Source organism: Veillonella tobetsuensis (assembly GCF_001078375.1).
Classification (GTDB): domain Bacteria; phylum Bacillota; class Negativicutes; order Veillonellales; family Veillonellaceae; genus Veillonella; species Veillonella tobetsuensis.
Window position 1 is genome coordinate 1 of sequence record NZ_BBXI01000018.1, and the last position, 57,671, is coordinate 57,671.

At 39.2% G+C, this 57,671-nt stretch carries 59 protein-coding genes, 9 tRNA genes and 3 pseudogenes (1 of these 71 running past the window's edge); 5 read left to right on the forward strand and 66 right to left on the reverse strand.

The window, feature by feature from the left end; genetic code table 11:
- The 7 genes and pseudogenes from VEI_RS07460 to VEI_RS10235 all read right to left on the reverse strand — a co-directional run.
- A partial coding sequence (locus VEI_RS07460) for an ESPR-type extended signal peptide-containing protein (RefSeq protein WP_256359136.1) occupies positions 1 to 1,577 on the reverse strand: 1,577 nt, incomplete at its 3' end.
- Positions 1,578 to 1,893: 316 nt separating this feature from the next.
- Entirely contained in the window at positions 1,894 to 2,499 is a 606-nt protein-coding gene (locus tag VEI_RS07465; protein ID WP_059363901.1) for a hypothetical protein, read from the reverse strand.
- A gap of 254 nt (positions 2,500 to 2,753) precedes the next feature.
- Positions 2,754 to 3,440 (reverse strand): sigma-70 family RNA polymerase sigma factor, encoded by a 687-nt coding sequence (locus VEI_RS07470; protein ID WP_059363904.1) that lies wholly within the window; start codon positions 3,438 to 3,440, stop codon positions 2,754 to 2,756.
- Positions 3,441 to 3,630: 190 nt separating this feature from the next.
- A complete protein-coding gene (locus tag VEI_RS07475) occupies positions 3,631 to 3,975 on the reverse strand; it encodes a hypothetical protein (RefSeq protein ID WP_323131784.1) in 345 nt (114 codons plus the stop codon).
- Positions 3,976 to 4,160: 185 nt separating this feature from the next.
- Positions 4,161 to 5,417, reverse strand: coding sequence for an AAA family ATPase (locus VEI_RS07480; protein WP_059363908.1), 1,257 nt, complete (start codon positions 5,415 to 5,417; stop codon positions 4,161 to 4,163).
- A gap of 46 nt (positions 5,418 to 5,463) precedes the next feature.
- On the reverse strand, positions 5,464 to 5,679 hold the full coding sequence (locus VEI_RS07485; RefSeq protein WP_059363910.1) for a hypothetical protein: 216 nt from the start codon (positions 5,677 to 5,679) through the stop codon (positions 5,464 to 5,466).
- Positions 5,680 to 5,757: 78 nt separating this feature from the next.
- A pseudogene (locus tag VEI_RS10235) lies at positions 5,758 to 6,198 on the reverse strand (IS256 family transposase); the annotation flags it as partial.
- A 90-nt stretch (positions 6,199 to 6,288) separates the two neighbouring features.
- Between VEI_RS10235 and istA the strand changes: the two are divergent.
- From istA to istB, 3 genes are read left to right on the forward strand one after another with little or no spacing between them, the layout of a single operon-like run.
- A complete protein-coding gene (gene istA / locus VEI_RS07495) occupies positions 6,289 to 7,377 on the forward strand; it encodes an IS21 family transposase (RefSeq protein WP_223209351.1) in 1,089 nt (362 codons plus the stop codon).
- Positions 7,374 to 7,589: a hypothetical protein gene (locus tag VEI_RS10510; protein WP_223209353.1), complete on the forward strand. Its 216-nt coding sequence runs from the start codon at positions 7,374 to 7,376 to the stop codon at positions 7,587 to 7,589. Before istA ends, VEI_RS10510 begins: the two co-directional genes overlap by 4 nt.
- Positions 7,573 to 8,328 (forward strand): IS21-like element helper ATPase IstB, encoded by a 756-nt coding sequence (gene istB, locus VEI_RS07500; RefSeq protein ID WP_005382493.1) that lies wholly within the window; start codon positions 7,573 to 7,575, stop codon positions 8,326 to 8,328. Before VEI_RS10510 ends, istB begins: the two co-directional genes overlap by 17 nt.
- A 44-nt stretch (positions 8,329 to 8,372) precedes the next feature.
- On the opposite strand, the pseudogene VEI_RS07505 reads toward istB, so the two are convergent.
- The 35 genes and pseudogenes from VEI_RS07505 to rpsD form a co-directional block, all read right to left on the reverse strand.
- Positions 8,373 to 8,588, reverse strand: a pseudogene (locus VEI_RS07505) (transposase-like zinc-binding domain-containing protein); the annotation flags it as partial.
- Between the two features lie 230 nt (positions 8,589 to 8,818).
- On the reverse strand, positions 8,819 to 9,589 hold the full coding sequence (locus VEI_RS07510; protein ID WP_059363916.1) for a DUF1828 domain-containing protein: 771 nt from the start codon (positions 9,587 to 9,589) through the stop codon (positions 8,819 to 8,821).
- Between the two features lie 22 nt (positions 9,590 to 9,611).
- Entirely contained in the window at positions 9,612 to 10,088 is a 477-nt protein-coding gene (locus tag VEI_RS07515; protein ID WP_059363917.1) for a hypothetical protein, read from the reverse strand.
- Positions 10,089 to 10,227: 139 nt separating this feature from the next.
- Positions 10,228 to 10,632: pseudogene (locus VEI_RS07520) on the reverse strand (IS256 family transposase); the annotation flags it as partial.
- A gap of 310 nt (positions 10,633 to 10,942) precedes the next feature.
- Complete coding sequence (locus VEI_RS07525; RefSeq protein ID WP_059363919.1) at positions 10,943 to 11,389, reverse strand: helix-turn-helix domain-containing protein; 447 nt, start codon at positions 11,387 to 11,389, stop codon at positions 10,943 to 10,945.
- Positions 11,390 to 11,423: 34 nt separating this feature from the next.
- On the reverse strand, positions 11,424 to 12,725 hold the full coding sequence (hemL, locus tag VEI_RS07530) for a glutamate-1-semialdehyde 2,1-aminomutase (protein WP_059363926.1): 1,302 nt from the start codon (positions 12,723 to 12,725) through the stop codon (positions 11,424 to 11,426).
- A gap of 9 nt (positions 12,726 to 12,734) precedes the next feature.
- On the reverse strand, positions 12,735 to 13,709 hold the full coding sequence (gene hemB / locus VEI_RS07535; RefSeq protein WP_059363928.1) for a porphobilinogen synthase: 975 nt from the start codon (positions 13,707 to 13,709) through the stop codon (positions 12,735 to 12,737).
- Positions 13,710 to 13,746: 37 nt separating this feature from the next.
- Positions 13,747 to 15,261: a uroporphyrinogen-III C-methyltransferase gene (gene cobA, locus VEI_RS07540; RefSeq protein ID WP_059363929.1), complete on the reverse strand. Its 1,515-nt coding sequence runs from the start codon at positions 15,259 to 15,261 to the stop codon at positions 13,747 to 13,749.
- The gene (gene hemC / locus VEI_RS07545; RefSeq protein ID WP_005375716.1) at positions 15,258 to 16,196 is read right to left on the reverse strand and encodes a hydroxymethylbilane synthase; all 939 of its coding nucleotides are present in this window, start codon (positions 16,194 to 16,196) and stop codon (positions 15,258 to 15,260) included. The genes cobA and hemC overlap by 4 nt, the downstream gene beginning before the upstream one ends.
- A 1-nt stretch (position 16,197) precedes the next feature.
- The gene (gene hemA / locus VEI_RS07550) at positions 16,198 to 17,472 is read right to left on the reverse strand and encodes a glutamyl-tRNA reductase (RefSeq protein ID WP_038122539.1); all 1,275 of its coding nucleotides are present in this window, start codon (positions 17,470 to 17,472) and stop codon (positions 16,198 to 16,200) included.
- Positions 17,441 to 18,088: a precorrin-2 dehydrogenase/sirohydrochlorin ferrochelatase family protein gene (locus VEI_RS07555; protein ID WP_059363931.1), complete on the reverse strand. Its 648-nt coding sequence runs from the start codon at positions 18,086 to 18,088 to the stop codon at positions 17,441 to 17,443. The genes hemA and VEI_RS07555 overlap by 32 nt, the downstream gene beginning before the upstream one ends.
- Before the next feature lie 114 nt (positions 18,089 to 18,202).
- Positions 18,203 to 18,988, reverse strand: coding sequence for a YlmH family RNA-binding protein (locus VEI_RS07560; protein WP_005375694.1), 786 nt, complete (start codon positions 18,986 to 18,988; stop codon positions 18,203 to 18,205).
- Positions 18,988 to 19,776, reverse strand: a complete 789-nt coding sequence (gene proC / locus VEI_RS07565) for a pyrroline-5-carboxylate reductase (RefSeq protein WP_059363934.1) — start codon at positions 19,774 to 19,776, stop codon at positions 18,988 to 18,990. The genes VEI_RS07560 and proC overlap by 1 nt, the downstream gene beginning before the upstream one ends.
- Before the next feature lie 26 nt (positions 19,777 to 19,802).
- On the reverse strand, positions 19,803 to 20,297 hold the full coding sequence (locus VEI_RS07570) for a cell division protein SepF (protein WP_005375690.1): 495 nt from the start codon (positions 20,295 to 20,297) through the stop codon (positions 19,803 to 19,805).
- 39 nt (positions 20,298 to 20,336) lie between these two features.
- Entirely contained in the window at positions 20,337 to 21,023 is a 687-nt protein-coding gene (locus VEI_RS07575) for a YggS family pyridoxal phosphate-dependent enzyme (RefSeq protein ID WP_005380354.1), read from the reverse strand.
- Between the two features lie 80 nt (positions 21,024 to 21,103).
- The gene (pgeF, locus tag VEI_RS07580; RefSeq protein ID WP_059363936.1) at positions 21,104 to 21,964 is read right to left on the reverse strand and encodes a peptidoglycan editing factor PgeF; all 861 of its coding nucleotides are present in this window, start codon (positions 21,962 to 21,964) and stop codon (positions 21,104 to 21,106) included.
- 31 nt (positions 21,965 to 21,995) lie between these two features.
- Positions 21,996 to 23,723, reverse strand: a complete 1,728-nt coding sequence (locus VEI_RS07585) for a radical SAM protein (RefSeq protein ID WP_059363937.1) — start codon at positions 23,721 to 23,723, stop codon at positions 21,996 to 21,998.
- 48 nt (positions 23,724 to 23,771) lie between these two features.
- Complete coding sequence (locus VEI_RS07590) at positions 23,772 to 24,500, reverse strand: DUF421 domain-containing protein (protein WP_059363939.1); 729 nt, start codon at positions 24,498 to 24,500, stop codon at positions 23,772 to 23,774.
- Between the two features lie 12 nt (positions 24,501 to 24,512).
- On the reverse strand, positions 24,513 to 24,974 hold the full coding sequence (locus VEI_RS07595) for a DUF3290 family protein (RefSeq protein WP_059363941.1): 462 nt from the start codon (positions 24,972 to 24,974) through the stop codon (positions 24,513 to 24,515).
- A 122-nt stretch (positions 24,975 to 25,096) separates the two neighbouring features.
- On the reverse strand, positions 25,097 to 25,606 hold the full coding sequence (locus VEI_RS07600; protein ID WP_005380336.1) for a hypothetical protein: 510 nt from the start codon (positions 25,604 to 25,606) through the stop codon (positions 25,097 to 25,099).
- Positions 25,607 to 25,751: 145 nt separating this feature from the next.
- Positions 25,752 to 26,759 (reverse strand): ketol-acid reductoisomerase, encoded by a 1,008-nt coding sequence (ilvC, locus tag VEI_RS07605; RefSeq protein WP_059363946.1) that lies wholly within the window; start codon positions 26,757 to 26,759, stop codon positions 25,752 to 25,754.
- Positions 26,760 to 26,900: 141 nt separating this feature from the next.
- Positions 26,901 to 27,686 (reverse strand): ABC transporter ATP-binding protein, encoded by a 786-nt coding sequence (locus VEI_RS07610; RefSeq protein WP_059363950.1) that lies wholly within the window; start codon positions 27,684 to 27,686, stop codon positions 26,901 to 26,903.
- A gap of 11 nt (positions 27,687 to 27,697) precedes the next feature.
- Positions 27,698 to 28,186, reverse strand: a complete 489-nt coding sequence (gene ilvN / locus VEI_RS07615) for an acetolactate synthase small subunit (RefSeq protein WP_005375704.1) — start codon at positions 28,184 to 28,186, stop codon at positions 27,698 to 27,700.
- Positions 28,187 to 29,896: a biosynthetic-type acetolactate synthase large subunit gene (gene ilvB / locus VEI_RS07620; protein WP_059363952.1), complete on the reverse strand. Its 1,710-nt coding sequence runs from the start codon at positions 29,894 to 29,896 to the stop codon at positions 28,187 to 28,189.
- Between the two features lie 18 nt (positions 29,897 to 29,914).
- Positions 29,915 to 31,138, reverse strand: a complete 1,224-nt coding sequence (gene ilvA / locus VEI_RS07625) for a threonine ammonia-lyase (protein ID WP_059363957.1) — start codon at positions 31,136 to 31,138, stop codon at positions 29,915 to 29,917.
- A gap of 47 nt (positions 31,139 to 31,185) precedes the next feature.
- Complete coding sequence (ilvD, locus tag VEI_RS07630; protein ID WP_059363961.1) at positions 31,186 to 32,856, reverse strand: dihydroxy-acid dehydratase; 1,671 nt, start codon at positions 32,854 to 32,856, stop codon at positions 31,186 to 31,188.
- Between the two features lie 534 nt (positions 32,857 to 33,390).
- Entirely contained in the window at positions 33,391 to 34,794 is a 1,404-nt protein-coding gene (locus VEI_RS07635; RefSeq protein WP_059363963.1) for a DASS family sodium-coupled anion symporter, read from the reverse strand.
- Positions 34,795 to 34,836: 42 nt separating this feature from the next.
- On the reverse strand, positions 34,837 to 35,280 hold the full coding sequence (locus tag VEI_RS07640) for a cupin domain-containing protein (protein WP_059363965.1): 444 nt from the start codon (positions 35,278 to 35,280) through the stop codon (positions 34,837 to 34,839).
- Positions 35,281 to 35,348: 68 nt separating this feature from the next.
- Complete coding sequence (locus VEI_RS07645; RefSeq protein WP_059363966.1) at positions 35,349 to 35,657, reverse strand: heavy-metal-associated domain-containing protein; 309 nt, start codon at positions 35,655 to 35,657, stop codon at positions 35,349 to 35,351.
- Between the two features lie 11 nt (positions 35,658 to 35,668).
- Positions 35,669 to 35,911 (reverse strand): Sec-independent protein translocase subunit TatA/TatB, encoded by a 243-nt coding sequence (locus VEI_RS07650; RefSeq protein ID WP_059363971.1) that lies wholly within the window; start codon positions 35,909 to 35,911, stop codon positions 35,669 to 35,671.
- A 36-nt stretch (positions 35,912 to 35,947) separates the two neighbouring features.
- On the reverse strand, positions 35,948 to 36,703 hold the full coding sequence (gene pgl / locus VEI_RS07655) for a 6-phosphogluconolactonase (RefSeq protein ID WP_059363976.1): 756 nt from the start codon (positions 36,701 to 36,703) through the stop codon (positions 35,948 to 35,950).
- Positions 36,704 to 36,874: 171 nt separating this feature from the next.
- Complete coding sequence (fabM, locus tag VEI_RS07660; RefSeq protein WP_059363978.1) at positions 36,875 to 37,663, reverse strand: trans-2-decenoyl-ACP isomerase; 789 nt, start codon at positions 37,661 to 37,663, stop codon at positions 36,875 to 36,877.
- Positions 37,664 to 37,831: 168 nt separating this feature from the next.
- On the reverse strand, positions 37,832 to 38,224 hold the full coding sequence (rpsI, locus tag VEI_RS07665; RefSeq protein ID WP_004695188.1) for a 30S ribosomal protein S9: 393 nt from the start codon (positions 38,222 to 38,224) through the stop codon (positions 37,832 to 37,834).
- Between the two features lie 20 nt (positions 38,225 to 38,244).
- Positions 38,245 to 38,685, reverse strand: coding sequence for a 50S ribosomal protein L13 (gene rplM, locus VEI_RS07670; protein ID WP_059363981.1), 441 nt, complete (start codon positions 38,683 to 38,685; stop codon positions 38,245 to 38,247).
- A gap of 548 nt (positions 38,686 to 39,233) precedes the next feature.
- Positions 39,234 to 39,821 carry a 30S ribosomal protein S4 gene (gene rpsD / locus VEI_RS07675; protein ID WP_009350991.1) on the reverse strand — a complete coding sequence of 196 codons (588 nt, stop codon included), beginning with the start codon at positions 39,819 to 39,821 and terminating at the stop codon, positions 39,234 to 39,236.
- 336 nt (positions 39,822 to 40,157) lie between these two features.
- Here rpsD and VEI_RS07680 point away from each other — a divergent pair, with 336 nt between their 5' ends.
- A complete protein-coding gene (locus tag VEI_RS07680; RefSeq protein ID WP_059363983.1) occupies positions 40,158 to 41,057 on the forward strand; it encodes a LysR family transcriptional regulator in 900 nt (299 codons plus the stop codon).
- Between the two features lie 113 nt (positions 41,058 to 41,170).
- The gene (locus VEI_RS07685; RefSeq protein ID WP_059363985.1) at positions 41,171 to 41,494 is read left to right on the forward strand and encodes a YnfA family protein; all 324 of its coding nucleotides are present in this window, start codon (positions 41,171 to 41,173) and stop codon (positions 41,492 to 41,494) included.
- A gap of 95 nt (positions 41,495 to 41,589) precedes the next feature.
- On the opposite strand, the gene VEI_RS07690 is transcribed toward VEI_RS07685, so the two are convergent.
- The 24 genes from VEI_RS07690 to rpsK all read right to left on the reverse strand — a co-directional run.
- Positions 41,590 to 41,665 (reverse strand) — tRNA-Val (locus VEI_RS07690).
- A 3-nt stretch (positions 41,666 to 41,668) separates the two neighbouring features.
- Positions 41,669 to 41,743 (reverse strand) — tRNA-Glu (locus tag VEI_RS07695).
- A 12-nt stretch (positions 41,744 to 41,755) separates the two neighbouring features.
- Positions 41,756 to 41,831: transfer RNA gene (locus VEI_RS07700), tRNA-Asn, on the reverse strand.
- Between the two features lie 7 nt (positions 41,832 to 41,838).
- Positions 41,839 to 41,913 (reverse strand) — tRNA-Gly (locus VEI_RS07705).
- A gap of 3 nt (positions 41,914 to 41,916) precedes the next feature.
- Positions 41,917 to 41,992 (reverse strand) — tRNA-Val (locus VEI_RS07710).
- A 4-nt stretch (positions 41,993 to 41,996) separates the two neighbouring features.
- Positions 41,997 to 42,071 (reverse strand) — tRNA-Glu (locus tag VEI_RS07715).
- Between the two features lie 5 nt (positions 42,072 to 42,076).
- Positions 42,077 to 42,152 (reverse strand) — tRNA-Lys (locus tag VEI_RS07720).
- Between the two features lie 5 nt (positions 42,153 to 42,157).
- A tRNA-Asn gene (locus tag VEI_RS07725) sits at positions 42,158 to 42,233 on the reverse strand.
- 5 nt (positions 42,234 to 42,238) lie between these two features.
- Positions 42,239 to 42,313, reverse strand: a tRNA-Gly gene (locus VEI_RS07730).
- A 222-nt stretch (positions 42,314 to 42,535) separates the two neighbouring features.
- A complete protein-coding gene (locus tag VEI_RS07735) occupies positions 42,536 to 43,639 on the reverse strand; it encodes a nicotinate-nucleotide--dimethylbenzimidazole phosphoribosyltransferase (RefSeq protein WP_059363987.1) in 1,104 nt (367 codons plus the stop codon).
- Positions 43,636 to 44,673, reverse strand: coding sequence for a nicotinate-nucleotide--dimethylbenzimidazole phosphoribosyltransferase (locus tag VEI_RS07740; protein ID WP_059363988.1), 1,038 nt, complete (start codon positions 44,671 to 44,673; stop codon positions 43,636 to 43,638). Before VEI_RS07740 ends, VEI_RS07735 begins: the two co-directional genes overlap by 4 nt.
- A 10-nt stretch (positions 44,674 to 44,683) precedes the next feature.
- Positions 44,684 to 45,571, reverse strand: coding sequence for a prephenate dehydrogenase (locus tag VEI_RS07745; RefSeq protein ID WP_059363990.1), 888 nt, complete (start codon positions 45,569 to 45,571; stop codon positions 44,684 to 44,686).
- Positions 45,572 to 45,674: 103 nt separating this feature from the next.
- Entirely contained in the window at positions 45,675 to 47,021 is a 1,347-nt protein-coding gene (locus VEI_RS07750) for an MATE family efflux transporter (RefSeq protein WP_059363992.1), read from the reverse strand.
- A gap of 39 nt (positions 47,022 to 47,060) precedes the next feature.
- Complete coding sequence (locus VEI_RS07755) at positions 47,061 to 47,780, reverse strand: LemA family protein (RefSeq protein WP_059363999.1); 720 nt, start codon at positions 47,778 to 47,780, stop codon at positions 47,061 to 47,063.
- Positions 47,773 to 49,623: an MAG1210 family protein gene (locus VEI_RS07760; protein ID WP_223209355.1), complete on the reverse strand. Its 1,851-nt coding sequence runs from the start codon at positions 49,621 to 49,623 to the stop codon at positions 47,773 to 47,775. Before VEI_RS07760 ends, VEI_RS07755 begins: the two co-directional genes overlap by 8 nt.
- A 127-nt stretch (positions 49,624 to 49,750) precedes the next feature.
- Complete coding sequence (locus tag VEI_RS07765; RefSeq protein ID WP_059364008.1) at positions 49,751 to 50,623, reverse strand: 2-oxoacid:ferredoxin oxidoreductase subunit beta; 873 nt, start codon at positions 50,621 to 50,623, stop codon at positions 49,751 to 49,753.
- Between the two features lies 1 nt (position 50,624).
- On the reverse strand, positions 50,625 to 52,376 hold the full coding sequence (locus tag VEI_RS07770) for a 2-oxoacid:acceptor oxidoreductase subunit alpha (RefSeq protein ID WP_082161472.1): 1,752 nt from the start codon (positions 52,374 to 52,376) through the stop codon (positions 50,625 to 50,627).
- Positions 52,377 to 52,662: 286 nt separating this feature from the next.
- A complete protein-coding gene (gene truA, locus VEI_RS07775; RefSeq protein WP_059364012.1) occupies positions 52,663 to 53,448 on the reverse strand; it encodes a tRNA pseudouridine(38-40) synthase TruA in 786 nt (261 codons plus the stop codon).
- On the reverse strand, positions 53,448 to 54,248 hold the full coding sequence (locus VEI_RS07780) for an energy-coupling factor transporter transmembrane component T family protein (protein ID WP_059364017.1): 801 nt from the start codon (positions 54,246 to 54,248) through the stop codon (positions 53,448 to 53,450). Before VEI_RS07780 ends, truA begins: the two co-directional genes overlap by 1 nt.
- On the reverse strand, positions 54,238 to 55,098 hold the full coding sequence (locus VEI_RS07785; RefSeq protein ID WP_059364021.1) for an energy-coupling factor transporter ATPase: 861 nt from the start codon (positions 55,096 to 55,098) through the stop codon (positions 54,238 to 54,240). Before VEI_RS07785 ends, VEI_RS07780 begins: the two co-directional genes overlap by 11 nt.
- Entirely contained in the window at positions 55,098 to 55,961 is an 864-nt protein-coding gene (locus tag VEI_RS07790; RefSeq protein ID WP_059364024.1) for an energy-coupling factor transporter ATPase, read from the reverse strand. The genes VEI_RS07785 and VEI_RS07790 overlap by 1 nt, the downstream gene beginning before the upstream one ends.
- A 174-nt stretch (positions 55,962 to 56,135) precedes the next feature.
- Positions 56,136 to 56,471: a 50S ribosomal protein L17 gene (gene rplQ / locus VEI_RS07795; RefSeq protein WP_059364025.1), complete on the reverse strand. Its 336-nt coding sequence runs from the start codon at positions 56,469 to 56,471 to the stop codon at positions 56,136 to 56,138.
- Between the two features lie 12 nt (positions 56,472 to 56,483).
- Positions 56,484 to 57,482, reverse strand: a complete 999-nt coding sequence (locus VEI_RS07800; protein WP_059364027.1) for a DNA-directed RNA polymerase subunit alpha — start codon at positions 57,480 to 57,482, stop codon at positions 56,484 to 56,486.
- Positions 57,483 to 57,555: 73 nt separating this feature from the next.
- Positions 57,556 to 57,671, reverse strand: the 3' end of a protein-coding gene (gene rpsK / locus VEI_RS07805; protein WP_004695151.1) for a 30S ribosomal protein S11. Its footprint extends 274 nt past the window's final position; the window shows 116 of its 390 coding nt (coding positions 275-390); the start codon falls outside the window, past its right edge; its stop codon occupies positions 57,556 to 57,558.

Sequence of the window (57,671 nt, forward strand, 5' to 3'; positions counted from 1 at the left end):
AAAAACAAAATGGATGCCTCCTGTAAAATACAGGGAAGCATCCATGTGTTTAGGCTAGTAAATAATATGTGTCCAGGAAAATGGGTACATATCACAATAGCATTTCGAGCAGGGCTTGCATTATAGCCAATACCAATAGCATTATCTCCACTTGTTCTGCCCAAAATAGAAATCGCATTTTTTCCTGTGGCATTGGCACCAGAATACGAAACTACTCCTGAAGCACTCTTACTATAAGAAGAACCAATAGCTACAGAACCTTCATCATTTGCAACAGATTCATTGCCAAGAGCAACACCAACATCTTTTTTAGCTGAAGCATTCATTCCAATAGCAATAGATTTAGTCCCTGTTGCCCCGCCTTTTTCATTGGCCTTACCAAGGTTTGTTGTAGCATTACCTGCACCTTGAGTTGATGTCCCATCATTAACATGCATATACACATCAGGGCTGCCCAATGAATATAATGCCTCTATCGTTCTATATAGTTGACTACCATTAATAGCATCTGTAGAAAATGGAGAAATAACACCTGGTGCAACATTCTTAAGTTGACGTGTATAACTACCCGTAGAACTATCGCCAAAAGACACTACTGAGAATGGATTACTACCTGCAAAAGTCCCTAATGCTAAAGTTTTTCCAGTTCCTCCAATACCTATAGAATTAGAAACACTAGCAACAGCCTCAGGTGCTGAGTAATGGCCTATTACAACTTGATCATTGCTCCAATTTGTTGCATTTCGTTTTACATCACCAATTGCTGTAATATAATTTCCAGTGATATTAGTGTATCTTGAACCTATAACTGTATTATCAGTTCCATTTAATTTAGTAGAACTCCCAATAAGTATATTATCTCTATTACTAAAAGTCCCTGAGTTATCCATAAGATGATTCTGATTACCAATAACTAAAGAACCTTCATTTCCGTCCATTCTATTAATATTACCTATTGAAATTGCATACGTTGGATCAGCCCCATTAATTTGATTAATTTGACTATTCCTACCGAGAACTAGATTATTCCCATAAACTGTATTGTCCGATCCAATCGCAATACCACCATTATAACCTAATGCTTTAGAATTATAACCTATGGCCATAGCATTACCAGCAGTAGCTTCTGCTTGTGCAGCTTCACCTATAGCCATAGTTGGACCACCTGACCCAGTATTGGCTCTAGCCCCGTACCCAATTGCAATAACTGAGTTAGGAGATGCATTATATCCCATACCATAAGCATTTGTGCCTATAACAATTGATCCTACGCCATTACCATCTGCTTTAGCATTCATCCCAATAACAGTACTTTCATGTGAATTGGCTTTAGCATTCTCCCCAATCGCTGTACCATTAAAACCACCATCAGCACCTACACCATACTGCGTATTAGCCGACGCCACTCCCCCGCACATAACCATAGCCACCATCACAGCTGCCACACTTTTACCAGCCAGTGAGGTAACTACAGATTTAACGCTAGATTTGCCATCTCGTTTTGCAATTTCCGACACTACAACCCAGGCGTTTTTGGTTTTTGACCATATAACTTTGTATATATGATTCAGACCCATATCTATACACTCCTTTTGTCCCTATATCTTATGTACACACTCTATAGACATAATGCTACCAAATGCCCCCCCCCCGTCAACATTTTTATTCATCTTTGCTTCATTATTTACATAAGTTTGCAGATTAGTTTAATATTTAGATAATATATGATAAGTTTATCTTATCTTTTAACATTTCATTAATTTCTATATTCTACAGGAATTTATTGGTTGCTTATAAGTATTCTCAATCTACAATTCAAGCTTTCACAAAAAAATATCGCCATAGAGATAGAAACATGTCTATCATCTATGACGATATAGGTCATATCATTATTTAGTTATCATGAAAATGACAAGCAATATAGAGTTCTGCTAGTACATCTGGATTACCACACATCCGCATATACTCTAGTATACGCCTCACGTAGCGCCGATGTTCCATCATGGCTGCATCTAATTTCCTCCGCACATAAGTCGGTGGATGTAGTAACAAAATCGGTTCCGTGTGACCACCATGAATATAACATTGCTGTTCTGTAGGCCCATCGGACACCATATAGGTAAAGGGTACCACAATATTAAAGTATCCATAAGCGCCATCCTTACCTACAGGTTTCCTCGTTTTGAAGGGTATCCAGGTCATATTCACAGCCAAGGTACGCGGCTGATTATACGATGCTCGTTGCCCCATCGTATTATGCAAGGCTCGTAAATCGACAGCTAAATATTTTGCTAGATCATAAAACAGGCGTAACATCGGACGATGTACTAATTCATCTGTGCCATCCGCGTAGTAACATTTGGTTACATTACCACCAGATTTATAGTCTGGAATCATACACCATAGATGGCGGACCATACAATCTTGTAGTACATATTCTCTCTCGTCGTCTACTACATAGGGTGACACATTCGTATGCTCATCATACACTGTTTCCATACAATAGTCTCCTCTTAAATAATACGAACAAACTATATAAGGAATATTCCCACTCTATACATGAACGCGCATTCATTTCGCATTCATTGTATACCTATGTGCTTTTACCTGTAAATATGTAATTTTAAAATATATGCCCATATATTTATCATATTTTTTAATATATGAAGCATGTAACTATATGCAGCCACGTATACTATCTATATCATTTGATTATCTATTATCATCTCCTAACTCTATCTCTAATTTGAATATTACATTACATATCTATACATGTATTCACGCAATACATCCAAGATGCGTTTATGCCGTTGTTGTACCGATTGACGTGAACAATTTTGCGTTCTTGCAATGTCCGACAAATTACAACCACGTCCATACATATCGGTAATCAACTGTTGTTGATCCACCTTTAATAAACGCATAGCCCTTCGCAATAAATGATATTGTTGTGCTTGTTCCTCACGATGTACGGTCTGGCTAGCTACATCTATGGTATCTGGTATTTGATCCATCGCCAATTGCTCATCCCCATCCGCTGTATCTGGAATATGGAATTCATGATTCCATCGTTGTTTAATCCATTTATAGTGATTGAGATGTTTAAAATGAATGGCCGATTTCACATATCCTGCAAAGGGTACTGTACCAGCTAGATTGTAGGTGTAAATTGATTCAATAAAGGTGAGCCACAGCATAGCCTCTACATCATCTTCTACTGTGCGATTCACTAATAATCGCTCGTATTTTACGATAAGAGGGCGATAGCGTCGGCACAATTCCATCTTAGCCGCCGTGCTATTTATAGGTTCACTGGGCACGTCACAGATAGGTACTCTCGTTTGGCATACCTCTACCAATGCTTCATCACGAATCTGTTCAAATCGTGTTACATTTGTTACGTAGTATTGTTCAAAATCTTGTGCAGAATAGAATGTCATTGTAAATCCTTTCCTGCCCGGGCACAGTTGTAATATACCGCAGGAGGAAAGAATTGCAAAAACAGGAATACATACTAAAACACCGACATAGCAATACAATTACTATATCGGTGTTCATTTAATGTACTTAAAATATGTCTAAAATTGTTTGTGCTATTTTTTTTGATAAAATAGGAGGCACCGCTTGTTATTAGGACTCTATTAACTTATTAATCTCATCAATCCAATTTGTGTCAGGTTGCTCCAATTGTGCAAAAAACACTTGTAAATTAGTACTATTAATTAATGCTGCATCCATTCCCAATTGCTTTGCACCATTCATCATAGTTCTATAACTCTCTTTTGTAATATTAGAAACCAATTGTGTTCGCTGAAATTCTTTAGCTGAATAATCTTGGATACCTGTATATTTTTCAATATAAGTAGCACTACGCCGCTTTGATGGTGTCTGCAATCTAACAGAAGTATCCCAATGCAATAAAATGACTTGCATAGTACATGGGTTTGTAAACATTACCACATGTTGGCTTGCCAATTCACACGCATGGAGCGAGTTCACTTTACAACAAATATCATTAAATTGTTCATGTGGTTTCTTTTCTGTATCACAAACAATAACAACTAAATCATAATTTCCTTTTTGATATACGTTTTGGTATATAGGATATAAATCTTCTTATTATCTTTCAGAGGCGGTAATAATGGAACCATATAAACCTCCTAGTATTTCGATTTAATGTCTAACAAGGAATCAAAAAATGATGGATCAGGCAGGGCACCTAGTACACCTTTTTTATATTTATCAAGAAGATTGGTACTATCGCGAATACCAGTGTTAGCAGTTGTAAAATCAGCCAATGAATATAGATATACTTGTTCTTCATCCTTATGAACAAACCAAATTTGCTCTTTTCTAAATAGCCTTTTGCAATCCAACAAAGTTACATCATGAACTGTAAATATAAGCTGCGCCATATCATTTAATTCATTATTAAAAAGAGCTACGATAGCACGTGTTAAAGAAAAGTGTAAACTACTATCCAATTCATCAACAATTAAAGTTCTGCCTTTTTCTAAAGCTTCAATAATATAACTAGCTAAAGCAGCAATTTTTTTCGTTCCCGTAGAATCAAATACCATACTTGGTACTGGATGGCCTTTGTACACAGAAATTAACTTTAATTGATCTAATAATTGTTCCGGCAATGCTAAGGCGCGTTCGTCTGCAATCGCTTTACCATTCTTTTTTAATTTTATATCCATATCTGCTTCAGCATATTTAAAATCATCTAAATATACATCAGCTTGTTTAATAAAGTTAACAACTTTTTTCTGAATATTATTTTCATTCTTTAATAATTTGATAGTTTGATCAATGGGAATATTATTCATATTAATAATATCTATTGAACGAGCAAATTCAGTAATGATGTGTTTAATCTCTGCCAATTTACTAAACTTAGATGTATCGATAGCATGACACAATAAGGTTTTATTTGCAACCACTTCCATCAAAGGTTCTACATTAGGATCGACACATTTAAATTCCTGTTTTTTTATATCCTTTAAAATTAATGTATCTGACTTCTCATTACCATATTCATCATAAAATTTGTGTACAAAATGTTCATATATGATTTCTTCTGATTGAGCATCATACGTTATAGTATAATCATACTTTTTCTTATCATATAAAAAAGCAATACCTAATTCACAAATAGAATTATGTGTAAATAAATTAGGTAATAAATGAGGCTCATTATTTAATAAAATATCAATAATACTGGCTATACCTTTAATTAAACAAGTCTTTCCCGTATTATTAGGTCCATATATAGCAGTGCTTTTTACAATATTATTTCCATTTTCTTGATGTACATTTGATATAAACTTTTTAGTACGCATATCTGCATTCGCAGAAAACACAACAGGTTTATTAAATGCTAATACATTATTTAATCTCACTTCCATTAACATATTAACACCTCCTTAAATGTATTATACCACGGACTTATATTTTATGCTAATTATTAACACAAAAAATAACTATCAAATAATATAGACAACGAAGACACAATTCCATCTTAGCCGCCGTGCTATCTATTGGCTCACTTGGCACATCACAGATAGGTACTCTCGTCTGGCATACCTCTACCAGTGCTTCATCACAAATCTGTTCAAATCGCGTTACATTTGTTACATAGTATTGTTCAAAATCTTGTGCAGAATAGAATGTCATTGTAAATCCTTTCCTGCCCGGGCACAGTTGTACTATACCGCAGGTGGAAATAATGGGTTATAGGACAAAAAGTGTGTGTGACTTTACTCCACTCTCAATACGATTATTTGTTGTAGGTACTGTAATATCTATGTATTCTAAAAAGGTAAATAGCGTTTGCTGTCTAATCATTCGCCATATTGATGATTCAGCCTTAAGCAAACGCTCGTGTGTAGAGCGTTTGTTTCCGAATTCATCAATCGTCATTTCTCGTAAAAAATCAGAATATGTCATTCGCCACGCTGAAAGCTCATTAATCCATATAAAGGCTTGATCCATGGTTTTCACATTAAATAAAGCTTTAGCATGCTCATAACGGCAGACATACCATCCTAGAACATGAGTATCATTGCAACAAATCAACACACATAAATTCCTAGCTAAGTAAATTCCATCAAGATATACCACATCATGTACTTCTTCCACTTTTGGTGTCAATGGCCATATGGACCAAAATTTAGCGGTTTTACGCCTGAATGTAAATGATACTCTAAGAATGTACAAAAATGATGATATAAGAATGTACAATTTTAATTGTATCACCGATACTATAGTTGAGGTGATAACAACATGCAATACGTATACGCTATTAACAGTTCATTTACTGTAACATCATTATTAGACTTACCATTATTAAGAGACATTCTGGAGGCTTGCAATTTGAAACCTAATTATAGTTTACTAGGTCGTGAATTAGGCTATGATAGACGCACCATAAAATCTCATTATGAAAATGGAACGCCTGATCCACATCGTCATAAACCATCTATGATTGATAAATTTTATGACGTAATACAGACTTTATTATCTGATGATACACCCCAACAATTTTATTATAAGCGTGTCTTGTGGCAATACTTGGTAGATAACCATGGACTCACAGCTGCTTACTCTACATTTCGCGGTTATATTTTAAAGATACCAGTATTTCAATCCTATTTTGATAGAAAACATACATCGCCTAGTATGCAGCATACGATTCGTTTTGAAACCGCACCAGCTGAACAGGCTCAAGTTGATTGGAAAGAGAATATTAAATTCCTATTGCATGATGGCACACACATAACTTTTAATATATTGCTGATGACATTAGGCTATTCTAGATACAAATTAGCAAAGGTCACTTTCGATAGAACTACTGAAACACTACAAGATACATTAGTAGAATTCTTTGAACAATTACAAGGTGTTCCGCATGTACTATTAACAGATAATATGAAAACCGTGATGGTACAACCGAGGCTAGCTGGGACTAAAGGACAGCTTCATACCAAAGCAGAACAATTTTCAAGTGACTTTAGCTTTACATTTAAGCCGTGTATGGCGCGCCGTCCACAAACGAAAGGCAAAGTAGAAAGCCAAATGAAAATTCTAGATGAAATTCATGCGTACCAAGGAAAATTAACAATACAAGAAGTGGAAGAACAGATTCAAAAAATTATTTTACGTAGTAATCTAGCGATTTCTCAAGCTACAAGACAAATACCGTCTGCAATGCTTGAAAAAGAAAAGGAATCTCTTACCCCACTTCCAACAAAAGTGATAAGAGATTCCTACCGCATAGATCACCCAAAAGCTAAGGTTTCAGCAAGTAATCTCATTAGCTTTCGTGGTAGCCACTATTCTGTACCGCCAGGATATGTGTGGCCAAATCTATGACCTTAAAGACCATAGATAAGATGCTATACATATATGATAGCACAGAATTGATTGCACAGCACCCATTAAGTGATAAGAAGGTTAACTATTTGCCTTCTCATTATGAGGCACAATTGCAGAAAACAATTCCTTATCTAAGTTCTGGAGATGTGAAAGCTAAAGCAAAATCTAATTTGGAAAAGATAGGAGCTATCTATGACACTACAGACTAATTACCAACGCTTACAAGATAATCTAGCATATCTAAAACTAAAACAATGCATGTTACACCTAGATGAAACAATTGAATTAGCTAATACACAGAGCTTATCTCATATTGAGTGGTTATTGAAGCTGAGTGATTACGAAGTTGATATTAAACGACAAAACGTAATTAACCATATGGTGAAAATTAGTAATTTTCCTCATTTGAAAACACTAGCTGATTTTGAATTTTCATTTCAACCACAAATTAACGAAATGCAAATTAAGGATTTAGCATCATTAGGATTCATGGAACAAGCTGAAAACATTGTATTTCTTGGCTCTAGCGGAGTTGGGAAAACACATTTAGCTACATCACTAGGTATTGAAAGCTCTCGTAACAGACGAAGCACCTATTTTATTAAATGCCATGATTTAATTCAAAACCTTAAGAGTGCAAAAGATGAAGGACGATTAGAAACTCGGCTCAAGCATTATGCACGCTACCAATTACTCATCATTGATGAAATTGGCTATTTACCGTTACAACCAGGTGATGCTAACTTACTATTTCAAATTATTGATAGACGGTACGAAAAGAAAAGTACCATCGTAACGTCTAACATTAATTTTGATGAGTGGGCTACCATTTTACATGATGAGCGAGTAGCTAATGCTATTGTTGATCGATTACTTCACCATGCACATGTGATTAGCATAACTGGAGATTCATACCGGTTACGAAACCATATGCAACAGAAGGAATAACTGTACATTGTACATCGTCAAAATTGTACATTCTTATATTGACATTTACACCTGAATGTACGACCTTTACCAGGCATATCAGCTTGAATATCGGTGCTGAATAACCAATTCAAGAATAGGTTTAACTCTTTACTTAAATTATTAATTTTAACGGTAAATGCCACCTTACAATGTTTGCAAAACCAACGCTGAGAACCAGATTTTAAAACACCATGTTTAATACATGTTTCATTACAATCAGGACATTTTATTTGTCGCATAAACTCTTCCTCCATATTTGTTTATATATAGGAAGATATAACCTCATTTTAATCAGTAATTACAAGGGTTAATTGATGTTTTTACCCACACTTTTTGTCCACCCTCAAACTTCTCCAGAAAAAGATTAAACCCTTATAACACTAGATATTTACTAGTGTTATAAGGGTTTTCACATACACTTTTTATCCTATAAGCCACATTCTATAACAATAGAATATGTATGACTTTTTTATGCCAATGCTCTATTAATAAAATCTTCAGCAGATTCTTTGAAACTGTTAAAATCACCAAACTGCTTATCAGCAACTTTCATAGAAATTCGACGTTCTGCTTTTGTCAAGCATTCAAAATCTTCATGTATAAGTACACTTGTAAAAGGTGAATCTAATAGCTGTTGAAGTCTTAAAATTGTAATAATTGCATTTTGAGTTTTACTACTTCCCTTAACAGGAAATACATATACAGATCTTTTATCACCAAGAAATGCATAATCAACCACTAAATCCTGATCATTATTAATAGGCATATAATTATTTTTTACATTAAATGATGTTAAATAGGATTCTATATATTTCTTCACATCATCATAAAAAAGTGATGCTACAGTTTTACGTTGTAATATTTTTAAATTTGAGACCTGTGCTATAATCTGTGATAATTGCATAATATTATTAAATAATTGATCTAGATTAGATATTAATTGAATCGAGCCTGTATTTTCTTCAAATTTAGCATTTTGTTGTAATAAAATACGTTTAAAAAGTTCTATTTTATTGTCGGTATCCAAATCAAAACTATATGAAAGGCGCATTAATGTAGTTCCACAATCAGAAACTAAAAACTGGTCTTTTTCTAGTTCAGAAATAAAAATATCAAGCATATCACCATCAGGATAAAAAAGAGGTAGTAAAATTTGATATAAATTCTGTCGTTTTTCTTTAATTTCAAATTGATTATTAAAAGATTTACTTAAATATTTATTTAATAATTTAATATCCATTATTTATTACCTCCTTCCAACACTATTTAAATAAAGGTACTTCCCAACATTCAGGGAAATATGTTCTGGCATCTAAAATATTACACGTATTACAAAAATAATATATGGCACTTTCCAACGTAGAGAATTCTCCACAAGCTTCATTCAACTTTTCAATCCCAAACAATCCAATATCTACAGATATTAATTGAGCACGATGTATATGAGTAACAAAATGTTCTGGAATACTTTTATTCCCACCATGTGGTCCATTACATCTAAATAATATAGGATTTTCCTCAAAATTATTATTGATTAATTGTAGTCCAATTGAATATATTTCAGGAAGTGTAACATTTTGTCTAATAAAAACTCTAAATCGTTCATTATATTTATCTGATACCAGTTCGAAATTCTTCCTGTTGGATCCATTAATAACTTGATAGTTTCGTTCTGGTTTAATAGTAATTCTTTTTGGTGTGAATATTAATTCATCCAAATAGGATTGTGTAATTTCCATAACTAGCATCCTTTTAATAGCAAATATATGTTTAATTTATACTACCACTATCTCTTTCAAATCGTCAAATACAGATTTATATATGATAGTCTAAAAGATAGTCTAAAAAATTTACGATAATATAATAAAATACTACTAATACCTTATCTAAAGTACAGCTACTAATAAAATTATTTGCATGCTCATAACGGTAGACATACCATCCTAGAACATGAGTATCATTGCAACAAATTAATACACATAAATTCCTAGCTAAGTAAATTCCATCAAGATATACCACATCATGTACTTCTTCCACTTTTGGTGGCAACGGCCATATGGACCAAAATTTAGCGGTTTTACGCCTGAATGTACGACCTTTACCAGGCATATCAGCTTGAATATCGATGCTGAATAACCAATTCAAGAATAGGTTTAACTCTTTACTTAAATTATTAATTTTAACGGTAAATGCCACCTTACAATGTTTGTAAAACCAACGCTGATAACCAGATTTTAAAACACCATGTTTAATACATTTTTCATTACAATCAGGACATTTTATTTGTCACACAAACTCTTCCTCCATATTTGTTTATATATAGGAAGATATAACCTCATTTTAGCCAGTAATTACAAGGGTTAATTGATGTTTTCACACACACTTTTTGTCCTATAAGCCTATGTTAACGACTTTCACAAAAAAGAGCCTAGATGACGTTCATAGCAATTCTATAAACGACCATCTAGGCTCCTTTTATTATTGTTTTGTGGTGCAAACAGTTATGAGTACGTCCAAAGTCTAGCTAAAGACACACTATAATGTTCACAAGTTCAGTATAGGGTATATCCTTAAGGCTGTCAATATTATCTTATCATTTTTTCCCGCGACTCACCGCAAGGTTAGTCCCCAACAGTCCTCCCCGATTGATATGAGGATGGCGATGTGAGGTACCTTCTTTGATAGATGTTATACGAGATCGTTGAAATTTTTCAAACACTGTATCCAGTTCTCGCAAGAGAACCTTCTTTTGCGATGCTTTTAATTCATACAAATCCCCTTTGAACTTAATATGTGTATCCTTCACAGCGGTGCTAATGTCATAAATGCGTTCTTGCTGTTCATTATTAACATTCACGAGTTCATCTAAGGTCAGCTCATAGTAACGAGCCAACGCGCACAGTGTATCGAGGTCTGGTTCTCTATAGCCAGTCTCGTAATTTGACAATGCTGCATTACTAATACCTACAGCCTTGGCGACTTCGATTTGGCTCTTTCCCATGCGTACGCGAGCCCGTTTTAAGTTCTTGTAAAATTGCATGTTCATCACCTACATCGATTACGTCAAAAGAATATTACAGTGTTTCACTGATAATTTTGAAAGCTTCTTCTGCGACAGCCAATGTTTTATCGATTTCTGCGCCCTTATGGCACATAGACACAAAGTTGCTTTCAAATGGACTTGGCGCATAGTAAATACCATGGCTCAAGTTATGATGGAAGAATGTCTTGAAATGGTCCGCATTGCATGCACTAGCGTCATCAAAATTGTGAACCGATTTATCTGTAAAGAACAAGGTAAACATAGAACCTACACGTTGCACCACAGCTGGTACATTGTATTTCTTAGCCAATTCTTCAAGGCCATTACACAATGCGTTTGTGCTATCTTCCACTTGTTTAAAGATGGTTGGGTCTCGTTGCAACATAGATAATGTAGCAAGGCCCGCTGTTACAGCCACAGGATTACCACTCAAAGTACCGGCTTGGTAAATAGGGCCGGATGGTGCTACTTCGCTCATGATTTTGCTAGAACCGCCAAATACAGCGAGAGGCATACCACCGCCGACGATTTTACCAAGGCAAGTCAAATCGGGTTTAATATTGTATAGTTTTTGTGCACCACCACTGCTAGCACGGAAACCACACATAACTTCGTCAAAGATTAATAGGGCACCATGCGCCTTTGTTACATCGCGCAAGGTTTCAAGGAATCCTTCTACCGGAGGCACACAGCCCATGTTACCTGCTACCGGTTCTACGATAATACATGCAATGGTATCGCCTATTTCATCGAATAATTGTTTAACTGCATCAATATCATTGTATGGCAATGTGATGGTATTTTCTGCAACGCCCTTTGGTACGCCTGGGCTATCTGGTACGCCAAATGTAGCGAGACCAGATCCTGCTTTCACCAATAGAGAATCACTATGACCATGGTAACAACCAACAAATTTAACGATGCGGTCGCGACCCGTGTACCCACGAGCTACGCGCAATGCGCTCATGGTCGCTTCTGTACCAGAGTTAACGAGACGAATCATTTCCATAGATGGCATGAAGGCTTGGATTTTCTTAGCCAATTCCGTTTCTAACAGTGTAGGCGCACCATAGCTTGTGCCACGGGGAATGGCCTCTTGCAGGCTAGCTACGACCTCAGGGTTCGCATGGCCCAAAATCATAGGGCCCCAGCTCAATACATAGTCGATGTATTCGTTGTTATCGATATCATAGATACGGCTGCCGCTAGCGGAGCTAATAAATGGAGGGTTTGAGCCTACGCTACGATAGGAGCGAACAGGGCTATTAACGCCACCCGGCATATATCGCTTTGCTTCGTCAAACGCTTTTTCTGATTTACCTAGTTGTAACATAGTCACTCCTTATTGTTTAAGCCAACGTGCCACATCAAGGGCATGGTATGTAATGATAATCTTAGCACCAGCTCGTTTCATGGAGAGCATCGTTTCCATAACAAGGCGTTGTTCATCGATAAGACCAGCGGCTACAGCCGTTTTAACCATTGCATATTCGCCGGATACATTATAGACAGCCAATGGCAATTCATAACGATCACGGGCTTCGCGAACGATATCCAAATAGCATAATGCTGGTTTAATCATGATAATATCCGTACCTTCAGCGATATCGAGTTCGATTTCACGCATTGCTTCTAAGCGATTAGCCGGATCCATTTGATAGGATTTACGATCCCCAAATTGAGGAGCCGAATTAACGGCGCCACGGAATGGACCATAGTAGGCAGATGCATATTTTGCAGCATAGCTCATAATGGATACATTGGTGAAACCAGCTTCATCAAGAGCTTCACGAATAGCACCTACACGGCCATCCATCATATCTGATGGCGCCACCATATGAGCACCTGCTTGTGCTTGGCTAACCGCAACCTTGCACAATAGAGGCAATGTTTCATCATTCAAGATTTCATGGTGATCAATCATGCCACAGTGACCAGTAGAGGTATATTGACATAAGCATACGTCTGCAATGACCAATAGATTTGGCACCGCTTCACGGATGGCTTTAATCGCTTGTTGTACCGGTTGCTCCATATCCCAAGCAGAGGAACCTTGTTCATCCTTATAGGTAGGGATGCCAAAGATTTCTACACCACGAATGCCGAGGTCATAAGCCTCTTGCGCCACCTTTACCGCTTCATCTACGGATAAATGGTATTGTCCTGGCAATGTGTCGATCTCTTTTTTTACCCCTTCACCAGGAACGATGAATAATGGATAAATCAAATCAGTTGTATCTAATGTTGTTTCTCGTACTAAATCACGCATTTCTGGAGAAGTGCGCAAACGGCGAGGACGATAGGTTAAATCGTACATAGTAAATTTCCTTCTTCCGTTTAATAATGACAGTATGTTAGTTAGCGCAGTCTTTCACGATTGTGTCTACAAGACCTTCTGTCGTATATACAGGACTAATGATATCTACCTTTAAACCTGCACTCATAGCCGTAGCGGCCGTAATAGGTCCGATACATGCAATTTTTGTATGTTCTAATAGTGAAAGTGCATCCTCACCCAATAGCTCCAATGTATTGGTAACTGTAGAGGAGCTAGTAAATGTAATATAGTCGACATGACCATGTTGCAATGCATCTACTAATGCCTCTTGTTGAGATGTATCTTGTTGCGTTTCATACAAGCGCAAGATATCTACGTCGATATCTAAGTGACGTAATTCACGAGGAATCACTTCACGAGCCTTCTTAGGTTGAATTAATAGCACTGTATGTCTAGGTTTAACATGCTGTTTCAATGCATCTACAACGGATTCAGCCTTATAATCTACAGGGATAATATCCGGCGTAATGCCATAGTTAGTCAACGCCTTAGCTGTGGCACTGCCGATAGCACATACCTTAGCATAACCTAAGGAACGTGCATCCTTGCCTTCTCCGTACAATGCATCAAAGAAGTAGCGTACCCCTTCAGCGGATGTGAATACGACACAAGAATAGCGATCTACGCCATGTAATAAACGTTTATCTTCATCAAATAATTCTACAGGCTCTGTTTTAATAGCTGCTGCTTGGATTACATTGGCTCCTTGGTTCATGAGCATATCGCGGAATTTGCTAGCTTGAGAGCGAGCACGAGTAACTACAATCGTTTTGCCGAATAACGGCTTGTTATCGAACCATTGCAATTGTTCACGCAAGTTTACCACATCGCCTACGACGATGATGGCTGGCGCTTTTAGTTGTGCCTTTTCCACGTCTTCTACAACATGTTCTAGTGTGGAAACAAGCACCTCTTGAACAGGTTTAGTCCCCCAGCGAACGAGCGCCACTGGTGTATTAGCAGGACGGCCATGAGCCATCAATTTTTCTGCAATCGTAGGTAAATTGCCTACACCCATGACAAAGCAAAGTGTATCCACTGCTGTGGCAAGACCTTCCCAATGGATGCCAGACACCGCTTTTGTTGGGTCTTCATGACCGGTAACAACAGCAAAGGATGTAGCCATAGCACGTTGTGTTACAGGAATACCAGCATAGGCAGGCGCTGCGATAGGCGATGTAACACCAGGTACAAATTCAAAAGAAACACCGGCCTCACGAAGGGCCATGGCTTCTTCCCCACCACGACCAAATACGAGTGGATCACCACCCTTTAAGCGGGCTACGATTTTGCCTTCTTTTCCCTTTTTTACCAATAGTTCGTTGATTTCCCATTGGTGCATGGTGTGGTCTTTGCATTGTTTCCCTGCATAAATCAATTCTGCATCAGGTCTAGCCCATTCTAATAGATGAGCATCTGCTAAATAATCATATACAATAACATCTGCGCGTTCTATACATTCCTTACCTTTTACGGTGATTAATTTAGAATCTCCAGGGCCTGCGCCAATCAAATATACTAAACCTGTCATTTTATGATTCCCTCCTTAACAAGGGCTTCCACAATGTGTTTGCCCCCTTCTTCATATAAGGCTTTCGCAAGGTTTTTGCCTAACATAACCCCTTTCTTAGCAGGTCCAGACAATTCCCCTTCATATACAGTTTTACCATCCAAGGACGCAATGAGCGCTTTCAAATTAAGCTGTCCCTTTTCAACGGTCCCATATACGCCCATTGGCACTTGGCAGCCACCATTGAGTTGGTTCAAGAAACTACGTTCCCCTTCTACGGCAAGGCGTGTTGGTTCGTCGTCGATTTTTGAAAGTATTTCTAACATCTCAGTATCGTCACTGCGACATTCAATAGCCAAAGCACCTTGCCCCACAGCAGGAATCATTTCATCCGCCGTAAAGACTTGTGTGATTCTATCATCTAAACCGAGCCGTTTAAGGCCTGCTTGTGCTAATACGACGCCATCGAGGCCTTCCGTTTCAATCTTGCCAAGACGGGTTTGTACATTGCCTCGGATGACTTCAATTTGTAGGTCTGGACGGCGATGCAATAATTGGGCTTGACGACGTAAACTACTGGTACCAATGCGAGCTCCTTCTGGTAATTGGTCCAATGTTTTATATTTAGGACTGACCAAAGCATCGAATGGTACTTCCCGTTTGGAAATAGCACCTAATGTAAGGCCATCTGGCAATTCTGTAGGCATATCCTTTAAACTATGAACGGCGATATCGATATCACCAGCATGCATAGCAGCCTCTAATTCAGCAGTGAATAAACCTTTGCCACCTACTTCGGCAAGGGGCTTATTCAAAATGCGGTCCCCTTTTGTGTTAAAGTGAACTAATTCTACGGTAACCCCTGGGTACAAGCGTTGCAATTCACTTTTTACATATTCTGACTGCCATAAGGCAAGAGCACTCTTTCGAGTTCCAATTCTAATGTGGTTCCTCATACTACGAGCCTTCTTTCTCGAGATTAAACATATCTTTGAATAAATCCCAATATAAACCTTCTTCTTGTGTACCGGCGATTTCATTGAAATGAATCATCGGTTCTCTTAGCATTTTTCTAACGATCATACGACTCATAGAATCAATGATGCGACGCTCTTTATCGGAAATATCAGGCAATTTAGCCAGCGCTCGATGTAATTCACGGCGACGAATACGGTCAGCCTTATCCGTCAATAATGCCATCATAGGACGTACGGATAAATAACTAAACTTTTCTAACACTTCATCGATGGCTTCGTGAATAATCGGTTCAGCCCGTTTCGCCTCTTCCTCGCGTTGTTGTTTATTCTCTTCTACAACGCTTTCTAGAGCATCGATATTGAATAGGTACACACCTTCGATATCCGCGACGACTGGATCGATATCACGTGGTACCGCAATATCAATCATCACGATGGGACGTCCATGACGCAATGCGGCAATCCGTTTGGCCTCCTTTTCACCAATAATATAATGCGGTGCCCCCGTCGATGTAATGATGATATCCGCATGTTCCGCTTGTTCCACATAGTGATCTAATTTAATGGCTTGCCCATTAAATTTCTTCGCCAAGGCTTCCGCTTTGGTAAAAGTTCGATTTGATACGAATATGGTTTTTACGCCCTTTGCTTGAAGATGTGTAGCTGTTAACTCACTCATGGTACCAGCCCCTAAGATGAGGACTGTTGCTTCTGAAAGTGGTTTATCTAGGCTATCTTCCGCCAAGTTAACCGCCGTGTAACTAACAGACACAGGTGTATTCGCAATGCCTGTATTGGTCCGAACCTTTTTACCAACACCAATAGCGCGTTGGAACAAGATATTAAATACGGTTCCCGTAAAGCCTGCACTATAGGCCGCAATATAGGCACCTTTCAATTGGCTGAGGATTTGACCTTCCCCCAATACTAGGGAGTCAAGGCTAGCAGATACGCGGAATAGATGTTCTATACACGCTTTCTCTTCATAGAAGAAAAATGCGGATTCATCAATTGTATCGGCATGTTTTAAATGCTTTAATACATCGAGCATATACGCTTTAGGAGATTGTACATCTTCTAATACGGCATAAATTTCCGTACGATTGCAAGTCGATAGAATGACACATTCTGAAATTTTTTCGTATTCATAGAGTCGATTTAAGGCGCTTTCTACCTCGTTCTTTTCAAACGAGAAACGTTCACGCACCTCAACGGCAGCACTTCTATGATTTAGTCCTAATACCACTAATTGCATGGTGTAGTTTCTCCTCTATCAAAGGCCATTGTCCCTTAAGAATAGCCTGAAATTCAGATTCGCCTAGGTGAGTGCGCCAAAAACGGCTACGCTCCTCTACGCTAGGGATAAGTAACTTTACCTCTTCCCTCATAATTTTAAGTCTCGGTATGGCAATTTGCAATATATTATAACGATTCATCATATCTTGTTTCACAAGACGATTAATACGTGGTCCCCCATTATTAGCACTAATCGCAACATGCAAATCACCCATATCGATTGTTGATGGTACTGTGAAATCACAAGCTGTAGCATTATCGGCACGATTGACTAGTATGCCATTATTGCGTGCTATAGCTTCCATATAATCATTAACAGCTTTATTATCTGTACAGATAAACAATAATTTACATTGTTTTACAATGTCTATATGGTCATCGCTAAACACTGTATTGTGCCAAATAAATCTGTTATCCTCATGCCAAGCTTTCATCCGATTTGTTATAACAGGGCTAATGACAATGCATTGACAGGGCTCGTCTAAGCATAATGCTAGACGTCGTTCAGCCACGGCGCCACCACCTACAAATAAAATGGTATCACTCGCTGTAGTTTGTAATGTTAGAGATATCATAATGAACCTCGCATAATTGATGATACCGCTTATGTATACCTACATATGAAACTATAGATATACATAAGCGGTATAAAAAATCGGCTTGATGAATCAAGCCGATTGCTTATTTGCTTACATAAATCGTTTAAGGTAAACGCCGATACGTCCCTTACGGGATGTGCCCGTAATAGCCTCTACCTTCATTCGGCCACGACCACGCATAGAGATGATATCCCCTTCTTTGACCTCTTGGGATGGCCCCTTTGCAGGTTGCCAATTTACTTGCAATAAACCGGCATTTACAGCGCTCACCAATTTGGTACGGGATACGCTAAAGCCAGAGCTTGCTACCGCATCCAATCGAAGTGATGCAACGGTAGTACGCACTTCTTTAATCTTTTCTTCTTTTGGTGCTATCTCATCTAACTCCATCGGAGTTACAGATACAGCAACCATAGCAATCTTTGTAAAATTTTGCACTACAAAATCTGCTACAGCACTATCTACGAGAATTTGTGCGCCCCCTTGACCCATGATAATATCGCCAAATTTAGAGCGATCAATGCCAAGTCCCATTAAAGAACCAAGCACATCACGATGATTTAACAATCTAAATCGTGGGTCCCAAGATACCTTCAAGGGAATGATACCCATATCTACTGTACCTTGAAAATGACTATCTACAAAGGCGATACGAATACGTTCTGCCCCTTCATAGCCGCCATAGGATTGAACGAGTAATTCAGGATAAGCCGCCTTAATTGCATCAGCGATAACAAGTCCTGCAGGACTTGTAAAGTCACATACGCGATACGGTTTTCCCTTTACCACTTGTTCTGCTAAATCAAGCATACGGCGCGCTTCTTCACCGCTACCGCTTGCTTCAAAATATCTAATTAATTTACTAGTATCAGCCATTATTTCCCCAATTCATTGGAACGAGCTAAACAAGCAACAACCCCATCTTGTAGGGCACTGCGCAAGCCACCTTTTTCCATAGCTCCAATGCCAGCAATCGTAGTGCCGCCAGGGCTAGTCACTTGATCGCGCAATATAGCAGGATGTGTGCCGGATTCTAATGCCATTTTACCAGCCCCATACATCGTTTGGGCAGCCGCCTTAATTGCCAATTGACGAGGTAATCCAATGCGGACCCCCGCATCAGCCAAGGCATCTAAAATGACAAACATATATCCTGGGCCGGCACCAGACAAAGCGCCTAATCGATCTAGGTCGGCTTCACTGACAACGGCTACTTCACCAACCGCATTAAATAAAGCCTCCACGTGAATTGTATCAGCTCCATTATCCGCAGTCAACGCGGTCATACCACATCCAATAGATGCTGGAGTATTCGGCATGGCACGGTACAATACCGCAGTTGGTAATGCTTTGCGCAAGGTATCTAATGTTACGCCAGCTGCCACGGATATAACCGTAGCACCCGCTTTCACAGACGTTAATTGGCTCAATACAGATGGCAATACCTGTGGTTTAACAGCTAAGATAATCGTGTCAAACTGCGCCATATCAGGTAATTCTACAAAACCTGTAACGCCCAATTCGTCAACTAATTCGTCGCGATGTTCAGGGCGATGCACTACGATTGATACATCATCTCTACGCAATATACCTTGTGAAAGTGCGCCTCGTAAAAGGGCACCACCCATGGCGCCTACGCCTATACATACTGTTTTTCCCAACATAGTATCACCACTTTTTCTATACTGGATTATTTATTTTGCCAGTTAAATTCTTGTTGCTCAGTTGTTCCACTTTCAGATTCATTATTATAATCAATGGATACATTAACAGGTACGCACATGAAAATGTCTTTGCCTACCTTTTCCAATTTGCCATCTAATGCAAATGTTGCACCAGATACAAAGTCAACGATGCGAGCTGCTTCGTGAGGATCTGTATTTTCAAAGTTAATCAATACAGGGCGCATGTCACGCAATTGATGAGTGATGCTTTCAGAATCTTCAAAAACCTTAGGTTCGATAACAACTACTTTCATGGCTGTTGGACGTTGTGTCATAGTGGATGTGCCTCCTACCTTACGTGGATGGAACTCAGATGCAGCTGCTGTTGGTGCTACTGGTGGCACGTCCTCTGCATAGTCCTCATCATCTTCATATTCATACTCATCATCATAATCATAACGGTCATCATTATTAATGCCGATAAAATTTTTGATTTTTTGCCATTGTTCTCCCATAGACATGGTAATCCTCCTAATATACTCACACTGTTATATTCCCAATTAGTTATATACACGTTCCCCAAAGATGGCAGTGCCTACACGCACGATGTTAGCCCCTTCTTGTAAGGCTATTTCAAAGTCATGTGTCATCCCCATCGACAAATATTGTATATCCCCATCAGGGAAATACCCTTTCATATCTTCATACAAAGCATGTGCCACTCTAAAGATAGGTCTTGCATCCTCCGGATTTTCGAAAAACGGAGCCATGCACATCAACCCTTTAACGCGTACATGCGGTAAGGTCTTCGCATAGTCTCGTATGTCAGGAAAATCCTCTACGGACATACCAGACTTACTCGCTTCGCGAGCTACATTGACTTGTAACAATATATCTTGTACTTTATCATGCTTAGCAGCAACCTTTTCGATTTCATCTAATAGTTTCTTACTATCTACAGAATGAATCAAATCAAACATCGGTACCGCTTGGCGAACCTTATTGACTTGTAAATGGCCAATTAAATGCCATACCAATTTAGGTCCTGTATAAAGCATTTGTTTTTCTTTTGCCTCTTGCACGCGATTTTCGCCTACATGAGTGCATCCAAGGCGAGCCACTTCCTCTACAGCCGTTACAGGATGATTCTTTGTAACCGCAACAAGTAACGCCGTATCCGTGCGCCCTACGCTAGCCATTGCATCGGCCATGCGTTGTTGGATTTTATGAAGGGATTCTTCAATCATATGATCCTCCCATATAGTAACGTATAAATAAATATCCTATAGACTTATATTATATAATATTTAACCAATAATGTATATCTTTACCGTTTTTCGAGCATACCAAATAATGCCATACGCCCTGTTTTGCCATATTCACGACGATAGGAAAAACAATTCTCATCGGTCATACTATCGGTACCACCAATACAGATTTGGTCCTTTGGAACACCTCGTTGCAACAAATCTTCTTCGATAAATCGCCACAAATCAACATGTGGTGTCGCTTTCAACGCACCATCTCTAACGATATATCGGACCAATTCATCACTATTGGCATCAGTTATTTTCTTCCACTCGTCTGTGAAAGTATCTGCCAGTTCTTGATTAACCTCAAAGGATTTAGGTCCAATGCTAGGACCTAAATATACATAGCAGTCTTCAAAGCGCGTACCAAAATCTCGTTGCATCGCCTCTATGGTGATAACCGGTAGATGGCCTATAGCACCGCGCCAACCTGCATGAACGGTAGCTACCACATGATGCACAGGATCGTAAATGCCTACTGGTACGCAATCGGCAGTAAATAAGAATAATGGAATATTTGGTATATCCGTATAGCTTGCATCACAATCTGGAATAGCAGTATCAGAACTCATAGAGCCAGCACCAATTAAATCTTCTGTAATGCGTACTGCATTAAGGCCATGCACCTGATTGCCGCAGGTAATGCGGTCTGGCGATACACCTAAATGATCAGCCACAATGCTGCGGTTATCTAATACATCTTGTAATGAATCTCCTATGTGAGTAGCTAAATTTAGAGATTCACATGGCTTCTTAGATACACCGCCATGACGATATGTATCCCCCATAACCAGAGGAAATTGATTGGCCCAGTTAGGCATTTCAAAAGACCATTTACGATCATCATTTGTATTTACATTTACAACAGTAATATCCATACGACTGTTCCTCTACTATTTATTTCTCGAATCACTTACACACGCCACAGCGCTTACACCCTTCCATACAAGGCGGTGTATACGCTTCATCAACGGCCCGTTGCCATTCTTGTTCTAAATAACCATTTCTTAGACCCATATCCAAATGAGACCAAGGCAAATAATCCTCAAACTTGCGTTCCCGATAATTGCAGTCATCCATGTCGAGGCCGGCTTTTTTCATTTCAGATTTAAAGGATTTGCTACCTCTATCTAGAGCACACGCAGCGAGTACCTTGCCTAAACGGCGATCACCCCGAGCGAGTACACCTTGGATATATGCCTCTTTGGGAGACTCAACGAGTACCTCGATGCGACGATTTTTTTGCAATGATTTCTTAATATATTGTAATTTCTTTTCTACGCTCTTTTGATGATCCATAGCCATCCATTGAAATGGCGTAAACGGCTTTGGTATAAACGGATTAATACTAAGTGTTAATCGGCCTTTACAGCCCACCTCAGCCATGTGTGCTTGTGTACGTTCTGCCAGTCCTACGATAGCATCTATATCTTCATCCGTTTCCGTTGGAAGTCCTATCATAATATATAGCCTCATATGTTGAATTCCAGACTTAGCAGATAACTGAGCAGCAGTGCGAAGATTTTCTTCACTAATCCCCTTGTTGATGACACGGCGTAATCGTTCACTACCCGTCTCAGGCGCAATAGTAATTGTCTTTTGTCCACTTTCAGCCAATCCATCGACAACGGCTTGTGTCAAGGAATCGGCGCGCAAGGACGCACAGGAATAGCGCATATCCTTAGAGCGAATATAGGTTACGAGCTCATCAACCTCTGGATAATCGGAAATGGCCGCCCCCATAAGGCCCACCTTTTTCCCTAACTTTTCTGCTCTATCGACGCCTTCTTTCAAAATATCCAGTGGTCGTACACGCGGTACGCGGAAACAGTACCCAGCCATACAGAATCGACAATGGCGGCCACAGCCTCGAGCTACCTCGATGATATACATGGCGCCAAACTCGGTGAAATTTGTAGCAATTACCGTTTCACCACCGCTCGTAAGAGGTTCAAAATGGCGTCGTATAATTTTAGGGGCACCATCTGCTATATCGTAACCAATGAATTGTTCCTTATCGTCATATTGAGGGGTATATAAAACAGGTACATATACACCATCAATTTGAGCTAGTGCAGAAATCGTTTCTTCTCGGCTTTCACCATTCTCACGACCCTTGCGAATTCGTTCTAACACAGCAGTAACAATGCCCTCCCCTTCACCGATGATGAAAGCATCGATAAAATCGGCAAAGGGCTCAGGATTAAATGTCGCACAAGGTCCTCCCGCAATGACGATAGGATCAAAGCCAGTTCGGGCTTCACTCGTAACAGGTACCCGACCATGACGAAGCATAAGAGGAATATGGAAATAATCCATTTCAAAGGTAACATCAAAGGCCACTACATCAAACTGATGCATAGGCCGTTGCGTTTCAACGCTCATAAGCGGTGTTTTCGTCTTATCATAGGCGTCTAGTTCCTTTTTCTCAGGCAAGAATATCCGCTCACATACACTAGATGGATGCAAATTGATTTCCTCATAGATAATGTGAAGGCCTAAATTACTCATGCCCACAAAATAGGTATTCGGATAGACGATGGCAACCTTTTGCTCTGCATGAGGGTTAATAGTTACGCGGCTATCTTCATCTTTATAAAGTTCTTGTAATCGATCAATTAAATCTTTACGGTTCACTAATTTCCTTTCTATATAAGCCCACTATGAATAGTGGGCTCAACAACGCTATATATCATTTATTTTAGATTTTATTGTATCCTTTGTCTGAGTAGTCTTTGTTTTAATTGTTTTTACCAATTGAGGCCGATGTTTTTTCTCATACGGATACAATACGACTTTACCATCTCTGTATTCCGCAATGTAAATATCTTTAATGGAATATCCTTGTGCTTGTACCTCTTGTTCTAACCATTCTCTATCTTTTTCAATTACATCAAGAGTAAATTGATTAATTTGACCATCGTTAATCAAATCAAAACGAATATTTTCTTCACCGAACTGAACAACACTAAGCTGACCATTTTGCTCTAATACGGCACGCTTAACATCTGCTACATATTGAACGCCGGCTGTACGAAGTTTTAGTTTTAACTCAGCCGATTGAATACCATAACGCATACACTCTTCTGTTAAAATATGACCTCGTTCAATGACAATGACAGGATGACCATCTAGAATTGTTTTAAAGAATCTTAGATTGCCTTTTAAGAATTTAAGCGTCATTACGAGAATAGTCCATAAGATGAGAACTAACATAAATTGTAAAATACCAATCGCATCATTATAGATGATGGCACCGATAATACCACCAAGTACATAGTTTTGTAATTGGTCTAAAGCAGAGGTTGGCGCTAAGTTTCCCTTCCCCATTAAGTTAATTTGTAAAATAATCGCCAAGAGACCGATGGCGAGTTTGGCAAAGACCATCCCATAGACGGCCATAGCTTCTGTCATATGTGGTCCTCCTTATGGTAATACATCCGCTTTATCATGAATTTGGTCTGTAGGGCTTACTGTATACACACGAGTGATTGTATAGGTAGTAAATTCAGGATTAAATTGCACCTCATAGTATGCATCGCTAACCTTTAAGATCATACCATTACGTACCTTTAAGGAATTAACAGCTAATTGACCTTCATCAACACCACGGTCTGCACTAAAGGAATGCAAGAATTGAGCCATTCTAGAAGAATCTTCAGAGTAATTCTTCATACGACCATATTCTTGATATTCTAAGCCTAAGAAAAATACAATAATTAAGGATAATATAACAGTTAAATCACGATAACGGCTTGTAAAACCATTACGCAAAACTTGAATGCCTACTCCGAGAAGGGCTAATAAAACAACTACAAAGATAATGAACCCTAATGTATGACTAGATGCAATTTGGCTTTCCACATAGGAAACGGTATAGAAGTCCATAATTATGCTCCTTTCATATATCTTTTTATTATATCACAAATAAATATGATAATAACCAACAACGATTTATAAAAAATAGAGCTACCACAATGATAGCTCTATTAAACAGTTACTATACTAATTTATTTACATTCACGGTACACGATGATATAAGCATGAGTATTCGCTGTAAAACCAGATTCTAATTCTAGTTCAACTTCTAAAACGGCATCGTCAACGTCACCTTTATAATAGGCCTTACGTTGTTCTGCGGAATAGAAATACATAGCCGCATTATATTCATTGCCCGCTTGTACTGGAATTGTGATGGTAACAGGCTGTGTTTCAACATTCTTTGTTTTAGTACCCACATTATCCGTCGTGTAATATACGGATTCAATGGTATGTTCTCCTGGTGTTAATGCCACAATGACTTGACCATATTGACCAGTTTTATGATCAATAGTAGAAAGGTCCTTACCATCAACCTTTACAGATTTACCATAAATATGAAGAATCGCTTTATTAGCATTCTCTTGTACAAATTGTTGTTCACCGGCTTGTCGTTTTTTATTGAACTTCATAAATACGGCAAACAAAATGGCCCAAATGACTGCAACCGCCACGATGATAATAATAGTTGTAGAACTCATAGTATCTCTCCTTATACCAAAATATACTATACTGACTCTATGTTAACTATATCATACGTACTTGTATTACTCAATAAAAAAGCAACCCCAAATGGGGTCGCTTTCAGTAAGCCTATGCTTATCAAGAAATTACTACAATAATCTCTTATTTCAACCAGCTCATCAAGTTGCGAAGTTCCGCACCAACTGGTTCGATTGGATGGTTAGCTGCTGCTTCACGGTGTTCTTTAAGGAATTTTTGACCGTTTTTGGAATCTGCCAAGAATTCGTCAGCAAATTTACCAGATTGAATATCTGCCAAAATTTGTTCCATCGCTTTTTTAGTATCTGCAGTGATTACGCGAGGACCTGCATGGTAGTCGCCGTATTCAGCAGTGTTGGAGATGGAGTGGCGCATTTTTTGGAAGCCACCTTCGTAGATAAGGTCTACAATCAATTTCATTTCATGTAAGCACTCGAAGTAAGCGTTTACAGGTTCATAACCAGCTTCAGTTAATACTTCGAAACCAGTTTTGATCAATTCAGTAACGCCGCCGCACAATACAGCTTGTTCACCGAAGAGGTCAGTTTCAGTTTCGGATTTGAAGTTAGTTTCTAAGATACCGGAACGGCCACCACCAATACCGGATGCCCATGCCAATGCAACTTCTTCAGTGTCGCCAGATGGATCTTTTTCTACAGCGTACAAGCAAGGAACGCCAGAGCCTTCTTGGTATGTACGACGAACTAAATGACCAGGGCCTTTAGGAGCTACCATGAATACGTTTACGTCTTCACGAGGAACGATTTTGCCAAAGTGAATGTTGAAACCATGAGCAAATGCTAAATATGCACCTTCTTTTAAGTTAGGAGCAATATCATTTGCATAAACGTCAGCTTGTAATTCGTCTGGAATCAACACCATAACGATATCAGCGTCTTTAACTGCTTCTGCAGTTTCTTTTACAGTAAGACCAGCTTCTTCAGCAACTTTCCAGCTAGAAGAACCACCGCGAAGACCGATTGTTACGTCCATACCATTTTCTTTCAAGTTCAATGCATGAGCATGACCTTGGGAACCGTAACCTAAAACTGTAATTTTTTTGCCTTCCAATTTGCTCAAATTACAATCTGCATCATAATAAACTGTAGTACCTAAAATTTTACCTGCCATATTAGACAACCTCCAAACATATTCAATAGAATATAGACTATTTATACTGTACACAATCTAACAAAAATTTGCAAGATGTGGCGTACATTAATTTAGTATCAGCAAGCCGAATTCTTGACCTCTGATAAATAAAATTGATAACTATCGCACAATCACCCAAGGGCGATCATCCTTCCATACAACCTGCACGGGAATTCCAAATACATCAGATAGATTCTCATCGGTTAATACTGTATGTTTCGTCCCCGCATGTACCATCTTGCCCTCTCGCAAAATAGCTACATGTGTAATGGCTGGTAGTATCTCTTCAATTTGATGTGACACATAAATAATTGGTGTCTTCTGCTCCTCTACTAGCGTAGATACGGTACGTAAAAACCTTTCACGCGCCGGCAGGTCTAGACCAGAGCAAGGCTCATCTAAGATCAGTAAATCTGGATTCGCCATAATGGATCTCGCCAACAATACACGTCGCTGTTCACCAGCAGACAATGTATAAAAGCGATGACCTTCTAAGTGACCTAGGCCAAACTCATAAAATAATTGCATCCCCCGCTCTCGCACCTCTGGTGATACATCTTGGTATATACCGATACTACTAAAAGCACCGGATATAACAACGTCCTCGACGACTTGTTTATCCAAGGTAGATTGAAATTGCCCAAGAGCAGAGCTGACAAAACCTAATCTCGATTTAATCTTAGGCCATGCGTATTTCCCAAATTCATGACCGAAGACACGCAAGGTGCCTGTCGTTGGAATTTGGTAGGCTGGAATCATGCTGAGAAGCGTCGATTTACCAGCCCCATTAAGCCCTAAAAGAGCCCAGTTTTCACTTTTTTCTATATGCCAATTTACATTATCTAAGATATATCTGCCATCGCGTCGAAAGCAGATATTCTCATAATGGAGCAATTCATTCTCCACACTATCATCTCCTACATTTTTTCTCCACGGCTCATAGCAGTGATACCTGTTTTGGCAATTTCAAGAATACCATAGGTTTCCATAATTTGGATGAAACCGCGTAATTTTTCTACGCTGCCGATAACCTCAATAATCATAGACGTAGGAGAAATGTCTAGTACATTACCGCGATATACGTCGGCAATTTGAACAATTTGAGATCGTGTTGTAGCTGTTGCTTTCACCTTGATAAGCATTAATTCACGGCAGACTACATCATGATCGTCAAAAACTTTAACCTTAACAACATCGATTAGCTTGTAGATTTGTTTTTGCACTTGATCGAGGATGCGGTCATCCGCTTCAACAGTAATGGTAATACGCGCATAACCTGGCTGATTTGTAATACCAGAGGTCATTTTTGTAACATTAAAACCACGGCGGTTAAAGAGTGCCAAAATACGTGTACCAATACCTGGCGCATTTTTTGCAATGATTAAGACTTGATGTTCTTTAGCCATTTATAGCACCCCTTTCTTACCCATCATACCACTTACAGTGCCACCTGCTGGAATCATCGGCAATACATTGTCTTCTCGTTCAACACGACAATCCAAGACGATACTTTCATCAGAGGTAATATAAGATTGGAAATCTTTATTGAAAGCTTCTACCGTATCGAGACGAGCTGCTTTCAAATCAAATGCATCAGCTAATTTCAAGAAGTTTGGACTCAGTTCCAAATCTACATAGGAATAGCGACGATCATTAAAGATTTGTTGCCATTGACGAACCATGCCAAGATAGCCATTATTGATGATCACAATTTTAATTGGTAAATTGTACTGGCGAACCATCATGAGCTCTTCACAAGTCATTTGGAAACCGCCATCACCAACTACGAGGATAACTTGTTTCTCAGGTACCCCTACTTGTGCACCAATAGCCGCTGGCAAGCCATAGCCCATTGTACCAGCGCCACCAGAGGTAACAATAGTATGTGGCTTTTTATGAGTTAAGAATTGAGCTGACCACATTTGATGTTGCCCCACATCAGTTACAATGATGGCATCATCATTAGCGATTTTATTAAGCTCAGATAATACATATTGTGCATGTAACTCACCATTTGTAGACTCAGGAACCACCATAGGATATTCCTTTTGCCACTCGCGGATTTGTTCAATCCACGTCTCATGAGTAACAGGTTCAACTAATGCATTAAGCTCGGTTAATACTCGTTTTAAATCACCTACAATAGGTACGTTGATAGTAACATTCTTATCGATTTCAGCTGGGTCGATATCGATATGAATGATTTTTGCTTTTTTACAGAAGAAATCAGGATGACCTGTAATGCGGTCATGGAATCGAATGCCTGCCGCTATAACAAGGTCGGCCTCCTCTGTACAGTTATTAGCCGCTACAGAACCGTGCATCCCTACCATGCCAAGTGCTAATTCGTGGTCTCCAGGGAAACCACCAAGACCAACCAGCGTATTAGTCACAGGAATTTGAGCCTTTTCAGCTAACTCCTTAAGTTCATCCATAGCGCCTGATTTCAATACGCCAGCACCAGCAATGATAAGTGGGCGCTTTGCATTCTTGATAAGGGTCGCCGCTTTTTTAATTTGCCCTTGATGGCCTTTGTATGTTGGATCATACCCTTCAAGATGAATAGGTACTTCGTATAATTTATTGTATTCCGCCATAGATATTTTTTCTGTTTGAATATCCTTTGGAATATCGATTAATACAGGACCTGGACGACCTGTACCAGCGATGAAGTACGCTTCCTTGATAATGCGAGGCAAATCGTGAATATCTTGAACTAGATAGTTATGCTTAGTAATCGGCATTGTAATACCTTGGATATCCGCCTCTTGGAAGGAATCCTTACCGATAAACGGACGACCTACCTGTCCAGTAATAGCTACCATCGGCACTGAGTCCATATAAGCCGTCATAATGCCTGTTACAAGGTTTGTTGCACCAGGTCCAGACGTAGCAAGGCATACGCCTACACGACCGGATACGCGTGCATAACCATCTGCTGCATGGGCTGCACCTTGTTCATGACGTACGAAATAGTGTTTAATTTCAGGGAAGCTATAAATTTCATCATAAATTGGAATGACTGCGCCACCTGGATAGCCGAACATATCAGTTACACCAAGGCGATGCAATGTTTCTAGGACAATGCGTGCCCCATTGATTGTTTCTGCGCTCATAGGAACCCTTTCAACCAGCTATTCTGATAGAATCTCGCTGGAATTTAAACGTTGAATAATGTAACCATTATTTTTAAAAGTATCAATAATGCTTTGGATGTGCTCTTCCCCATTGGTTTCAACCGTCACTTGTAATTCCACTTCATGGAAACGGTCAAGGTTTTTAAACTGATTATGATCGAGCTTAATTACATTTGCATCCGCCTCAGCAAGCATTTGAGATACCGCAACCAATTGACCTGGTTTATCCGGAAGATTTACAGAGAAGGTGAAGATCCGACCACGGACTACGAGACCTTTATTAATCATAGAGGAAATGGTAAGTACGTCGATATTACCACCGCTGACAATAGCTACCACCTTTTTATCTCGGCAGTTTAGCTTTTTAAGCCCTGCTAATGGTAAGATACCTGAATTTTCTGCTACTAATTTATGTTTTTCAACGAGCAACAAGAATGCTTCCATCAATTCGTAGTCTGAAACTGTAATTATTTCATCTACGTATTTCTTGATATATTCAAGTGTAGTTTCACCAATTTGACGTACCGCCGTACCATCAGCAATGGTAGCCACTTCGTCGAGTGGTACAGGATGATTGGCCTTTAATGCTGCCAAAGCACTGGCTGCCCCTTCTGGTTCTACACCGATAACTTTGATGCGAGGATTTTTTAATTTAGCAGCCGCTGCAATGCCAGATACAATGCCGCCGCCCCCAACAGGTACGAGTAATACATCCGCATCAGGTAGTTCTGCTAATACTTCAAGAGCAATTGTACCTTGCCCTTCGATTACATCTTCATCATCGAAAGGATGAACAAATACATAGCCGTTTTCTTGTTGGAGCTCCATCGCCTTTTGGTAAGCTTCATCATAAATCTCACCATGTAGTACTACCTCAGCCCCATATTGTTTTGTAGCATTAACCTTTATGAGAGGTGTATGTTTTGGCATGACGATTGTGGCTTTAATGCCGAGGCGTTTAGCTGCAAGTGCTACACCTTGTGCGTGGTTTCCTGCAGATGCGGCAATTACACCGCGGGCCTTTTCCTCTTCTGTCAATTTTGCAATTTTATTATAGGCTCCACGAACCTTAAAGGAGCCTGTTATTTGCAAGTTTTCTGGCTTGATATATACATCATTGCCACACTCGTCTGAAAACACATCACTATGAAGCAATTTAGTTTTCACGGTAATCGTGGTTAACCGTTCGCGAGCCTCCATAAAATCATATAACTTACGCATTAATACTCCTTTATTAAAGATTGGTATAAAATATATTGCTATTAAGATTAGTCTTCAAATACTTCAATAGCACCTTGTGCTGCAGAGGATACGTGAAGAGCGTATTTTTTAAGGTAACCAGTTACATTGGATTTAAATGGTTTCAATGCTGCTTTACGGCGAGCAATTTCGTCATCAGATACAGCTAATTCCAATTTACCATTTGGAATATCGATGTTGATAATATCACCATCTTCAACAACGGCGATAGTACCACCTGCTGCCGCTTCTGGAGATACGTGACCAATGGATGCGCCACGTGTAGCGCCAGAGAAACGGCCATCAGTCAACAAGGCAACGTCTTTATCAAGCCCCATACCAGCGATCATGGATGTTGGTGTCAACATTTCGCGCATGCCAGGACCACCTTTAGGACCTTCATAGCGGATAACTACCACATCGCCTTTTACAATTTTACCGCCCGTAATTGCTTCAACGGCTTCTTCTTCGCTATTGAATACCTTTGCTGGGCCAGAGTGAACGAGCATATCTTCATCTACAGCACCAGCTTTTACAACGGAACCGTTTTCAGCAAGGTTGCCTTTAAGAACGGCAATACCACCTGTTTCATGAACAGGATTATTCCATGGATGGATAACATCTTCATCCACAACATGAGCTGCTGTTGCAATTTCACCTTGTGTTTTAAGAGCTACAGTTTTGCAATCTGTATGCAAACGACCATTTTCTGCTAAACGTTTCAACACAGCAGATACGCCGCCTGCAGCATACAAATCTTCGATGAAGTATTTACCAGATGGAGAAAGTTTGGACAATTGAGGTGTGTTTTGTGCAATGCGATCGAAGTCGTCCAAGGACAATGGTACACCTGCTTCGTGAGCGATAGCTGGCAAATGAAGTGCTGTATTAGAGGAACCACCCAAAGCCATATCTAGAGCTACCGCATTTTCAAAAGCTTCACGAGTCATAATATCTTTAGGACGAAGGTTTGCTTTCAATACCTCTACGGCTTGCATACCTGCTAATTTAGCCAAACGCAAACGTTCAGAGTATACAGCAGGGATTGTACCATTGCCAGGAAGTCCCATGCCAAGAGCCTCTGTTAGGCAGTTCATAGTATTTGCTGTGTACATACCAGAGCAAGAACCACATGTTGGACATGCACTATTTTCAATATTTGCTAATTCTTCGTCGCCCATTTCACCTGTTTGATGTTTACCTACTGCTTCAAATACATCAGACAAGCCGATTTTTTTGCCATTATGTACACCTGCAAGCATGGCACCACCAGATACGAACACAGATGGAATGTTAAGACGAGCCGCTGCAATCAACATACCTGGTACTACTTTGTCGCAATTTGGAATGAATACCATCGCATCAAAAGGTGTTGCCATAGCCGTCGCTTCAATAGAATCAGCTATGATATTGCGTGTAACCAAGGAGTATTTCATGCCGATGTGATTCATCGCCAAGCCATCGCAAATACCAATTGTATTAAACTCGATTGGCACACCACCTGCGTTGCGGATGCCGTCTTTTACGGCTTGTACAATATTTTTCAGGCCCACATGACCAGGAATGATTTCGTTGAAAGAATTCGCAATACCAATAACCGGTCTGCCCATTTCTTCGTCAACAAAACCCAGAGCTTTCAATAAAGATCTGTGTGGTGCACGTGCTACGCCTGTTTTTAAATTGTCACTTCTACAACTCATGATATTCTCCTCACTTTTTTGAAAGCATCCACTTGGACAGCTTTCATAACAAATAAAAAAAGACGATTACAAAGAATCGTCTTAAAAGTTTACAAATGATATTCCTTTTGTTTACAGAAACCCAATACATACATAAATAAACCTATGTACCCCATGGAATATATACAAAAACAAGAAACAATATAGTCAAATCTTATTGATTGTATATTAAACCATTCGCGGGAACTTCTAAGACAAAACATGTTAAGTTGTTGTTCATAATTCGAATGTTTTTAATAATCACGACCAGCGCGATAATCAACAAGCTAATGACTAAACCGAACATGTTTCCTCCTAAAATAATCTGTAACGATAAAAATATAATAACATTTTCTATAATCTCATGCAATAAATATTCTATAGATTTATTATAGTTTTTTTGTGAAGTTCACCATACCTAAAAACTATACCCACCTAAAAACAGTCCTTAAAACTTTCATAACAAACTAAAACTCCCTCGCGGTGAAAAACGACCACCAACGAGGGAATTTCATATTATAAGATACCAAAGAGCCACATACCAAGGGCACCGCCCCAGAAATGAATCATAAAGCTTACCACAGAAATAGCAAGACCTACACGCCACCAAGTCCCTTGTGGTACATAGCCTGCACCAAAGAAGATTGGTGTTACACCAGAGCTATAATGCGTTAATGTACAGCCAGGGCTATTCATCAAACCAAAGAGCAAGATGGTAAATGGAATCGGCGCACCCATGGCAACCAAAATGGCTGCAAAGGCGGAGAATAATGCGGTAATACGCGCCGTACCGCTAGCAAAGAAATATTGAGAGTATACAAAGGTTGCAGAGATAATAAAAGATGCCCAGAACCAATCGATACCTACAAGATGTTGACTTACAAAGTTCGCAAATACAGCAACTACACCGAGTTTACCGAGGAGACCGGCCATGCCAACGAGTGTGCCCATCCAGATGAGGATATCCCAGCCAGTGCGTTCGCCTAAAATATCATCCCACGTAAGGGAGCCCGTTATAACGCACGCAAGAACACCCATCATAGCAACTACTGTAGGATGAAGCTTAGTCCAAATGGCAGTCGCCCAAAGCAAGATACATAGAACAAAGATAATAGCAACAGAAATTTCAGCCTTTGTAATAGGTCCAAGTACATTTAATTCCTTTTGAGCCATTTTGGCAGCCTCTGGGGTTTCCTTAATTTCTGGAGGATAAATTTTGTAAATGAACCAAGGCATAAGGATCATACAAATCACACCAGGGATGACACCCGCTTGGAACCATTCCCACCAGGAAATATCATAGCCAAATAATTTAGCCCCTAAGGAGGTGATGAGCAAGTTACCACTACAAGCGGTCAAAAAAATGGTTACAGTAATTGTATTCATCGTATGTGCCGTAGTCATCAAATATGCACCAATACGACGCGCCGTATTACCATAAGGCTCAGAACCAAAGGCGAGGGAAATATTTTGCACAATTGGGAAAATAATACCGCCCCCACGCGCCGTATTAGACGGTGTGGCCGGAGAAATAATTAAGTCCGTACAAGCCAATGCATAGGCGAGCTTTAAGGAACTCGTACCAAAGGCACGGATCAATGTATAAGCAATACGCTTACCTAGGCCGGAATTAATAATACCTCTAGAAAAGAATACAGCCGCCACGATAAGCCAAACATTAGCCTCTGCATACCCACCAAGAGCTTGCACCATGGTAATAGATTTTGTAGCTACTGCTGCAACGATTCCAAAGAGTGCCATAATGCCCGTTGGCCAAGGGCGCAAAATAAAACCTACAATAGTAGCCGTGAAGATAGCCAGTAAATGCCAACCTTCCGGCTTAATTGCCTCTGTATGAGGCAAGAACCAAATCACTAAGCCCACCAAAACGGTAAAAGCCGCTCGTGTAAACGTGCTCATAGAACCTCCCGAACAAATTATACATAGTACCAGTTAAATTGATTAACAACTTTCCAAAAATGCTTTAATTTTAGGGTGATTTCTTAAGGTTTCCATTTCTTCATCAGATAATAGCTTCACCTTATCGCGTTCCTTATTAACAAGACAAAAGAATCCGATATAATCTCCCTTATTAGCTCTAAATTGGTGAATCGTATTGCCAGGGATTTCGATAAAATCCCCTTTTTTAACATCATATATTTCATCACCAAGCAAGAGTTGCCCTTTACCACGTCCAATCATAACCATATGCGTATGCTCATGGTATTCTAATGTGGAATAGCCCCCTGGCAAACATTCAAAATAGCGAAATTGGCATGGAATATCATAAGCACCATCATATAGTACTTGCCGTGTTACATCTTTAAAAGGACTCCCGTCTTGTTTGTATACTAAGGTATCGACGCCATCCCACTTGAAATTTTCCGGATCAAACTTACGTATCATCTCTTCACCTCACGATATAAAAAGGGGCTGTATCAAAACAATGTTTCAATACAGCTCCATGGATTTAATTATTTAAAGAGGTGTTTTATGGTACCTAATAAACCATGACTATGTTTATGTACACCATCTGCCACGGATTCTACATCAAAACCAGTTCGTTCGATGGCTTTTGTAATATCCTCTACATTCACCTTAGATGGATCAAAGGAAATCGTAGCTGATTTTTCTGCCAAATTGACTTCAGAGCTAAGCACACCCTCTAGACCTAATGTAGCCCCTTCCACAGTTTCCTTACAGTTATTGCACATCATACCAGGTACAGTAAATACCTTTGTTACAACGCCATTATCTTCACCACAACCGCAATCTTTACACATAGTAATACCTCCTAATCATTAGCTTCTTTATGTTTTTCATCATTTTTAGCCCCAGCTGTTACATCGATAGTAGTCGCTGATTTAACAGCTTCCTTTGTTTCATCGACAGCTTTTTTTGGGCCTGTAAGAGCATCTTTAAATTCATTGATTCCCTTACCAATCGCTTTACCCACTTCAGGTAATTTACCAGGTCCGAAGATAACTAGAGCAATCACTAAAATAACTATTAATTCAGGTGTTCCTATAGACCCCATATGTATCTCCTTTAAGTTTACTTAATACTACACATTTTAGTGTACATCATTATACGCATCTTTGTCCACATACCAGGTCATCGCCTCTTGTGAAAGCACAGCCCCTGGTAATACACGACCGATACGTTTATCCCAATTTGTGTCTTCATAATCCTCGCGTTGGTACAATACCTTAGTAAGAGCTGTACGCTTACTTTCACCAGTCACAGTGAACCACACAACATCAGTTTTTGCCAAAAACGAGAAGGTCATAGAAATTCGTTCCCACACCTTTCCATCCTCAACAGCCACAACATTGCGATCTGAGACACGCAACGCATGTGATCCAGCAAAAAGACCTGCCGTATGGCCGTCTTCTCCAAGATCGAGAATCGCTAAATCAAGACCAGACTTTTTGCATGCCTTAAGAACATTTCTTACCTCTTTTTCATATTCCTCTGCTGCCTCAACAACGGTTTTAGAATCTGTATTAATCGGCAAAAAATGTGCAGCCCCCTTTGCTTTACAAAGCAAAAACGGTTTAACGCGATTGAAATAATTATCCTCATGAGATTGAGGCAAAAATCGTTCGTCTGTCCATACGAAAAATACACGTTCCCAATTAACACGCTCAATGTATTCAGGAGAATTCAAGGCCTCCAACAAACCATTGACTACTCTGCCGCCTGTGATACCTACAATACATGTTTCAGTACGGCTAATCTCTGCATCTGTAAAAGCAATAAAATCCTCTGCTAATGCAGCAATGATATCACTAGAACCATCATAACATTTAATTATATCTTGAGCCATACAATATGGACCTCCTAAAACTATTTCAATAGTTCTATTATATACGCTTTGTCAATGTATGAAAAGGAAAAACCGATGTAACACCTGTTATGAGCCACATCGGTTCTAATTATATTAATAGTTTCTTATGAACTACGTAATACTAAATGCCATTTCATGCAAAAGATATTACTATTGACCAAATTTAGGACGACGACGCTCTGTAAAAGCGAGTACACCTTCTTTGAAGTCATCAGAAAGACCTAATTCACATTGATTTTCTACTTCAAACTTCTTGTATTCTTCCCAACCAGCTAAGAAGCTATTCCACATCATTTCCTTCATAACACGATAAGATTTTGCAGGACCTTTTGCTAATTTCTCAACAAGACGTCTTGTAGCAGTCTCTAAATCCTCTGGTTCACAAACTTTATATACAAAGCCCCATTCCTTACCTTTTTCAGCAGAAACGGCTTCACCAGTCATAACGATATGCATAGCACGATTCATACCAATGGAGCGAGTTAATAAGAATAAACCACCTGCATCAGGGGCAAGACCTACGCTTACAAAAGCCTGAATAAAGCGTACGTTATTAGCAGCTACAACAAAATCGGCAGCCAACGCCATATTAAATGCTGCACCTGCCGCAGCACCTTGAAGGCTCATGATAACAGGTTTAGGTAAACGTTTCATAGCCATAGAAATCTGAGCTACTAGCTCAACGATTTCAAACAAAGACTCTGTATCGCCTTCGTTTACAGCGCGTTCCATTTCTGTCAAATCGCCACCCGCAGAGAATACCTTTCCTTCAGCATTAATAAGCAACGCACGAACACTTTCATCATGATGCGCTTTATCTAAAACCTCAAGGATTTCTTTGCACATTTCGATATTAAAACCATTGGCCACTTTGGGGCGATTAAATGTCAACGTACCAATGCCGTTGTCCACTACGTATTGAATTGTATTATAAATCATATATTTTCTCCTATATAAGATATTTTATCGATATTATTCGATTCCTATAATTTCATTATAAGAGAATTGTATATAGATGTAAATAAGATTCCACAGATATGAAAAACTATAGAAATACAAAAACTCCTGCAGACAATATCTGCAGGAGTAATATCCGTTGTCCAAATATTAACGTTTGGAGAATTGGCTTGCTTTGCGGGCTTTTTTAAGACCGTATTTTTTACGTTCTTTCATACGTGGGTCACGAGTCAAGAAGCCAGCTTTTTTCAAAGATTGACGAAGTTCGCCATCTACGTCCAATAACGCACGGGAGATACCGTGACGAATTGCACCAGCTTGACCGGAAGGACCGCCACCAGCTACAGTTGCAATAACGTCGTATTGTTCAACTGTGTTAGTCAAATTCAAAGGTTGTTTTACGATCAATTCCAAAGTTTGGCGACCGAAATAATCATTAAGTTCACGTTTGTTAACAGTGATTTTACCTGTGCCCGGTACCAGACGAACTCTAGCAACGGAAGATTTTCTACGACCAGTGCCGTAATATTGTGCTACTGCCATTATATGTTCCTCCCTCTAGATTATCGTACGGAAATTTCTAAAACTTCTGGTTTTTGAGCTGCATGTGGATGCTCAGGACCAGCGTATACGTTTAATTTACGGTATTGTTGTGCACCCAATTTATTTTTTGGAAGCATACCACGAACTGCCATCTCAACAACACGTTCAGGTTGTTTTTCAAGCATCATACCCAATTTAGTGAAACGAGCACCACCTGGATAACCAGAATGACGGAAGTATTCCTTTTGCTCTAATTTTTTACCAGTTACGCGAATTTTTTCTGCGTTTACAACGATCACATGGTCACCAGTGTCTACGTGTGGTGTGAAAGTTGGTTTATTTTTGCCCCGAAGAACTTTTGCAACTTCGGCAGCAAGGCGTCCTAAAGTTTTACCTTCAGCGTCAACAACATACCATTTCCGTTCGATTGTGTTCGGATTGGCCATAAATGTAGTTTTCATGCTGCATATCCTCCTAATAACGTCATAATTCTACCAAAATCAGCTTGTCCTTTGCTTCCGGGGCTAATGGAAACACGACTAAAGCTTACTCAAAATAGTATACAGATTTTATGGGGTTGTGTCAATTAAAAGTTACTATGATTTTTACCTTTGTAGAAGATAGATTTTATATTTACTTTCATTTAATTGAAAAATCTAAATGCTCAAAATTAAGTACCAAACCATGTCCCTGTAACAAGCCGATATAATAAATACAAAACCATTATTAAAAACAACATCCCACTAATAAGCCTAAAAATCAATATCATAATTGAGCTTTCATTGTAACTGTTATCAGGAGAGTATAAGCCCAATAATAAAGGATTATATATGCCGATTCCAGTTACAATGAGACCAAATATACAGACATAAAACTGTGGATCAATATTTCGAAAAAATATAATTAATTCACTCATTTATATACTCAAAACAATCTTTTAGTAATAGTACAAACAACACAATATATACAAAAACCCGCAGTGCATAGCACTGCGGGCAATAGCGCCAAATTATTTGGAGTACAATTCGACGATAAGTGTTTCGTTAACTTCGATAGGAAGTTCTTCACGTTGAGGAAGACGAGTGAATGTAGCTTTGAAGCCTTCCAAGTCTTTTTCAATGTAAGGAAGTTCGAAAGAACGAAGTTCTTGGAAATTAGTTTTGAACATTTCGTTGTCGCGGGAAGCTTCACGAAGTTCAATAACGTCACCTGGTTTGCAGGAGTAGGATGGAATGTCTACACGACGACCATTTACCAAAATGTGGCCATGGTTTACCATTTGACGAGCTTGACGAATGGAGTTACCGAAGCCGATGCGATATACAAGGTTATCAAGACGTTGTTCCAAAAGGATCAACATGTTTTCACCTGTAACACCTTGCATTTTTTTCGCTTTATCATAATAGCGTACGAACTGGCGTTCTAGCAAGTTGTAGTAAGCTTTAACTTTTTGTTTTTCTAATAATTGTGTGCCATACTCAGACATTTTTTTCTGACGTTGGTCTTTTTTGACGCGATTCAAGGCTTTTGCGTGACCGAATACGTTCACACCAAAGCGACGACAAAGTTTGAATCGAGCCTCTCTTCTCGTTGCCATGTGATTATCACCTCATAGTTTAATATAGACTTGTACCACGACATAAAGGTACCCAATAATAATAGCACTTCTTACAGTGCTATGTCAATTAGTTCTGCTTGTGAAAGTTAATCACCATTGAAAACACTTTTACCACGATTAATAATAACTAAAATTACTTACCCATCAAAGATATTCAAACACATTTTATTATATAAGAACCAATCTATATCCAACCTACACAATTCATCGTATATTATAGATTTAGATGAAAAAATACTCATATTATGCTACAATACAATTAATATGGGTAATATGTAGTAATATGAGGTCTTTAAGTTTAATCGGAGTACTGAGATGAAAGAATTACCAACCATGCAGGAACTACAAAGTTTTATTACATATAATAAAACAGGTAGTTTCACATTAGCAGCACAAACGATGAATATCACACAATCTGCTTTCAGTGCGCAAATGAAAAAATTAGAGCGTCTCGTAGGCGTTAAATTAATTTCGCGCTCTACTCGCGGCAGCCGCTTAACACCAGAAGGAGAGTTGTTTTTGCCTGAAGCAGAACTTGTTTTGGATACATTAGAAAGAGCTATACAATCCATCCGTTTAGCTAGCAAGGTAGAACGTCCAATTTTAAATATCGGTGTTCTTCGCAGCCTCGGCGATATTCGCCTCAATGGATATGTATCACATTTCTTTGAAAACCACCCTGAATTTTCTATGTCAATTTTTGATATGGAAGAAGAAGAGTTATTACTCGATTTGCGCGAAAACCGTATCGATATCGCTCTTCTCTATTTACCAAACAATAAGGATATGTCCTTATACGAATCAAAAGCATTGCGCGAAGATGAATTCGTTTACTATGCACCAAAGATAATCGATCAAATGCATGAGGCCACATTAAAAGCGATGCAACAATTTCCGTTATTAATGTATCCTCCTAAATACTTTATGTATCGTACCTTAAAAGCATATGTTGGTAACGGCCAGCAAAACCTACATATTAGAGGTAGCCGTTTATCAAATCCATATACAATGATTGATTATTGTCAGAAAAATGATTCTGGCTGCATCGTAGCACGTCAAATTCTCGATGCCCTCAATATTACTTCAGGCTATTTGCCTCTAGCAAAACCATTTAAATTACAAGTATGCTTCGCCTATAAGAAGAACAACTCAAAAACAGAAACCATGCATACATTCATGGACTACGTCCTCCAAGAATCTCCAGCGAGATTATAATTTAAAAAATCCCTCATTCTTCGATGAATGAGGGATTTTAATTTAGTATCTACTGACATTCCAAAACAATCGTGATACACTAAAATGAGATTTATATTCAATGAGAGGTATTTATGTTATTATCTATATTTTATTTTATCTTAGCTGGCATCGCTGAAATCGGCGGAGGCTATCTCGTTTGGCTCTATATGCGCGACGATAAAAGTCCCTTATATCTATTAGCGGGTGCTATAGTGCTAATTTTATATGGTGTCATTCCCACCTTTCAACCAGAAACAAGCTTTGGCAAGGTCTATGCCGCATATGGAGGCGTATTTATTGCCCTCTCTATTTTATGGGGTTGGCTCGTCGATGGCTTACGCCCAGATATGTACGATATCATAGGAGGCCTTATATGCCTCGTAGGCGTGTATATCATCATGTATGCGCCACGCTAACGAATTACATTGTCCATACTGAAAGCGACACCTAGGTGTCGCTTTTTTGTCACCAACGCGAAAAAAGCAGTTATCCGAAGATAACTGCTTTAGCTTGGTGGACGATGACAGGATCGAACTGCCGACATCCTGCTTGTAAGGCAGGCGCTCTCCCAGCTGAGCTAATCGTCCATGTGGTGACCCGTCCGGGAATCGAACCCGGGATACCGCCGTGAAAGGGCGGTGTCTTAACCGCTTGACCAACGGGCCATGATATGAAATTGGCTCCCCGAGTAGGACTCGAACCTACGACCGATCGGTTAACAGCCGATTGCTCTACCGACTGAGCTATCGAGGAACATTTATGGAGCGGGAAACGAGATTCGAACTCGCGACCCCCGCCTTGGCAAGGCGGTGCTCTACCGCTGAGCTATTCCCGCATTTGGTGGACGATGACAGGATCGAACTGCCGACATCCTGCTTGTAAGGCAGGCGCTCTCCCAGCTGAGCTAATCGTCCATATTGGTGACCCGTCCGGGAATCGAACCCGGGATACCGCCGTGAAAGGGCGGTGTCTTAACCGCTTGACCAACGGGCCAGATTTGGTGACTCACCCGCGACTCGAACGCGGGACACCCTGATTAAAAGTCAGGTGCTCTGCCAACTGAGCTAGTGAGTCATGAATGGCTCCCCGAGTAGGACTCGAACCTACGACCGATCGGTTAACAGCCGATTGCTCTACCGACTGAGCTATCGAGGAATGTATGGAGCGGGAAACGAGATTCGAACTCGCGACCCCCGCCTTGGCAAGGCGGTGCTCTACCGCTGAGCTATTCCCGCATACAGAACCGATAATTAATATAACATAATTATCAATCTGTCGTCAAGAACAAATTGAGAATGTCCTGACCGCCTTATAATAATATCAATTTACAAATATAGTGTCAATGGTTTTTATATGAAATCACTGAGAAATTTATATTTTAAAACCAGGGATACAAAACTTGTACAACACTTTCATAATACATATAAGAGGACTTCGCCAGTCCTCTCTTATGTAATCTATTCTTTATTCTTTTGTCTACCTTTACCAGCCCCATCTTCAGCGACGCTTACTTCGGCTTCGATGAATGTTTTCATGTCATTTAGCATATGCATAGATGCATCGATAATAGATAGGCCCATTGTGGAACCTAAGGCTTCATCGATTTGTAAGTTATAGTACAAACATGGTTTCACACCTAGGAATCGACATTGTTCCTTATGAATTGGTTCCTCATAGGCCGCCGATGGGAATACATAGTCTTTTACTAATGGCTCAATGGTAACAGCCGCCAATACAGCAGCACCTGTTACGGCATTATCAAATACTACAGCCATACGGTGACTTGTGGCACCTAAGATAAAGCCTGTTAAGAATGCAATATCTAAGCCTCCTGCAATATGAAGTAAATGTAATACCGCATCACGGCGATTGCTTTCACTCAATGCAGACCAATCATCCACAGCAATATTGAATCGATCTACAAAGGAATGAATATGAGCAGCCCGTTGTTCTACCGTAGGTCCACATTCGGTATGAACGAGAATATCATCATAGGCACAGCCCGTAATTGTAGCCGTCGTTACGAGGGAGTCAAGGAACACCCTCTCCCCTATATTGCCGATAGCTACCACTTGTAATCCATCAGCATGTAGTTTATCAGCATAGGTAAAGCCAAGCTCTAGAGCTCGCTCAAGTTCATCTTGAGAAATGACAGGTTCTACACCAAAGAAATGAGAGCCTTTACGAATGACTTGTTGATCAATATGTTCTAGATCACTAGTATCTTGCTCAAGACCTACATTTACAACATGTACGTCTGCATTTAACTTAAATGCTGCGCCTTGCGTAGCCGTTCTACCTTCATTGAAACGTTTGATAGCGGCGTAGCTTTCACTACCATGCTGATTATTTTGAGGACCATCTACCAAGTGATCCGCTGCTACAATGAGCACACCATGGCGCAAATGATTTGGCTTAGGATTTGCTAGAATACCTGCGAAACGTTCAGCTATGGTTTCTAATGTTGCAAGGCTATAAATAGGTTTTGTTAAATTATCAATACGTAAACGGCATGCTTCCATGGATGGTACATGCAATGGTTCTATGTTGAAAGTTCTCATGCCTTACCTCCTGTTATGGCCAAATACATATGAACTGCAAGGTCTAGCATCCCCATTTGAACCGAACTACCAGAGGCCTCGCCTAGACAAAGACCTAAATCTACATAAGCTTCAAGACCTAAATTTACCAACGAAGATTTAGCAGCCTTTTCAGCCGACAAATGAGATGCCATCACATAATCCATGACTTCTGGCACTAAGGTTTTAGCTACTAATGCACAAGCAGAAGTATTAAAACCATCGATGATAACCAATCCATTATTAGCAGCGGCACCTAAGATGACGCCAACGATACAAGCAAATTCAAAACCACCTACAGAGGATAAAATACCAATGGCATCGTCCTTTGGTATATCCTTATATTTTTCTAGTACATCATGAACGATGCGTTGCTTTAATTTAAGGCGTTCATCGGAAATATTAGTACCTCGACCTGTCGCTTCTTCTGCAGTGAGGCCCGCAAACTTAGCGGTCATAAGGGCACTAGCTGTAGTATTGGAAATCCCCATTTCACCTACTAAAAATACGTTGAAACCTTCATCGATTTTTTCTTTTACAAGACGGATACCTGTTTCAATGCCTTCAATCGCTTGTTCCCGTGTCATGGCTGGTTCTTCTACGAAGTTTTTTGTTCCCATCCCCAGTTTATGACTGCGTAGGCCCGGTACCCAACTCATATCCGCATCAATACCCATGTCGATGACTTCCATTTGAGCACCACAGTAATTAGCTAAGGAATTAGCACCAGCCCCTTTAGGGATTAGGTAGTTCTGTGTCATCCCAACGGTAGTTTCCTTTGGGTACGCACTAACACCCATATCAGCTACACCATGATCCGCACTAGCAATAATCATACACGGCTTTGGTATTGTCAAAGTCTCTTGATTCGTAGCAGAGCCATATTGGGCCACCACATTTACAAGACGACCATACTGCTCTACAGATGATGCTGCATTCCAGCTATCAATTATATGTTGTTCAATCTCTTGATTGCGACCTGTAATAGCGCCACAAGTTTCTTGTAACAAACTCATACTATCTCCCTTAGTTATCTTTAATTTGTCCCGTTAAATACGGCAATTTACTACGAATGTCACGGCTTCGTTCCAAATAGGATTCTAATGCTTGACCTTCATCTTCTTGTGAAAGTATTTCTTTCACACGTTGAATTTCTTCTTCGATTTGTGTAAGACCATTAATAACATTACGACGATTACCATAAATAATTTCACGCCACATAGATGGTAAGCCCCCTGCTACACGTGTACAGTCGCGGAAACCACCAGCGGATAATTTCATGCGCAATTCGCCTAATTCATCGCCGCCAGATACTTGTGTCACAATAGATGCTAATAAATGAGGCATATGGCTGACCATAGCTAAATATGCATCATGAGCATAAATATCGACAACCTCAATACGAGAGCCTAAAGCACGTCCCATATCCGCCAGTTCTTGAGCAACCTCTTCGTTATACACTTCAGAGGCTTTGTCCTCTAGCACAATCCACCCCATGCCTTTAAATAGATTTTTATGAGATACTTCATATCCACCCTTTTCAGAACCAGCCATAGGATGAACAGATACAAATATAGTCCCCTTAGGAATTGATTCATACACAGCACGGACAAAGTTTTCCTTAGCACTAGATACATCTGTTACCACTTGACCAGGTCTAAACAGATGTGCCATTTCCGTAAAAAGTCGTGCATTTGTATCTGGTGGCAAAGAAAATACAACAATATCTGAGTGTTCAATCAATGGTTCGACTTCTGTCCAAGCAGCACTCACGACTCCATCTTGTAATGCCGCATCACATATTTCTTGTCGCCTAGCATAGCCAACAACCTCATAATCTGTATATGCTTTTAAGGCCTTTGCTAAAGAGCCTCCTAATAGACCTAATCCAATAATACCTACGGTTTTACTCATATAAACCTACTTTCACAAATATCTAGTAATTTACAATCTCCAATGTGATGTTCAATATATTTCTACAAACAAGTAATAATTAATAATAATTAATATTTCAAAACTACGCCTCAATAAGTCGTCTATTTTTCCATTTACCGCTATACCAGCGATACACAAATAATAAACCTCGTAAAATTTCATCTGCCGCCATAGCAATCCAAATACCTACGAGTCCCCAGCCCCAGTAAATACCAAAGAGGTAGGACAATGGTACAGCACATAGCCACATGCCAAAGACACCTACTAGCATCGGCGTCCGAATATCCCCTGCCGCTTGTAAACAGCTAACCATAACAATATTAACGGCGCGTCCTAGTTCAAGGAAAATCTCAACCAATAATACATTATGCGCTAATGATAGGATTTCTGGATCCGTAGTAAATACGGATAGCACAATATCACTGGTAATATAAAAGAACGTAGCCAAGCCTACATTGATAGTAATAGCTAAAAACATAGAATACCATACGCGATTTGTCACCTCATCTTGCCGTTTGGCCCCCATCAAGAAGCCCACAATAACTTGAGATGCATTTGCTAATGCTATGGTATATACATAGCAAAGCATGGCAATAACCGATACATAGACCTTTGTATTAATAACAGCTAGCCCTAGGATGTTGACCATTTTCATAATCGTTGTCTGAGATAACTGATAGCTTAAGGTTTCACCACCAGAGGGAACACTGATATTCAGTAAAGACTTAACCGTATGCCACGGGAATGGTTTTAAAAATTTGAAGTTCACCTCTAACGTAAGCAACTTCTTAAAGGTATAGCCGATAATTACGAGGCCTACCACCTTAGATAACCAGGTAGAAATTGATACCCCTAGTACACCAAGGCTTGGTATGGGACCATGACCAAATATTAATACATAGTTAGTTGTGATATGGATAACATTCATAACTAACGCGATATACATAGTAACACGCGTTAATGAATGGCCTCTAAATACGGCAACCAACGCATAATACATAGCCTGAATCGGTAATCCTGCGGCCACAATGGTCGTATATATCGACGTATCGCTCATCGTTTCTGGCGGAATACCAAGCCATGTAAAAATCCATTCATGACAGGTGATAAAGAATACGGCCGCAACAGATGAAAAGAAAAAGTTCAACACCAAGCTAACCGTACATACCTCTGATAGCTTCGACTGATTCCGAGCGCCTAAGTATTGAGCTATCAAAATCGTCGTAGCTGTGCTCATTACAATGATGAGCATAATAAATATATTTAAAATTTGATTGGCATTAGCCACAGCTGCTACCGCTTGAGGAGAGTAGTGACTCATCATCACTTGGTCTATATTACCTACTAACAGCTGTAGGAACACTTCGATAAATATAGGCCAACTCAAAGTCCAGATAGACAAGCTAATCCCTTTTTCATAAGACTTCATAGTATCCCCTTTATGTTCTAATGCCAAACTTTTTACACACTAGAAGAAAACGCCTTTAGATTTTTCTTTAGTTTCTTGATCAGCAATGAATGGGATTCTTGTAGTTCTGCCTTCTTTAGCCGCTACAATCTTTTTAAATGGGAATTCAAATATTTCTCTATTCCAAGTATTTACCGCATCATTATACAAGGTTCTAGCTGCAGTAATTTCTTTTTGCAAGTAAGAGTTTTGTTGCATTGCATCGCGAATCGTATCTTGGCTTTGTAATTCAGGATAATTTTCTATAGCTACATTAATAGCTCGTGTAGCTTTATTAAGTTGTGAGTTTACATCACTACGAGACTCTTCAGAGAAATTGCCACTTCTATATTTAGCAATATCTACGAGAATATCTTTATCTACTTCAATGGACTTTTCTACAAGCTTAGCTGCATTAGAAAGAATCACAACACGTTGCTCCATATAATTATCGATTTCAGATGCAGCATTTTGGATTCTTTGTTCCATCATATTAAATTCTGAGCTAATTTGTTTTAATCGCCACCAAGGATAAATCAGTACAATTGCGCCAATAATGGATATGGCATACTTGTCTATAACAATTCCTAAAACGATGCCTAGAACACCGATTGCCATAAGAATTGTAGGAATAAGTTTTTCAAAACCACTAGTTTCTACAGGAATCACCTTAGCGATAACATGCACGTCTCTGCCTTCAGACATAATTTCCGGATTCATTTCGTCTAATTGATTAGCCATTATTGCTACCTCCAAATTGTTCATAAATAGTATGTAATAAATCGCTTAGAGATTGATTTTGTCGATATAGTTTACCGACCATAAAGTGGTCATATGCAAACGAACGATCTTTATTATTTTCAGATTGTTGATAGTGGTCCAAGCCTTTAATATGCTTGAAATCATCTCCTGCAGATTTTATTTCCGAAACCTCTATAAATTCATGCTTTGTAACAGGAACATACTCCTCCCAGTGTACTGGCACATAATAAGTCCTACCATTGCCGGCTCTGACTGGCACCTCATCTACATGACCAATCGTTCTATAAGAATACGCATCTACCTTGATCACTTCAGAGTCGCCTTCTTTTTTATGGTGACTAGTCTTAAGGATTGTTTTTACATTATTTCGCTCCGCTGCATCAGGAGGAACAAATAAATTAAGTCCCATTTTATTAGCCAGCATTTCTGTAATGTAATCATTATATCTGAAATCATAAGACTTACCATAAATATAGTCATTAGATGCCATTTGTTGATACACAGGGATTGCTAAAACTGGTAGGAATGAGAAGTACATATGATCAAAATATGCACAGTTAAAATTAATGAACTTCTCTTTGATTTTTTGGAATGAAAAATCATAATACTGAGATGGTGCAGTATTAAAATCCCACTTTTGAGAGTTATCCGTTTTAATCTCATTGATTTTGCATTCTTTATTAAATACAAAGTCATCTCCATATGGAGAGTTTTCAAAAATATCCTTGTAATTATTTTGTGCTAATGGCGTAAACAGTACCCTAAATTCAACCTCATTATTTCGATCCAACGCATTAAATTGTGCATCAAACTCCTCATTAGCTAAGGCTTGGAAGCTTCCACCACCTTCTAATGAGTCCTGACCTTTTTTTCTAATGCTAGCAATCCCTTTAGATAAAAGGCTCTTAGCACCACCCAGATTAAAGAATCCTTTTTCCGGTGGTTTTCTATGGAATATTAGATTAGGGGCCGCATGATTACCATACACTAAGGATACTCTATTTGCATAATATGGACCAGGTTGTCTTATTACGGCACGTAATGTTTCGTTAACATCTCTTGTCTTCAGATTACCATTAGAGTCTACATACTCCTCTGTATAAGTAACATTTAACGTACCCTCATATGTATAGTCATCCATCCAATGAATTATACGTTTAAGAAAAACAAAAGGATTCCCTAGGATATCTCCAGAAGCAATATCTAATGTTGAATGATTTACATCCCCTTTTTCTAAAAATCCATAATCTTTAACTAACTGTTCATACCGTTCAATATTAAAATTAGAATCCATATGAATAAAGGGAATCGCCTTCTTTATGAGCTCTGCAGTCATTTCACTATGAAATAGATTATTTAATGGTGCCAGCATCTCATACCCTTCTTGGCGCATTTGAGCTAAAGTTGATTCTAAATCATTTAGTTTTTCTTCAAGACTCTTACTATTAGGCTTAATCCAATATAGATACAGAACTACAGTTAGCACAAGAACAATACTAGAAACAGCAACCGATATAATATCTATAGGATCTTGTGAAAACTGATAAACACCATAAATAAGGGCACCTATACCGATAACAAAATCAACTTTTTTGATAATACCAAATCGTTTATATGAAGTATTTGATTGATCTCGATTTTCTGATACAGTAGTATACTTATCTATTAACTCTCTATTTTTATCTATATCTACCTTAGATTGATTTACCAAGTCTTGGAAATATTCTTCTGTGACATGCTGAAAGGCATCCTTTAAATCTTCCCGATAATACTTAAGTGGTTCTAGTAATGCTTCATTATATTCATTCGACACGCTACTCATTCCTCTACTCAATGACTCATATTGTAAAACAACAGACCTATACGTTATAAATTTTTATAAAAACCCCTCTTTACTAGACTTCCAGTAAAGAGGGGTACAGATCATAAATGACTCGTTTTAAATAGGATTACTTAAATTGATTGCAAAGACTATCGAATAGAGCTTGATCTGGTTTTACTACATCTTCAGTCAATGGACGAGCATGTGGACCACCATTTGCTGCAGCCATAGCTTTTTCAAAAGAAGGTTTCGTTTTATTTTGATAGATAAGACCAGTAACCAAACCATCTGTTTCACCCAAAGTTTTAAGTGCTGCTGCACGATCTGTTGGGTCATAACCTTCTGGCAATGCAACTAAATGCTCTTTGAACCAGTCATAGCTATTGTGTTTATTATAAGTAACACATGGGCTGAATACGTTAATGAAGGAGAAGCCTTCATGATCCATTGCTTGTTGAATTAAATCAACGAGCTCTGCACGATTAATCATATAACCTTGTGCAACAAATGTAGCTCCTGCAGCAATTGCAGTTTCACAGATGGACAATGGTGTTTCAAATGCCCCACGAGGAGTTGTTTTTGTAACAAAACCAATATCGGAACGAGGGGATGCTTGACCTTTAGTCAAACCATATACATGGTTATCCATTACAACGTATGTCATGTTTACATTACGTTTGAAAGCATGAATTGTATGCCCCATGCCGATAGCGAACGCATCGCCATCACCGGAACATGCAATAACTTCTAAATCTTGGTTAGCAAGTTTAACGCCTTGAGCGTAAGGAAGCGCACGACCATGAGTTGTATGTGCACCATAAGCATAAAAATAACCACCGATACGGCTAGAACAACCGATACCAGAAATAACTGCTAATTTTTCAGGTGGAATATTTTTTGCTACTACTGCATCAGTAATGGCTGCTTGAACCCCATAATGACCACAACCAGGGCACCAGTTAGGGCGAATATCATTTCTGTAATCTTTAGCTGTTGTCATATTATAGGACCTCCTTAATTGCATTTTTCACATACGATTTTGTGAATGGATTACCATCATATTTCAAGCAGCTAGAAATTTTAGATTTCTTATGCATGTTGATTTTGAATAGATTAGTTAATTGACCAGTCGCATTATGTTCTACAATAACAACTTTTTTAGCTGCATCCATGAAAGGTTGCAATTGTTTTGCAGGGAAAGGTTTAATCAAACGAAGTTGTAAGTGGTTAACTTTAACGCCTTCTTGATCAAGTTCAGCTACGGCTTCTTCAATAGCACCACGGCTAGAAGCCATACCTACAACAAGCACATCAGCTTCGTCATATTTAGCATTATTCAAGAATGGTTCATAGTTGTCAGCTACAGTTTCCAATTTACGGAAGCGTTTATCAGTTTGCGCTACGTGCATTGTAGGTGCTTCAGCTGGTTTACCTTCTTCGTTATGTTCTAGACCTGTAGAAAGGAATAGACCATTTTTCATGCCAGGAATTGTACGAGGGGAAAGACCATCTTCGGTCAATTCAAAGCGTTTGAAGTAGTTAGGTTGAACCAATTCAGGAAGATCAGCTTCCTTCATCATTTTACCGCGATTAATAGGTACGCGGTTCAAGTCGAATGTAGGAACCGATTGTTTATTCAAGCCTTGTTGCAAGTCTGGCATGAAGATAACTGGGCATTGATACATTTCTGCCAAGTTGAATGCTTTTTGAATTTCATAGAAGCATTCTTCAATAGATGTTGGAGAAATTACGATACCAGAATAATCACCATGTGCATTGTAGCAAGCCGCATCAATATCGGATTGTTCAACCTTTGTAGCCATACCAGTGGATGGGCCAGAACGTTGTACATCGATAACAACCATAGGAAGTTCAGCCATAGATGCCATGGACAAGGATTCTGCCATCAAGGAAAGGCCAGGCCCGGAAGTACATGTAAAGCCACGAACACCTGCATATACACCACCCATAGCAGTCATACATGCAGCGATTTCGTCCTCTGTTTGAACAACTGTAGCACCCAATTTATCCATGTTTTTAATCATGTATTCCATTACTTCAGATGCTGGAGTAATAGGATAGGATGCCATAAAACGAGAACCTGCTGCAATAGCGCCAAGTGCACATGCTTCATTACCTAACAAGAACATCTGATCTTTTTTGCCAGGAGCTGGTAATGTATCGATTTCCACATCGCCTAATTTTTCCATAACTAGGCCATAACCGTCATCGAATGCAGCCAAGTTTTTATCGATAATTTCTTGAGATTTTTTAGCAAATTTTTCAGCAATAGCATCTTTAAACATCTTAGTATCAAAGCCAAGAAGAGCTACGGACATACCAAGTGCTACGATGTTACGCATCAACATAGAGCCTTGTTTCATTGCTGTTTCAGAGATTGGCAATGATAGACAATTAATTTTGGAACCTTCAAATTTAGAAAAATCTGGTTTTACTTTACTATCACAGATAATATAGCCGCCATCGCGTACTTCTGTACCGTGCATATCAACAGTTTCTTGATCAAGGGAAAGCAAAAAGTCTACGCCTTCACCAATGGACATAATTTGTTCTAATGCAACACGCAATGCGAAGGTAGTATGACCACCTTTAATACGGGATGCAAACAAACGTTGACTGTATAGAGAATAACCTTCTTTTGCAAGGATTGTAGCCATAATTTCGCCACAACTCTCGATACCTTCACCTTGTTGGCCCCCCATTTTCCAGATAAAATCTTTACGTTTTTGCAAGATATTCACCCTCCTTAGGATAAAAATTACTATGCTGACAAGAGTCTACCCTATGTATATAAATTACAGCTAAGTAATAAACCTGTCTTATAGTGCAATTGTAACATGTATAGTAGGCGTTTTACAATGTAACATTTAACATAGAATTCTAAGTATTACAAATTAATATAAATACATATAATAAACAAAAGCAGTAGATAATATTGATATCTACTGCTTTTATGTGCATTTATAAATAATTTTGATGATTTTCAGTCTATTTCGAATCAAAAATCATATAGAATATTTATTCTCCCTTAATACGTTGAATCACTGTATTAAGTCTATCTGGAGTAAAGAAGATTTCCTCTAATACGAGCCCCTGAGCAGGTGCGGTTTTCCCAATTTTCTTTCGATCTTTTGCGGCCAACAGTTCAGGGATTCGGGCCACTGATTTTCGGCCCAATCCTACATCAACTAATAACCCAGCTATATTCCGAACCATATGATATAAAAAACCATCGCCAACGACAGAAATATCGATGTGTCCATTCTTTTCTACAATACCAACAGCATAAATGGTCTTCACCGGGTCTACAGGTGTCGTATTAGCCCCTTTTAATGTAGAAAAATCATGTGTTCCTTCGAGGGCTTTACCCGCGTGCCTCATAGCCTTAATATCTAAGGGCTTCTTTACATGCCAATGATAGCGTTGACCTATAGGATCAGCAATCTCACGATTATAAATAGAATAAATATACTCCTTACCAAATATGTTATTACGCGGTTTCCAATCTAATGGTATCTCAATAGCCTCCGTAACAACGATATCCTTTGGCAAATGAGCAATCGTAGCCCTAGGAATATTTTCCACAGGTATCGATCCTGAGGTTCGAAAGGCACACACTTGAAAACGAGCATGCACACCCGCATCCGTTCTAGAGGCTCCATAGATTTGAATTGGCTCGGCACAAATGATAGATAACGCCTTTTCCAACGCACCTTGAACGGTAATACCTTTATCTGCCGATTGTTTTTGATAGCCAGCTAAATCTGTGCCATCATAGGCTACAATGAGCCGTATATTTCGCATTAGTTTAACCACCATAAAGCTAATAAGATAGCTGTAACCATTAGTACAGCACCAATGCCAACATAATCTACCCAAGTAATACTTAGCTCTTTCATGCGCGTACGATTAACACCGCCACGATAACAACGAGCCTCCATGGCGATAGCTAATTCATCGGCACGACGAAAAGCACTGATAAATAGCGGTACTAAAAGAGGTATCATATTCTTAGCTCGTTGTATAATGCTACCTGTTACAAAATCTGCACCACGAGCCGATTGAGCTTTCATAATACGATCTGTCTCATCTAACAAAGTCGGAATAAAGCGCAATGCAATAGTCATCATCATAGCTAATTCATGCGCTGGTACCCCGATACGACGGAATGGATTTAACAAATGCTCAATACCATCTGTCAGCCGTATAGGTGATGTCGTATAGGTTAGCAAGGAAGAGAATAAGATTAAGAATACCAATCGTGCCGCCATTTGCAAGCCCATAGCCACACCATTATCGGTAATATTAATAATCCCATAGGATATCAAGCTGTTACCAGGGGTTGTAAAAATATGAATCCCCATGGTAAATACAATAATAATCCATAGAGGTTTAATAGCATTCCACATCAAGCGCAATGGCAATCTAGATAGTAGCATAGCACCAATGGTAAAAGCTGCCACAATACCATATGCCAATGGCGTATTCGCTAAGAATATGGCCACTACAAAAATAGTGGTACCTATAATTTTTGCCCTTGGATCCATGTGATGTAATAAAGAATCACCTGGGAAGAATTGGCCAATAGTAATATTATTTAACATGTTGACCTCCTTCCAAGATAGATTTCACTGCATCATCAACGGATAAAACTTTGTTGGATAGATCAAGGCCCCTATTGCGAAGCGATTCAATCAACACCGATACGGGAGGTACATCAACCCCTACCTCTTGTAACACATGGCGTTGATGGTTAAAGATATCTAATGGTTTACCATCCAACACGATTTTACCTTTATCAAGGACGATTAGACGATTTGCCATTCTAGAAATATCCTCCATATTATGAGACACGAGGATAACGGTTATTTTTTTTTCATTGTGTAATTTAATGATTTCCTCAAAAATTTCTTCACGGCCAAACGGATCAAGACCAGCAGACGGTTCGTCAAGAACAAGAAAATCTGGCTCCATTGCCACAACACCAGCTATGGCAACACGACGCATTTGACCACCAGATAGATGGAATGGGGAGCGTTCAGCATAGGTATCATAGTCAAGTCCTACAAAATCCATCGCTTCACGTACACGACGATCTACTTCTTCTTCATCAAGACCTAAATTTTTAGGTCCAAATGCAATATCGGCAGCAATAGTTTCTTCAAACAGTTGATGTTCTGGATATTGGAATACCATACCAACCTTATGACGCATCTTTTTAGCTTCATCAGTTTTCTCGCTTACATCAACACCATTAACAGTTACTGTTCCTGTTGTAGGATGCAATAATCCATTAAGATGTTGCACAAAAGTAGATTTACCAGAACCAGTATGCCCAATAATACCTAAAAATTCTCCATTTTCAATGGTCACAGATATGCCTTTTAAAGCCGTTTTTTCAAAAGGAGTTCCCACACCATAGGTATAGGTAATATTATCTAATACAATAGCCATTAGTGTGCCTCCTTCGCATAATAATTAATTAGTGCATTCCCTAACTCATCATTGGTAATAATATCTTGTGGAATATCAACACCTTGTTGAGTTAATTTAAAGGCCACCTCTGCTGCCACAGGAACATCCAGCCCTAAACCTTTTAAGGTATCAACTTGTGTAAAGATTTCTCGTGGTGACCCCTCCTGTAGTTTTACACCATTTTTCATGACTACCACACGATCAGCTGTAACCGCTTCTTCCATGAAATGAGTAATTAGCACAATGGTTATACCTTCTTCTTTATTCAGTTTGTGAATTGTTTCTAAAACCTCTATTCTCCCTTTAGGGTCAAGCATAGCTGTAGGTTCATCTAAAACGATACAATCTGGTTTCATTGCTAAAACGCCAGCAATAGCAATACGTTGCTTTTGACCACCAGATAATAAATGAGGGCCATGTTCCGCATAATCAGTCATATTTACTGCTGCTAATGCGTCGTCAACACGCTTACGTATTTCAGCACTAGGAACACCTAAATTCTCTGGGCCAAATGCCACATCTTCCTCCACAACGGCTGCAACGATTTGATTGTCAGGGTTTTGGAATACCATCCCTACATGTTGACGAATATCCCAAATATGCTCCCCATCTAATGTATCATAACCACATACATTAACATGACCTTCTGTAGGTTGTAATAGCACATTAAAATGTTTAGCCAACGTACTTTTACCACTACCATTAGTACCGATAATAGCAACAAACTCTCCGCGATGTATACTAAGACTGACATCATCTAGCGCACGCACATCATTACCATTTTCATCAATATATAGATGGCTTAAATGATTGACCTCAATCATAGTTTCTTTTGATTTCATGAATAGCCTCGTATCTTTCTAGTCAATTTCGTTTTTTCTGAAAGTTAACAATTATACTTTCACTTCTACGATAACTGCTACTATATAACGATATTTGTACTAGTCGATTGTACCATAAAATTGACAATAAAAAAACGGTGCTGCAACCGAAGTTACAACACCGTATGAGTTTGATTAAACTAACTCGATAATAGCCAAAGGTGCAGCGTCACCTTTGCGAAGACCAGTTTTGATTACACGAGTGTAACCACCTTGGCGGTCTGCATATTTTGGAGCAATTGTATCAAACAATTTTTTTACTACGCTTTCATCCATGAGGTATGCAAGAACTTGACGACGTGCATGAAGATCACCACGTTTAGCCAAAGTTACCATTTGCTCAGCTAAAGAGCGAAGTTCTTTCGCTTTAGCTTCAGTAGTTTCAATACGCTCATATTGGAAGAAAGATGTTAACATGCTGCGGAACAACGCTTTACGAGCGGAGCTATCGCGGCCTAATTTTCTGTACATTCGTCTTCCTCCTTATTCGCCTTTTTGCTTAAGATTAAATCCACCTGGATGATTGCTGAGTTTGTCAGCGATTTCATCGATAGATTTTTTACCTAAGTTGCGAACTTTTCCTAAGTCATCAATGGTTTTGTCTAGCAAATCTGCAATTGTGTTGATACCAGCACGTTTCAAGCAGTTGTAAGCACGAACAGAGAGTTCCAATTCATCAATGGAAATCTTAGCTGGGCCGTCATCTTCTTGAACATCTTGAGGAGTAGGATCAACTACATCACCTTCAAGATTTTGATCGTCTAATTCAACAACACTTGTAGAGTGCGCTAATTTAGTGAAGTTCCCTAAATAACCAATCATAATGGCAGCAGATTTAGCCACTGCATCAGCAGCGGTAATGGAACCATCAGTCCAAACCTCTAGTGTAAGTTTGTCGAAGTCCATCTCATTACCTACGCGAACATCACTCACTTCGTATTTAGCACGAAGAATTGGGGAGAAGATAGAATCAATTGGAATGCAACCGATAACATCTGTATCCTTTTTATTCTTAGTGGAAGGAACATATCCTTTACCACGTTCGATTACTACGTCCATTACTAAATGAGCTGTTTCATCCATTGTCGCAATCACGAGTTCAGGATTCAATACTTCTACTTCTGGTGGAAGTTGTTCTGCTAAATCAGCAGCTGTTAACACACCATCCTTTTGGAAGTCAAAATGAACTTCCAATGGCCATTCTGCATCTTCTTCAAGTTTAATGCACAATTGCTTTAAGTTAAGGATGATATCCGTTACATCTTCGCGAATACCAGGAATCGTAGAGAATTCATGAAGAACCCCATCAATTTTGATAGAGGTGATAGCTGCCCCATCCAAGGATGAAAGCAAAATTCTGCGTAAGCTATTACCGAGAGTGATACCATAACCACGATCTAATGGTTCACATACAAATTTACCATAGCGACCGCCATCGGCGATGTCCACTTTCTCGATTTTAAGTTTCTTTTCTTCGCTCATCAGGAACATCCTCCTATATAACACACGTTCTTAGTTTAATTATAGCACGGCCGTCAAAACGGCCGTCTATATATTATACACGACGGCGTTTTGGAGGGCGACAACCATTGTGAGGAATTGGAGTTACGTCTTTAATGGAAGTAACTTCAAGACCTGCAGCTTGTAAAGCACGGATTGCAGCTTCACGGC

What these genes read in the sequence shown, in the direction of transcription:
- VEI_RS07485 (WP_059363910.1), bottom strand. Translation starts at nt 5,679, where the DNA reads ATGACATTCTATTCTGCACAAGATTTTGAACAATACTATGTAACAAAT.
- VEI_RS07470 (WP_059363904.1), bottom strand. Translation starts at nt 3,440, where the DNA reads ATGACATTCTATTCTGCACAAGATTTTGAACAATACTACGTAACAAAT.
- ilvA (WP_059363957.1), bottom strand. Translation starts at nt 31,138, where the DNA reads ATGCGTAAGTTATATGATTTTATGGAGGCTCGCGAACGGTTAACCACG.
- VEI_RS07645 (WP_059363966.1), bottom strand. Translation starts at nt 35,657, where the DNA reads ATGTGTAAAGATTGCGGTTGTGGTGAAGATAATGGCGTTGTAACAAAG.
- rplQ (WP_059364025.1), bottom strand. Translation starts at nt 56,471, where the DNA reads ATGTACAGAAAATTAGGCCGCGATAGCTCCGCTCGTAAAGCGTTGTTC.
- ilvB (WP_059363952.1), bottom strand. Translation starts at nt 29,896, where the DNA reads ATGAGCGCAGAAACAATCAATGGGGCACGCATTGTCCTAGAAACATTG.
- VEI_RS07750 (WP_059363992.1), bottom strand. Translation starts at nt 47,021, where the DNA reads ATGAAGTCTTATGAAAAAGGGATTAGCTTGTCTATCTGGACTTTGAGT.
- VEI_RS07635 (WP_059363963.1), bottom strand. Translation starts at nt 34,794, where the DNA reads ATGAGCACGTTTACACGAGCGGCTTTTACCGTTTTGGTGGGCTTAGTG.
- ilvD (WP_059363961.1), bottom strand. Translation starts at nt 32,856, where the DNA reads ATGAGTTGTAGAAGTGACAATTTAAAAACAGGCGTAGCACGTGCACCA.
- VEI_RS07510 (WP_059363916.1), bottom strand. Translation starts at nt 9,589, where the DNA reads ATGGATATTAAATTATTAAATAAATATTTAAGTAAATCTTTTAATAAT.
- hemL (WP_059363926.1), bottom strand. Translation starts at nt 12,725, where the DNA reads ATGTTACAACTAGGTAAATCAGAAAAAGCGTTTGACGAAGCAAAGCGA.
- ilvC (WP_059363946.1), bottom strand. Translation starts at nt 26,759, where the DNA reads ATGGCAGGTAAAATTTTAGGTACTACAGTTTATTATGATGCAGATTGT.
- VEI_RS07800 (WP_059364027.1), bottom strand. Translation starts at nt 57,482, where the DNA reads ATGAGCGAAGAAAAGAAACTTAAAATCGAGAAAGTGGACATCGCCGAT.
- VEI_RS07595 (WP_059363941.1), bottom strand. Translation starts at nt 24,974, where the DNA reads ATGGACTTCTATACCGTTTCCTATGTGGAAAGCCAAATTGCATCTAGT.
- VEI_RS10510 (WP_223209353.1), top strand. Translation starts at nt 7,374, where the DNA reads ATGACCTTAAAGACCATAGATAAGATGCTATACATATATGATAGCACA.
- pgeF (WP_059363936.1), bottom strand. Translation starts at nt 21,964, where the DNA reads ATGGATATTACTGTTGTAAATGTAAATACAAATGATGATCGTAAATGG.
- VEI_RS07560 (WP_005375694.1), bottom strand. Translation starts at nt 18,988, where the DNA reads ATGGCTGATACTAGTAAATTAATTAGATATTTTGAAGCAAGCGGTAGC.
- VEI_RS07600 (WP_005380336.1), bottom strand. Translation starts at nt 25,606, where the DNA reads ATGAGTTCTACAACTATTATTATCATCGTGGCGGTTGCAGTCATTTGG.
- VEI_RS07515 (WP_059363917.1), bottom strand. Translation starts at nt 10,088, where the DNA reads ATGGAAATTACACAATCCTATTTGGATGAATTAATATTCACACCAAAA.
- VEI_RS07680 (WP_059363983.1), top strand. Translation starts at nt 40,158, where the DNA reads ATGAAAGAATTACCAACCATGCAGGAACTACAAAGTTTTATTACATAT.
- VEI_RS07735 (WP_059363987.1), bottom strand. Translation starts at nt 43,639, where the DNA reads ATGAGAACTTTCAACATAGAACCATTGCATGTACCATCCATGGAAGCA.
- VEI_RS07555 (WP_059363931.1), bottom strand. Translation starts at nt 18,088, where the DNA reads ATGATATCTCTAACATTACAAACTACAGCGAGTGATACCATTTTATTT.
- VEI_RS07740 (WP_059363988.1), bottom strand. Translation starts at nt 44,673, where the DNA reads ATGAGTTTGTTACAAGAAACTTGTGGCGCTATTACAGGTCGCAATCAA.
- VEI_RS07745 (WP_059363990.1), bottom strand. Translation starts at nt 45,571, where the DNA reads ATGAGTAAAACCGTAGGTATTATTGGATTAGGTCTATTAGGAGGCTCT.
- fabM (WP_059363978.1), bottom strand. Translation starts at nt 37,663, where the DNA reads ATGATTTATAATACAATTCAATACGTAGTGGACAACGGCATTGGTACG.
- VEI_RS07640 (WP_059363965.1), bottom strand. Translation starts at nt 35,280, where the DNA reads ATGATACGTAAGTTTGATCCGGAAAATTTCAAGTGGGATGGCGTCGAT.
- VEI_RS07755 (WP_059363999.1), bottom strand. Translation starts at nt 47,780, where the DNA reads ATGGCTAATCAATTAGACGAAATGAATCCGGAAATTATGTCTGAAGGC.
- proC (WP_059363934.1), bottom strand. Translation starts at nt 19,776, where the DNA reads ATGTTGGGAAAAACAGTATGTATAGGCGTAGGCGCCATGGGTGGTGCC.
- VEI_RS07575 (WP_005380354.1), bottom strand. Translation starts at nt 21,023, where the DNA reads ATGATTGAAGAATCCCTTCATAAAATCCAACAACGCATGGCCGATGCA.
- istA (WP_223209351.1), top strand. Translation starts at nt 6,289, where the DNA reads ATGCAATACGTATACGCTATTAACAGTTCATTTACTGTAACATCATTA.
- VEI_RS07790 (WP_059364024.1), bottom strand. Translation starts at nt 55,961, where the DNA reads ATGAAATCAAAAGAAACTATGATTGAGGTCAATCATTTAAGCCATCTA.
- VEI_RS07780 (WP_059364017.1), bottom strand. Translation starts at nt 54,248, where the DNA reads ATGTTAAATAATATTACTATTGGCCAATTCTTCCCAGGTGATTCTTTA.
- hemB (WP_059363928.1), bottom strand. Translation starts at nt 13,709, where the DNA reads ATGTACGATTTAACCTATCGTCCTCGCCGTTTGCGCACTTCTCCAGAA.
- hemA (WP_038122539.1), bottom strand. Translation starts at nt 17,472, where the DNA reads ATGCAATTAGTGGTATTAGGACTAAATCATAGAAGTGCTGCCGTTGAG.
- istB (WP_005382493.1), top strand. Translation starts at nt 7,573, where the DNA reads ATGACACTACAGACTAATTACCAACGCTTACAAGATAATCTAGCATAT.
- rpsI (WP_004695188.1), bottom strand. Translation starts at nt 38,224, where the DNA reads ATGGCAGTAGCACAATATTACGGCACTGGTCGTAGAAAATCTTCCGTT.
- VEI_RS07785 (WP_059364021.1), bottom strand. Translation starts at nt 55,098, where the DNA reads ATGGCTATTGTATTAGATAATATTACCTATACCTATGGTGTGGGAACT.
- hemC (WP_005375716.1), bottom strand. Translation starts at nt 16,196, where the DNA reads ATGAGGAACCACATTAGAATTGGAACTCGAAAGAGTGCTCTTGCCTTA.
- cobA (WP_059363929.1), bottom strand. Translation starts at nt 15,261, where the DNA reads ATGACAGGTTTAGTATATTTGATTGGCGCAGGCCCTGGAGATTCTAAA.
- rpsD (WP_009350991.1), bottom strand. Translation starts at nt 39,821, where the DNA reads ATGGCAACGAGAAGAGAGGCTCGATTCAAACTTTGTCGTCGCTTTGGT.
- VEI_RS07480 (WP_059363908.1), bottom strand. Translation starts at nt 5,417, where the DNA reads ATGTTAATGGAAGTGAGATTAAATAATGTATTAGCATTTAATAAACCT.
- VEI_RS07685 (WP_059363985.1), top strand. Translation starts at nt 41,171, where the DNA reads ATGTTATTATCTATATTTTATTTTATCTTAGCTGGCATCGCTGAAATC.
- VEI_RS07570 (WP_005375690.1), bottom strand. Translation starts at nt 20,297, where the DNA reads ATGTCTATGGGAGAACAATGGCAAAAAATCAAAAATTTTATCGGCATT.
- VEI_RS07760 (WP_223209355.1), bottom strand. Translation starts at nt 49,623, where the DNA reads ATGAGTAGCGTGTCGAATGAATATAATGAAGCATTACTAGAACCACTT.
- VEI_RS07765 (WP_059364008.1), bottom strand. Translation starts at nt 50,623, where the DNA reads ATGACAACAGCTAAAGATTACAGAAATGATATTCGCCCTAACTGGTGC.
- VEI_RS07650 (WP_059363971.1), bottom strand. Translation starts at nt 35,911, where the DNA reads ATGGGGTCTATAGGAACACCTGAATTAATAGTTATTTTAGTGATTGCT.
- truA (WP_059364012.1), bottom strand. Translation starts at nt 53,448, where the DNA reads ATGCGAAATATACGGCTCATTGTAGCCTATGATGGCACAGATTTAGCT.
- ilvN (WP_005375704.1), bottom strand. Translation starts at nt 28,186, where the DNA reads ATGGCTAAAGAACATCAAGTCTTAATCATTGCAAAAAATGCGCCAGGT.
- VEI_RS07590 (WP_059363939.1), bottom strand. Translation starts at nt 24,500, where the DNA reads ATGACAGAAGCTATGGCCGTCTATGGGATGGTCTTTGCCAAACTCGCC.
- pgl (WP_059363976.1), bottom strand. Translation starts at nt 36,703, where the DNA reads ATGGCTCAAGATATAATTAAATGTTATGATGGTTCTAGTGATATCATT.
- rplM (WP_059363981.1), bottom strand. Translation starts at nt 38,685, where the DNA reads ATGAAAACTACATTTATGGCCAATCCGAACACAATCGAACGGAAATGG.
- VEI_RS07465 (WP_059363901.1), bottom strand. Translation starts at nt 2,499, where the DNA reads ATGGAAACAGTGTATGATGAGCATACGAATGTGTCACCCTATGTAGTA.
- VEI_RS07525 (WP_059363919.1), bottom strand. Translation starts at nt 11,389, where the DNA reads ATGCAATTTTACAAGAACTTAAAACGGGCTCGCGTACGCATGGGAAAG.